This is a genomic window from Tautonia sociabilis, assembly GCF_003977685.1.
Lineage (GTDB): Bacteria > Planctomycetota > Planctomycetia > Isosphaerales > Isosphaeraceae > Tautonia > Tautonia sociabilis.
Map to the genome: position 1 here is coordinate 1 of NZ_RYZH01000013.1, position 57671 is coordinate 57671.

The window sequence follows — 57671 nt, forward strand, 5'->3', positions numbered from 1 at the left end:
CATCGGGGGGGCCCTTCGGGGTGCTGGCGATTGTCGCTGTGACCCAGTCCACCACGAAGGTGCCTCCCCTTCCATCGAAACTGTCAACCGGGCCCACCCCCATTTCGGCTCTCTTTGCGACAGAGCCTGAAGTCGAGCCCCAGCAGATCCCGCAAGTGCCGGACGATATTGTACTTGAGCAGGTCGATCCGCTCGTCGACCCGCAGGGCGCTCAGTTCGTCCGGGGTCAGGTCGGCCAGTTCCTCGCCGGCCTTGTTGATGGCGCGGACCTTCTGCTCCTGGAGCACCTCGTCGGTGATGTCCCGGGTCAGCGCGATCAGGGATTGGATGCCGCCGTCGAGGTCGAGAATCGGGGTGACGTTGAGCCGGAAGTAGTTGCCCGTCCCCAGCTTGAGGATACAGCCGGCGGGCCGCTTGGTTTCCTCCGCCTGGGCGAACGGGCAGAGGTCGGGCTCGCACCGCTCGGGGTTGTCGAGCACCTCGAAGAAGGGGCGGTCGATTGGGTCGCCCTCGACCACCGCCAGGTTGCGGAACTCGGGATTGTACCAGAGGATCCGCAGCGAGTCGGGCTCCACGACCGCCACGCCGTCGGCGATCGCTTCGAGGATCTCGTCCGACTGGATCAGCATTCCCGCCCAGCGCACCGCCGAGAGCTGGGCGGCGGAGACGAAGACGCCCTCAAAGGACTGCTCCCGGAGCAAATAGAGTGCCCGGGCCATGGTGCGGGCCTGGACGATTTCAACGGAGTCGTCCAGGGCGAAGCGGGCCGGCAACGCGGGGTCGGACTCGCGATCGATGACCAAGACACGAGGCTTCTCGGACACGCGAGGCGACCTCCCCGGCGCCGCGGACTGGGCTCTCCGGGCCCGAGATGGCCCCCGCTTCTCCGGGGCCCTCGGACCCGGCCTCATCCTACCCAAGCCGGCACCGGCCGGGCAAGCGATTGATGAAGGATCGATCGCCTCCACCGGTTCTCTTCCGAGCCCCGGACCGCTCCCCGGCGCCGTCGAGCCGGGGAGCGGCCGTCCCAGGTGGGCGCTTGACACCCCGGCCGAGGCCGCCGTAGCATCGGCGGAGATCCGATCGATCGATCGCCGGGGGCTTGCGATGTCTTCTCCCGATCGCCTGACCGCCCGAGATGGCGGTCTGCTTGTCGTCGACCTTCAGGCGAAGATCCTCGCCCCGATCCGCTACGGCGACCTCGTGGTGGCCAACGCCGTCCGCCTGATCCGAGCGGCTCAACTGCTGGCGATCCCCGTCTGGGCCACGGAGCAATACCCTCGGGGGCTCGGTCCGACCGTCCCCGAGGTCGCCGAGCTGGTCCCCGAGCGCGCCGAGAAGATGACCTTCCATTGTTGCGGCGTCCCCGGGCTCGAGGAGCAGTTCCGGGGCCGGGATCTCCGCCACCTGACCCTCGCGGGCATCGAGGCGCACGTCTGCGTCGCTCAGACCGCCCTGGAGCTCATCGATCGCGGCTTCCACGTCCAGGTGCCGGCCGACGCGATCGCCTCCCGCGGCAAGATGGACTGGGAATTCGCCCTCCGTCGGATGGAGCGGGCCGGCGTGGTCATCTCCACCACCGAGGCCGTCCTCTTCGAATGGGCCGAAACGGCCGACCGCCCCGAGTTCAAGGCGGTCAGCGCCCTGGTCCGGGACTTCTCCCCCCCTCGGAAGCGCAAGGAGAAGGACCGGGAGAAGGGCGAGTTCAAGATCCGCACCCGGCCCATCGACCGCTCCCCCGATTCCGCGACCGAATGAACGACCGGGCTCGCGATCGAGCATCCCTCTCCCCGACGCGACGGGAACCGCACCGCTCCGCACGTCGGGGTGACGATCCGGACCCTCCCGCCCTCTTCCGACTCGAAGGATCTTTCGCCGTGTCCATCCCCGCCTCGAAGCCCCTGGAGCCCTCCCCTCGCGTTCTCCTCGGCCCCGGGCCCTCGAACGTGCCCCCCCGCGTCCTCTCGGCCCTGGGGATGCCGCTGGTCGGCCACCTCGACCCGGAGTTCGTCGGCCTGATGGACGAAATGCAGGCGATGCTCCGCCTCGTCTTCCGCACCGAGAACCCGATGACCCTGGCGGTTTCGGGCACCGGCTCCGCGGGGAAGGAAGCCGTGGTGGTCAACCTCATCGAACCGGGAGACCGGATGCTCGTCTGCGTCAACGGCGTCTTCGGCGGCCGGATGGTCGACGTCGCCCAGCGAGCCGGCGCCGAGGTCTCCCGGATCGACCGCCCCTGGGGAGAGGTCTTCGATCCCCAGGAGGTCGAGGAGGCGATCCAGCGCGACCGCCCCAAGCTCGTCGGCATCGTCCACGCCGAGACGTCCACCGGGGCGCTGCAGCCGGTTCAGGAGATCGCCCGGATCGCCCACGAGCACGGCGCGATGATCGCCATCGACACCGTCACCTCCCTCGCGGGCGTCCCCGTCGAGCTCGACGCCTGGGACATCGACGCCGCCTACTCCGGCACCCAGAAGTGCCTGAGCTGCCCGCCGGGGCTGGCCCCGGTGTCGTTCGGACCCAGGGCGATGCAGGCGATCCAGGCCCGCAAGACCAAGGTCCAGTCCTGGTATCTCGACATGACGATGATCGGCCGGTACTGGGGCTCCGACCGCTTCTACCACCACACGGCGCCGATCAACATGACGTTCGCCCTCCGAGAGGCATTGGCGAGCGTGCTCGAAGAAGGGCTCGACGCCCGGTTCGCCCGCCACGCGCTCAACGCCCGGGCCCTCGCCGCCGGCCTCAAGGCCATGGGGATCGACCACGTGACCGCCGAGGGGCACCGCCTTCCGCAGTTGCACTGCGTTTCCATCCCCGAGGGGGTCGACGATCTGACCGTCCGCAAGCGCCTGCTCGCCGAGTGGAATGTCGAGATCGGCGGCGGCCTGGGCGACCTGAAGGGCAAGGCCTGGCGGATCGGCCTCATGGGCTACGGCTCCCGCCGCGAGTCGGTCACCCTGGTGCTCGCCGCGCTCGAAACCTGCCTCCGAGACCTCGGCGCCTCCGTCGACCCCGGCGCCTCCCTCGCCGCCGCGGCCGAGGTTTACGCCGGCTCCCCGGCCGCCGCCTCAGCCTGACGCCCGACCGGCCTGCCGTCCTCCCCCCGCCGCCCGACCCACCAGCAGGCCGATCCCCAACGCGACGATCAGCCGACCGAACAGGCGGCTGATCGGCGTCGCCGCCAGAACCTTCTCCACCCCGGCCATCGGGAAGGCGAGCGTCCCGAGCAACTGGAAGGCCACGGCCCCGAGGGCGGCGCCGCACGCCCCGGCGCCCGCCGACGCGATGAGCCCCCCCTTCGACTCCCCCTTCCCCACTCCGAACGCCAGACCCGCCGCCAGGCCCGAAGGGATCCAGAGGGCGAGGTGCATGGTAAGAGAAGGCAGGAGGTCCTGCGTCCCGGGCGTGCGGATCGCTTCGAGCAGGGGCAGCGCTCCCAGCGGCGAGACCGCCCCGAGCCCCCCCCCAAGGAGCATCCCCAGCGCCCCGGCTTTCACGGCGGCCCGGCGACTCCTCCTGAAAACGCCGCCGGCGGCGCCCAGCGCCAGGCCGACGAGCGCCCCGAACGCCGCCAGGCTCCGGATGGCGGTCAGGCGATCCGCCTCCTGAATCGCCTCGGCCGTGGTGGCGACCGTCTGCGTTACCTGGCCCATGACGACGAGGTTGCTCTGCTGGGGGGGGACCCGAACGATCGGGGTTTCCCCGAGACCCCAGGCGAGCAGCGCGCCGAGGGCGGCCCCCGCCGTCACCAGGAGGGCCTGACCTCGCCCGGGAGTCGAGGGAGACTCCGTGGGGTGGGGAGTCGACGTCGCGCTCGGCAGGGAATCGGCGCCGCCGGGGGAGCGATCGGTAGCCATGGGCGATCACCCGAGAGAGCGATGAGAATGGGAGAGAACCGCTCGGTACTTCTCCGAGGCAACCATCCTCGGGAAGGTAAACCAACCGGCCGACTGATGCAAACGGGCCCTCTTCTCGGATTGGGCACCAAACGCACACGCTGCGTTCTTGATTTCGCAAGATGGTCTGCCGATAGTGGCTCCCGCGAGGCAATTCCACCCCCATCGCCATCGATGCCCGAGGGCAAGGGATTTCCCAGAGGCCCCGGGTGGCGAGGCGTCACCTCCTCCACGGGGTCTATCGCCGATGAAGAGGCGCAGTGGATTTACTCTGATCGAACTCCTCGTCGTCATCGCGATCATCGGTGTTTTGATCGCGCTGCTCCTGCCGGCCGTCCAGGCCGCTCGCGAGGCGGCCCGAAGGGCCCAGTGCACCAACAACCTGAAGCAACTCGGCCTGGCGGTCCATAATTACGTGGACTCGAACCAGTCGCTCCCTCCCTTCAACACCAGCATTGACGAGCGGCTCCACTGGGGGACGCCCGTGTTCGACCCCTGGCCGCTCGACTGGGCGGCGTGCACCCTGCCTTACCTCGAGCAAGGGGCGCTGTACGCCGCGGTGAACTTCGACCTCGGGGCCGTCGGCTCCCCGCAGAACGCCACGGTGCTTCGGACCCTGGTGAATACGATGGTCTGTCCCTCGGACGGCGAGCTCCCGGCGGCCGGGCCTGGCTCGTCGTGGCGAAACTACGCGGCGAACATCGGCGGGCCCCCGCCCAGCAACGTCGGCCCGGTGAGCATCGCTCGGCTCCGCGACGGGACCTCGAGCACCGCGCTCTTCAGCGAGATGCTCGTCGGCACCGGCCCCCCCTCTCCCGTCCGGGCCGATCATCCCCTGGCCAAGCACGGCTATGCCTTCAAGCTCTCACTTGATAGCCCTGTCGACCAGGGGGCCAACGGCGCCGCCGCCGCCCAGGCCTTCGTGCAAGCCTGCCGGAGCATCCCCGGGAGCCAGACCTCCTTCGGTACCTTGACCCCGGCCAACGGCTCCCACTGGATCGGCACCAACCCCGGCTCCTGCATCATCTGGTCCGGCTACAACCACTACAACGGCCCGAATGGATACAACTGCCAGGCCAATAACGACCCGAACACCGGCGGGTACGGGAACATCATGAACGCCTTGCCCCCGAGCAGCAACCATCCGGGAGGCGTCAACGTCTGCTTCGCCGACGGTTCGGTGAAGTTCATCAAGGACACGATCTCCCTGCCAACCTGGTGGGCGATCGGCACCCGAAACGGCGGCGAAATCGTCAGCGCCGATCAGTATTGATCTCCTTGCGGCACGATCAATCACATCGGGGAACGGGCGAAGGTTCCCTGGAGCCTCGCCCTCCCCGTTCCTCCGTTCCGTTCGCTCTCCAACGCTTCGGGGCCGGGCCGCTCGAACCCTTGCCGACGATCCGGCCCAACTCTGATTGCCCCGAGGAAGCCCATGCCCCGAGTCCTCACCCTACTCTTCGCGATGGTTCTGACCGTGGCCGTCAGCCTGGCGGGTTGCGGTCCGAGCCCCCCCGAGCCGACCGGCGAGGCGTACGAGCCGCCCAAGGAACTCGATCAGATGAAGGCCCAGATGCTCGAAAATTACAAGAAGGGGACCGTCAACAAGGCCCAGTGACACCCCCTCGGGATCATCGGGACCGACCCGAGCGGCCGATCCTTCGCCCGCCCGCCAGTCCGGAGGGAACTCGGCATCATGGCCCGGCCCGTCCCCCGCGAGCAACCCGCGACACTTCAGGCCGACTCGCTCACGCCCCAGAAACCGGTCCGTCCCCGGATCGCCTCGGTGGCGAGGGTGTTCGGCCTGATCGCGGGGTTCGGGCTCCTGGTCCTGGCGACTCGGCTTTGGAGGCCCGAGGCGCCGGATTCCCTCCTCCAGCGTGCCCAGGATGCGTACCGCGCCGGACAGCACGATCTGGCCGAATCGCTGCTGGACCGCCTGGCGAGAATCCGGGAGCCGAACCCCCTGGATCGGCTCCTCCGGGCGCAGGTCGCCCTCGCGACCGATCGCCCGGAAGCGGCGCTCGACGAGCTCTCCCGGATCCCGGACGATCATCCGATCGCCCCGATCTCCCGGCTCCTCCAGGGGCAGGTGGCCATCCGGCTCGGGCGCGCTGTCCAGGCCGAGTCCTCCTTCCTTCGGGCGATCGAGTTGCAGCCGAGGCACGTCCAGGCCCGTCGGGAACTCTGCTTCATCTACAGCATTCAGCGCCGGCTTCGCGACCTTGATCTACAGCTCGCCGCGCTCGCCGAGCTGGGAGAGCTGACGCCGAGCTACGTCTTGCATTGGAGCAAGATTCGAAACGTCAACTGGAATTACGAGAAAGACCTGGAGCACCTCCGCCGGTTCGTCGCCGAGGATCCGACCGACCGCCGCTCCAGGCTCACGCTGGCCGAGGCGATCAAACGATCGGGGGATCTGGCCGAGGCCGATCGGCTGCTTGCCCCCCTGCCCCGATCGGATCCCGAGGCCGCCGCCCTCCGCGCCTCGATCGCGATCGAGCGGGGCGATCTGAATGCGGCCTCGGAGGCACTGGTCGAAGCGCCTCCCGACCACCCCGCCGTGGCCAGGTCCCTCGGCGAGATCGCCCTCATCCGCCTGGATCCCGAGACGGCTCTGCCGTCGCTCCGGATCGCGGTCCGGCATGACCCGTCCGATCGACTCTCGCTGTTCCTGCTCGGCCGGGCGCTCAGCCTGCTGGGACGCGACGAGGAAGCCGCTCCGATTTTGGAGACGGTGCGGCAGAACGACCTGCTCGGGCAGATGATCGCCCAGGCCTCCGCGAAGGCCACGATCGATGATCCGGAGCTTTGCCTGGAGATCGGTCTGGCCTGTCAGCGCCTCTCCCGGCCCCTGGAGGCCCGCGCCTGGTTCGACATCGCCCTGCTGATCGACCCGTTCCACGAGCGAGCCCAGGAGGCCCTGGCTCTTCTCGACGACGGCCAGCCCCCCCTTGAGACCACTCCATGAGGACGGTCGAGGATCGCTGGCGAGGCCGCGAGTGACGGACGGCGCGATGACGGGAGGACGCGAAGATCAGCGCCTCGCTCCTTGTCGCATGGATCGAGGGTGCCTGGGCGATCTCGGGGGCACCGGGAGGAACCGGGCGAGTCATCGGCCCCGCCCGGAGGCGGGGCCGGCGATCCGATCAGGAGGAGGGGACGAGGCCTTCCCGCTCGTCGATCGTGAGGACCTGGTCGGCGTCCAGGCCGGTGAGCTGGGTCACCTTGCCCGAGGGCCAGGTGATGGTCAGCGCATCGACCTTCGACGTTTCGCCCAGTCCGAAGGTGATCGGGGCCTCGACGGCCGAGAGGTAGCCCTTGGCCGTGAAGTGTTGGCGGTACTGGACCCCGTCGCCGGCTCTTAATTCGAGCCGAGCCCCGAACCCGTCCCGATTCGACTCGCGGCCGACGAGCCGGACGCGAAGCCAGTGGTGCTCGTTCCCCCCCTCGTTGCGGAAGAGGCGGGCTCGCTCGCCGCTCGAGGTCATCACCACGTCGAGGTCCCCGTCACCATCCAGGTCGAGGTAGGCGCTGCCTCGGCCGACGATCGGGGTGAACAGGTCGGGGCCGGCGACCTCGGGGCCGACCTGGGTGAACAGGGTCGACCCCGGCTTGCCGCTGTTCCAGAAGAGCTGGGCGGGTTGCTGGTAGCGCTCGCTCGCCTGGGTCTTCTCGATGTCCGATTCGAGATGGCCATTGACCGAGAGGAGGTCCTGACGGCCGTCGAGGTCGTAGTCGAAGAAGAAGAGGCCGAACTTCAACGGGGGCTGCGTCGGCGCTCCGAGTCCGAAGACGCTGGCCATGTCGCTGAAGATCAGCCGGGTCGGGTCGTCGGCGACGTACAGCGCCGTCATCTCGTTGGCGAAGTTGGCGATCGCCAGGGCCACCGACCGGTCGTTGCGGAAGTGGGCCCAGTCGATCCCCATCGCCCCTCGGACCTGGCCGTTGGGGTCGAACGAGACGCCGGAAACGATGCCGAGTTCCTCGAAGGTCCCGTCGCCCTGGTTGCGGAACAGGAAGTTCCGGGAGGTGTCGTTGGCCACGGCCAGGTCGACGAAGCCGTCGCCGTCGATGTCGAAGGGGGCGACGCCAAGGGCCTTGGCCATCGGGTCTTTCAGTTCGTCGGTGACGAGCCGAATGCCGGCGGCCTCGCTCACGTCGACGAAGGTACCGTCCCCCTCGTTGCGGAGCAGGACGCAGTGGTCCCCCTTGAAGGCGGTCGGGGGACCGTACGCTCGGCCGGATCCCGTGCCGGCGAGCTGGAACCCCTGCGCCCGGTCGTACTCGGCCGACCAGTCGACATAGCAGCAGAGGAATAGGTCGAGATCCCCGTCGTTCTCCAGATCGAAGAACGCCCCGGAGGTGAGCCAGCCGTCGCCGGCCCCGGCGCCGGCCTCGTCGGTCACGTCAACGAAGGTCCCCCCCTCGTTGCGGAAGAGGCGGCCTCCGGAGACGGTGGTGATGTACAGGTCGGGATCCGAGTCGTTGTCGATGTCGCCCACGACGGCCCCCATCCCGAAGAGCGACACGTCGAGCCCGGCGGCCGAGGTCACGTCGGCGAAGGAGCCGGTGCCGTCGTTGCGGTAGAGGGCGAGCGAGGGGGCGTTGGGGGCGTCCTCGGGGAGGTCCCAGGGGCGCTGGTTGACGAAGAGGAGGTCGGGGTGGCCGTCGGTGTCGTAGTCGATCACCGCCACGCCGGAGCCCATTGTCTCGGGTAGCAGCTTCTCCCCTTGGGCGGCGTTTTCGTGGACGAAGCTGATGCCGGCCTCGTCGGTGATCTCGACGAATCGAACGCTCGGCAGCGTGGCGGTCTCGACGACCGGCGCCTGCTCGGGGGCGGCGGCCTCGGGGATGTAGTCCGCCCCCGAGTCGCCTCCGCAGCCGGCCAGCGACAGGACGACGGCGGCGAGGGCGGCGAGCAGCACGGCGGCGTTCATCGCCTGGACCGGGCCGGCCTGGCCGTGGGAGGAAATGGGGGCGGTCATTCCGTCACCTCGCTGGTCGCTCGGGGTTCGGGCTTGGTGCGGCTGGCCTCGGCGGGAAGCTCGGGGGCGCCGGGCCGGTGCAGGTCGTGGATGACGATCGACTGGGCGTTCTGGTCCGCCGCCGGGTTGGCCTCTCGGGCGATCCGCTGGGCCCGGCCCTCGGCGGTCTCGTCGGGTCGGACGAAGTTGTGCAGCGCCTTGTGGGCGGCCTCCAGGGCTCGGGACACCTCTCCCCGGGCCTCGGGGTCGTCCGCCGCCTCCCAGGCCGGCCCGAGCCGATCGACGACCTCGATCAGCGTCCCCACCCGGGACGCGAACTCGGGGCGGGGCCCGGTGACGAAGGCGTCGATGTCCCTGGCGAGCGTCCGGGCCTTCTGAGCGCGGTCCGCCGCGGCGGCCTCGCGGTTGGCGACCGCTTCCGCGGCCTCGATCAGCGCCTCGGGGGTCGGTGGCGGTCCCTCGAGGGGCTCCAGGGGAGCGCGATCCGGGACGAATTCCGCGTAGGCGCGGCCCAGCCCGTAATGGGCGTCGCCGTTTTCGGAGTCGATGGCCAGCGTCCTCCGGAACGTGGCGATGGCCTTCGCCATGAACGCCAGGCGCTCGGGGCTGTCGATCGGCTCGATGCGCCCTCTCAGGTCGAGGGCTCGGCCCAGGTCGTTGATGACGATGTAATCCTGGCTGAAGTCGAACTTCCGGCTGGGGACCTTGGTGCTGAGCACGTCCTCGAAATTCTTGATCGCGGCGTCGACGTTGCCGAGCCGCAGGTTGAGCTGGCCGGTGAGCCAGTTGATGGTCCACTTGGCCGAGGAGTCGGGGTCGGCGGCGGCCTTGCGGAGGGCCTCCAGGGCGTCGGCGGTGCGCCCCTCGCGCAGGTAGACGCGGGCGAGGTTCACCCAGCCGTCGGGTTTGTCGTAGCGCTCGGCCACCGTGAGGAAGACCGGCTCGGCCTGCTTCAGCTCGCCCTTCTGGGCCCCTGTCTCCCCGCCTTCAAGGAACAGGCCGATCCCGTAATCGTTCCACCGCTGCCATTCCTCGGCGATTGGCGAGGGCGGGTTCTCCGGCGTCGGCTCGCCAGCGACGGGGAGGCGGATGGAATCCTTCGCCATGACCACGACGGGCAGCGGGTCCGGATCGCCGTCCTCGTCCGGGTCGGGTCCCTTCCCCTCGCCATAGACGTAGTCGAGGTAGGTGCGGTCGAACTTCCGGTAGTTGACCTGGGCCTCCAGCTCGATGGGCCCCGCGATCCCCTCCTCCGGCACGTCGAGCCGGAAGTGGACCACCTGACCGGCGCCGGGAGGAATCTGGCGGTTATAGAGCGGGACGAAGATGTCCTGCGCATTGCGGCGGTCGATCCGGTTGCCGAAGCGGTCGAGCATGTAAACGTTGATGAAATGCGAGTATGGGTCGACGTATCCCTTGTCGTCCATGCCGCCGGACTTGCCGATCACCCGGTCGCCCGACCTCGCCGTCAGCTCGACCCAAATCTCGTTCGAGTCGACGGTTCCCTGCGAGAAATGGTGGCCGACGCCAAGCGTCCGGACGACGACCTCCACGAGATACGACTCTCCCGGGACAAGCTCCGGGATCTCCGGCCGGAGCGGGGCGATCAGCTCTCCTTCGATCGTTCCCCCCGTCCGCAGCCCGAACAGGTCGACTCGGATCTTCTTGTCGGCCAGGTACTCGGCGTGGGCGGCCTCGGCGTTCTCATGGCCGAGCGCGGCCGCCAGTCCCGTATTGGCCCCGAGGAACAGGTGGTTGTGGATCTCTCGGCCGGGCTCGCCGTCGAAGTTGCGGGCGCCGAAGTCGTCCGAGGCCACAAAGTTCATGTGGCACTCGGTGCAGTTGGTCCGAGCGACCGGCGGGTAGTAGAAGCTGCGGGCGCCGTGGCCGGAGACTCCCGAGAGCAGGTAGGAATCGTGGTGGTTCTGACCCCGGGTAAAGTCCTTGTACTGGTTCAGCTCATACGGGAGGCTGACCTTGTGGCACGTGGAGCAGAACTCGGCGGTCTTGTGCAGCGGCTTGAGGAAGGTCTGCTTATGCAACGCGGGCTTGGCCTTCACCAGCGTCCGATTCACCCACTGGAGGATCTCATTGTCGCTGAAGGCGAACGGGTAATGCTGGGGCTCCTCGATGGTGTAATCCGCGTTCCCCCGGGTGCTATTGACGTGCGTGATCGAGTGGCAGGCGGTGCAGGTGATGCCGGCGTGGGCCGTGGGGTCGTTCTCGTCGTCATACTCCGGGTTGTCGAACTTCCCTGAGAGGAACGGCACGGGGTCGTGGCAGCCGGCGCACCATCGGGACGCTTGGGGGGTGCCGTCGCGACGGATCGAGACCTCCCGCGTCTCGCGGACGGAGGCCAGATACAGCGGGTTGTTGAACGAGCTGAGGTGGTGCGAGGAGTGGAACCAGCCCTCGTAGGCGTCCTGGTGGCACTCCATGCAGTACTCGTCCATCATCAGCGTCCGAGCCGGAATCAAGTTCCCGTCGGCGGTCTTGACCTCGGACGGGAAGAAGTACTTCGCCCCCTCCCTCGGCCCCTGCTTGTTCGCCTGCCGGGGGTCGTGGGTGTGCATCGCTCCCATGAGCACGACGACGGCCGTCACGCCAACGCCCCAGAGCCTGGCGTACTGCCACTTGATCCTCGGCCCGGCCAGCCGGTGCCGGACGTACAGGGCGATCGCCAGCACCGGGGTCAGCAGGTGCAGCCAGTAGCCCACTTCCCGGACCACCGGATCCCGGACCTCGAACCCCTCGATCCGCACCAGGACCAGCCCTGAGATCAACAGAACCAGCGACGAGATCAGCAGCATGATCCCGTACCGGATCGCCGCCCGGTTCGGCCGCTTCCAGGACGTGACCAGGTGCCCGAACCCGAAGACGATGAAGGGCACGATCAGGACGAAGCCGAGAAACAGGTGGAGCGCCACCATCAGCATGTAGAAGTACGTGTCTTGCGGCGCTCCGCTCAGCCACGTGATGAGGGTGACGCTCGCCATGTAGATGCCCGTGGCCCCGAGCACGGCGAAGCCGACGAGCACCATCCACAACAGCGGGCGGAGCCGCTTCCCCACCGCGGGCGTGTAGACGAACCCGCGGCGATCGCGCATGGGTCGCGGCGCGGATTCGGGACGTTCGGTCGCGGACATGCAGGCCCTCCTCGGCCTCGGCGGCCGACGCTCAAGGACGGGGGTTCGGATCGGGGATCAGGGGATCGGGACCGACTCGAACCGACCGGGAGGCACGACCGCCGATCCCCCCGAGTGGGCGGGGAAGGAATGTGGTCGCGGCAACGGCCCTCGAGAGGCAAGGTGATCGAGGGCCGCCGATCCGGTCGGCCAATCGGGGCTGGCCGGGGGTGGTCAGCGATCCCGAGGAGGGCGATCGATCCGAGAGGGGGAGGAGATGGGGTGCAACCGAGTCGACCGGGGGAGGATCCGGGCCTGAGGGGGAGCAGGGGCCGGCTCCCGGACGGTCGAGAAGAGGGAGCCCCCCAGGTCAAGGACTCGGGACGAGGGCCGCTCGGGGTGTTCGAGCGGGCAGAGCGGGGCGATCCGCACGGGGGCCGGCGCAACGATCTCGGGCTCCCCGGGGATCGGGCTCGAGGGGGGATCGACGCCGTCAAAGAGTCCGAAGACGGGACGATTCGGAACGTGGCAACTCGCCGCCGTCGCCTGTCGACCCGAACCGACCGCGAGCACGCCCCCGAGAAGGGCGGCAAGCAACGCGACCTGCCGGGAGAAGGCGGGGGACGCGGGCACCAGATCGGCTCCGAGACGACGTGATCGCGACGATGGGAGGTTGACATGCAAGAACACTCCTAGTCTGGAGGGAGGGCTCCGGCGTGTCAAGCGCCTACCGAGGAACCACCGTCCCCGTCCGGTTCGACGGGCCGGATCAGCGAACCTTCCGCCGCTTCCCCTCGTAATCGACAGGATCTCGGCGAGTTCCGGCGACGGACGGCCGCGACGCGCTGGGGCGGTTGGGTCGACGAGGATGGGGCCGGTTGTGGTATCCTGGAGCATCCGGCGCCTCCGGTTGCCCGGTGCCAGCCCCCGGCATCCGCCCCGTTCCCTCCCCGATCCCCGGGAGCGAGGCCCGGCGACCCGCGCCTCGATGCCGAGCCGATGGCTCCCCGGCGGGAGCCCCGAGCAGACCCTTTCGGGTCTGATGACGGAGCCAGCCGCCTCGATCGATCCGCGACGCCCCGACGCCCGTCGTCGGGATCGATGCGACCCCGACGCCCACCCCGAGGAGGACGACGCGTTGTTCGCCGGACCAATCATCGCCCGGGAACTCCTGACCGCTCCCCGGCCGCCCCGGTACTACGCCGCCCGGGCGTCCTACGCCGGCGGGCTGCTCATCGTGATGCTGACGGTCTGGCAGGTGCTGGTCGGCTGGGACGAGGGCAATGCGATCAGCATCCTCTCCCGGTTCGGGGCGATCCTGTTCTCGTTCTTCGCCTACATCCAGCTCACGCTGATGCTCTTCTTCGCCCCCATCGCCTCGGCCACCGCCGTGGCTCATGAGAAGGACCGCCGGACCTTCGTCCTGCTGCTGATGACCGACCTGAGGGATGTCGAGATCGTTGTCGGCAAGCTGCTCGCCAGCCTGCTGCAGATCCTGACCCTGCTGCTGACCTCGCTGCCGGTCTTCTTCCTGTGCCTGCTGCTGGGAGGCGTCTCCTTCGGGCAGGTGATCGACCTGTTCCTCGTCACCTTCGCGGCCGGCATCTTCGGCGGGGCGCTGGGCATGGTCGTGGCGCTTTGGCGCGACCGGACCTTCCAGTCGATCGCCCTGACCGTCCTGCTGATGGTGCTTGTCCTCTTCCTCGGAGAAGCTGTGGCCCGAGTCCTCCCCGAGTCGAACGTGCTGGCGACCTCCCTCAGCCCGTTCCAGGCGGCGGGGGAGGCGATCCGCCCCCGCCCCGACCGCCTGGTCGGGCCGCTCGGCGCCGCCAGCCTGGTCTTCACGGGGATCTACCTGGGGGCCTCGGTCCTACTGGTCCTGTTCTCCATCGTCAAGCTTCGGGTCTGGAACCCCGGCAAGAATGAGCCGAGGGAGCAGCGCGAGGGGCAGGGTGAGGCCGAGGTCGTCGAGCAGATCTATGAGGTCAGCGAGGAAGAACTTGCCCGGCCCGAGCCGGCCGTGGTCGGGGCGACCATCGCCGCTCACGTCGCCGAGGCCCGGGGAGACGATCCCTCCCGGTCGGTCAGCTTCTCGGCCGTCGGCCCCGACGAGGGGGCCGGCGACTCCGGCGACTCCGCCGGGCGACCCCACCCCGTCTCCTTCTCCCGACGAGAGACCACCGGCCTGCACGTCCCCCGGCGGACGCACCGCCGAGTGGTCCGCACGTTCCAGCCCTATCGGCAGGTCTGGAGCAACCCGATCCTCTGGCGAGAGCTTCGGACTCGGGCCTACGGCACCAAGCCGCTGATCATCAAGGGGGCCTATGTCCTCACCTTCGCCCTCGGGGTGATCGCCTACTTCGGAAGCATCACCCCGGAGTCGGGGCCCTGGGAGGGGGCCAAGGCGGCGATTCCCGCCCTGCTGGCCGTGCTCAGCCTCATTCTCATCAACGCCCAGGGGGTGACCGCCCTGACCAGCGAGCGCGACAGCGGCGCGCTGGACCTGCTGCTCGTCACCGAGCTCTCTCCGAAGCAGTTCATTTACGGCAAGCTCTACGGGGCTCTCTACAACGCCAAGGAGATGGTGGCCTTGCCCATCGCCCTGGCGGTCGCGCTCTGGGCGACGGGGGCGGTGCGGCTCGATTCGCTGGTCTTCGTGCTGATCAACTTCGGCGTGCTCGCCCACTTCTCGGCGATGCTCGGGCTGCACGCGGCGATCACCTACACGAACAGCCGGCAGGCGGTGGCCAACAGCCTGGGCACGATCTTCTTCCTGATGCTGGGCATCCTCTTCTGCGCCGCGCTGATCATCCAGAGCCGGCAGGAGTTCGCCCGACAACTGCTGAGCTTCCTGGTGTTCATCGGCGCCGGGAGCGTGGCGCTGTACGGCTCGCTCGGGGCGAAGAACCCGTCGCCAGCGATCGGCCTGGTGGCGTTACTCACCCCCTTCTGGAGCTTCTACTGCATCATCAGTATCCTGCAGGGGGATTTCGGGGCGGCCTTCCTGGTCAGCCTCGCGGTCTACTCGTTCGCCCTGCTCTCGATGCTGATCCCGGCGGTCAGCGACTTCGACATCGCCTTGGGCCGCACCAACGCGATCCAGGGCTAGCGGGGCCGCGACGCCCTCGCCCTGATCGTCCCTCCCACCCGCCTCGTCCTGCCCCGAGTGTCCGGGATCGATCGCCGATCCCGGCCCCGGGGCTTCGACTCGATCGACCGAGGGAAAACTGATGCCGCAACGGCCAGACCGGGCCCTCCTCTTGCCGGCCCCCCTGCTCCACTCCTGCCTGATCCTCGGGATGCTCGCGTCCCCCTGCGTCGCCCAGGAGGGCGAGGATCTCGCCAAGGAACTCCCCCGCCTCCCCGCCACCGAAGCGGCCGACGCCCTCGCCACCTTCCGCATCCAGGGCGGGTTCGAACTGGTCCCCGTGGCCGTCGAGCCCCTGGTCACCGACCCGGTCGATGCCTGCTACGACGCCGACGGCCGTCTCTACGTCGTCGAGATGCGCGGCTATCCCTACCCTGAGGATGTCCCTTCCGGCCGCGTCCGGCTGATCGAGGACACCGACGGCGACGGCCGCTTCGACGCCGGGACGACCTTCCTCGACGGACTGTCCTGGCCCACGGCCATCGTCCCTTACGACGGCGGCGTCTTCGTCGCGGTCGCCCCGGAGATCCTCTACGCCAAGGACACCGACGGCGACGGCGAGGCCGACATCCGCAAGGTCGCCTTCTCCGGGTTCAACACGAATAACGTCCAGGGGCTGCTCAACGGCTTGCTCTGGGGCCCGGACGGCTGGATCTACGGGACGGCCAGCAGCAACGGCGCTGACGAGGTGGTCAACCACCTCGACCCGAGCCGCCCTCCCGTGCCGCTCGGCCGCCGCGACTTCCGGTTCAAGCCGGACGGCTCGGCGTTCGAGCCGACCTCCGGCGGAGGCCAGAACGGACACAGCTTCGACGATTGGGGCCACCGCTTCACCTGCAACAACAGCAACCACATCCGCCAGATCGTCCTGCCGGCCGATGCCCTCGCCCGCAACCCCGACTTCGCGGCGAGCACCCCGATCATCGACATCGCCGCCGAGGGGGCCGCGGCTCCGGTGTACCGGATCAGCCCGCCCGAACCCTGGCGGATCGTCCGCACCCGGCAGCGGGCCGCCGACCCGGAGTACCGCCGTCGCCTGCCGCCCACCGAGCTGGTCGCCACCGGCTTCTTCACCTCCGCCACCGGCGTGACCATCTACCGGGGCTCCGCCTTCGGGCCCGAGTTCTCCGGGAACGCGTTCATCGGCGATGTCGGGGGAAACCTGATCCACCGCAAGCGACTGGTGCCCGACGGCTCGATCTTCCGGGCGATCCGAACCGAGGAAGGGGTCGAGTTCGTCGCCTCCACCGACAACTGGTTCCGCCCCGTCAACTTCCGGAACACCCCGGACGGCACCCTGCTGGTGCTCGACATGTACCGGGAGACGATCGAGCACCCCGCGTCGATTCCCGAACCGATCAAGATGCACCTGGATCTGACCAGCGGGCACGACCGAGGCCGCCTCTACAACCTGGTGCCCCCCGGATTCTCCCGGCGGGCCCCCCCCCGGCTGAGCGACGCCGACAGCGACCAGCTCGTCTCCCTGCTGGCCGATCCCGACTCCTGGTGGCGGGAGACCGCCCAGCGGCTTCTGATCGAACGCCGGGCCGTCGCGGTCGTCCCCGCGCTCCGGGAACTGGCCCGATCCCGCCCGAACGCGCTGGGCCGGATGCACGCCCTCTGGACCCTCTCGGCCCTGGGAGCGCTGGACCCCGAGGACCTGCTCCTGGGCCTCACCGATGACGAACCCCGCCTCCGGGAGGCTTCCGCGAAGCTGGCCGAGCCGATCGCCGGTGCCGACGCCGGGGTCCGCGACGCCCTGCTCCACCTGGCGAGCGATCCGGACCCGATGGTCCGCTTCCAGGCCGCCCTGTCGATCGGCGTGGTGCCGGGCCCGGAGGCGATCGCCGCGCTGACCGAGATCGTCGAGCGGGACGCGGCCGACCGCTGGACCAGAGCGGCCGTGATGAGCTCCCTGGCCGGTCGGGCCGACCGGCTCCTCGCCGGCCTGATCGACCGCCCCGCCTTCCTCGATCGTCAAGAGGCGGCGGACTGGCTGAACGAGCTGGCCGTCCTGGTCGGCGCCTCGGGGTCGACCGAGAGCATCGGGGCGCTCGTCTCCCGGATCGCAAAGCCGGATGCTCGGCCCGGTGTCGTCCGGGCGGTTCTGATCGGCCTCGGGGAAGGCTTGCGGCGGTCGGGCTCCTCGACCGACCTCCTCCGGGCCGGTGCCACCGGCGAGGCGCTGTTGCCGACCTTTGAGCGGGCCGCCGAGGCCGCCCGGGGAGAGGGGGACGACGCCGATCGGCTCGAGGCGATCCGGCTCCTGGCCCTCGCCCCTTCGGAGCTGGCATTCGACGTCCTTCCGGACCTGCTCGACGGCCGCCAGCCCGCCCCCGTCCAGCTCGCCGCCCTCCGGACCCTGGGGGACCGTCCCGACCCGGAGGTCGGACCGACGCTGACCGCCTCCTGGAAGGGGCTCGGGCCGTCCGCTCGCCGGGAGGCGACGGAGGTCCTCTTCAGCCGTCCCGACCGGCTCCTCGCCCTGCTCGACGCGATGGAGTCCGGGGCGATCCCTCCCGGTCAGCTCGACCCGAGCCGGCGCGACCAGCTCCTCCAGTCCCGAGACGAGGCGATCCGGAGCCGGGCGGCCCGCCTGCTCGCCGGCATGACCGGCTCGACCAGCCGGGCGGAGGTCATCGCGTCCTACCGGGAGGCCTTGTCCCTGGCCGGTGACTCCGATCGGGGCCAGCAGGTCTTCCGTCGCGTGTGCGCCACCTGCCACAAGGCCGAAGGGGTCGGCGCCGAGGTCGGTCCCGACCTGGCGACGGTGACGAACCGGACCCCCGAGGACCTGATCATCCACATCCTCGACCCAAACCGGGAGGTCCTGACCCAGTACCTCAACTACTCGGTCGCCACGGTCGATGGTCGGGTGCTCAGCGGTCAGGTCGCGGCCGAGTCGCCGACCTCCATCACCCTGAAGCGGGCTGAGGGAGTGACCGATGTGGTGCCTCGGGACCAGATCGACGAGCTGGCCTCGACCGGGCAGTCGTTGATGCCCGAGGGGCTGGAGCAGGAGGTTTCGGTCGAGCAGATGGCCGACCTGATCGCCTATCTCAAGAGCCTCCAGGGGGGCTGAGCCCTGGTCGGGGCGGGAGGAGGATCAGCTCCCGCCCCGATCCCCCCCCACTCCCTCGTCGCCGGCCTTCCCGACCCGATTGATCCGGTACGGCCAGCCCTCGGCGTCGATCGTGTCGGTCAAACGGGAGAGCCAGTGGGTCTTCCCTCCGGTCTCGCCCCGGACGGTGATGACGGTCGGGAGGCCGCCCCCTCCCGAGATGTCGAGGTCGACCTCACCGACCAGCCCGCTCGACGGGGCCGGGGTCGCGTCGAACTCGACCGACCAGAATCCTCCCGGCTTGCTCGTCCGGGACGTGGAGGTCCCGACGACGGCGGAGTATCGGCCCCCGTCGAGCAGTTCCGGCTGTTCGAGGAGGGAACGGATCAGCCGATACTGGTTCTCTGAGGCGACCATGGCGGCGACCCGGGGGTCGTTCTCGGCGTTGGCGACGCGATCGGGCCAGCCGAGTCGGTCGAGGTGGGCGGCCAGTGCCTCGATGACGGCCGCGTTGGCCGGACGGCCGAGGTCCTGGATCAGGATGGGCCACGATCATAAGCAGGCCCCGCAGCCGGAAGGACGGCCGGCGGCGACGGAGAGGGGAGGCCGGAGTGCGGTCTGGGCCGGTCGGCTCGACGGGAGACATGGCGGACAGGCTCCAGAGAACAGCCCGCGGGGCCAGCGGCTTCGCCCCCGACGGCCCGGGGGGTAGACGACGGCCCCGGCCGCGACCCGCAAGGGTCGCCACCGGGGCCGTCGCAGCGCGGACACATAGCGATTAGACTGATCGAAGCGTTTTGATCAGTTGTTATGGCGGTCGCCGGCGCGGACGGGAGCGGAGGCGACCACCTCGGCGCCGAGGGTCACGTAGTCGCCGACGATCTTCAAGACCTCCTCGTTGTAGAACGAGTCGGTGTTCCAGACCTTCTTCTCCTCGCCGGCTCGGCCGGAGGCGATGGCTTCGGGCTGGTCCATGAGTTCGTCGACCTCGTCGTCCTCGTCCTTCTGGAACTCGGCGAAGAACTTCTCCTTGTTGAGCGGGAGTTCCTTGCGGTTTTGCCGCTCGATGAACTTCTGGATCGCCTCGGACTGCTTCTGGAACTTCTCGCTGGTTCGGCGACGCTCGAGGGAGCGTTCGGTGAGCAGGGAGACCAGCTCGGCGGGGACTCGGTTGTAGTGGTCGTGCGGCAGGTCGTCGATCTTGTCGAAGGCCAGGGCGTTGTCCATTTCCCCCTCGCCGAGCTGCTGGATGTGGTCGGCGACCGAGGGGATGTGCACGTCGGGGGTGACGCCGCGGACCTGGGTGCTCATGCCGTTGGCCCGGTAGAACTGCTGGATCGTCAGCCGAAGGGCGCCGAGGTTCGGGAACCCGGCGGGGTTGCTGAGCCAGTTGTTCAGGTCGATGATGCTCTGGACCGTGCCCTTGCCGAAGGTGCTGGAGTCGCCGATGATCAGCCCTCGGCCGTAGTCCTTGATGACGCCGGCGAAGATCTCCGAGGCGCTGGCGCTGGTATGGCTGATGAGGACGGCCAGCGGGCCGTCGTAGGCGGTGCCGGCGTCCTCGTCGTTGTAAGGCAGGACGCCATCGGCGTCTCGGACGCGGACGACCGGGCCGGTGTCTATGAACAGGCCGGACAGGGAGATCGCCTCCAGCAGCAGGCCGCCGCCGTTGCCCCGGAGGTCGATCAGGACGCAATCGACGTCCTGGCCCTTGAACTCCTCGAGCAGCCTGCGGCAGTCGGCGGTGGCGGAGACGGCGTCCTTGTCTCCCCGGCGGACGGCGGCGGTGTCACCGTAGAAACTGGGAAGGTTGATGACGCCGATCTTCAGCGGCGTGCCGTCGGGAGCCTTCGTTTCGATCACCTCGCCCTTGGCGTGCTGGTCGGCCAGTTCGATCTTCTCCCGGGTGATGACGTAGGTCTCCCGAGCCTTGGTGCCGGCCGGCTGGACGATGAGCTTGACGTCGGTGCCCCGGGGGCCTCGGATGACTCGGACCACGTCGCTGATCTTCTTCTCGTAGAAGTCGATCAGCTCGCCGTCTTCCTTCTCGACCGCGAGGATCTTGTCCTCGGGCTTCAGGCGGCCGTCCTTTGCGGCGGCGCCACCGGGGATGATCTCCTTGATGACCGGCAGGCCGTCCTCCATCGTCAGGGAGGCGCCGATCCCCTCCAGCGAGAGCTGGAGCTGCTGACTCATCATGTCTTCCAGGTTCTTCCAGCCCATGTACTCGCTGTGCGGGTCGACCGACTGGGAGAGAGCCGAGAGGTAGTACTCCTTCAGCTCGAGCATCTCGAACTGGTGGAAGTAGCGGTACAGGTTGTCCTTGTACCGGATCTTCAGGCGACGGACGGCCTCGTCGTAGTCGGTGTCGCCGAGCATCTGGACCAGCAGCTGATACTTCAACTCCTTGCGCCAGCGCTCCCGGGCCTCTTCGGCGTCGACGGGGTAGTCGAGGGCGTCGGGGTCGTCGATGTAGGTTTCCTCGGCGTCGAAGTCGAAGCCGGCATCGAGCAGCTCGTTGATGACCTCGAACCGCTCGTCGAGGCGGGTGAGGAACCGCTCGAAGACGAACAGGGCGAAGGAGAGGTCGCCGCGCCGGATCTGGTCGTCAAGCTGGTCCTTGAAGGGCTCGAACTCCTCGATGTCGGCCTTGGTGAAGAACAGCTTGCCGCGGTCGAGGGACTCGATGTACTTCTTGTGCCACCTGGCCGAGATCTCGTCGTCGATTTTCGGCTTGGAGAGGTGGGCCCGCTCGATCAGCTCGGCGACGATCCGAGCGGTGATCCGGTCGGCCTGGCTGGGCTCGATCTCGGCGTCCTGGGCCCCGAGCAAGGCCGTCACACCAACGGCGACCCCGAGGACCGTCGCCATTCCCTTGATCCGATGCGTGGAGAATCGGGGCATGAAGCGCGCTCCCGGTCGATCGATAGACTTGGGGACGGGGCGGAGCCGGGCCCTCGCCCGGCCGGAGCGATCGGCGAGCCTTCCGGCCGACGCCGACGGCGAGGAGACGGGGCGGGTCGTCCGGCCGGACGACCTTCCCTGGGGCTTCATCATTCTACGCGGGAAACCCGTTTTTGTGCGAGCAGACTTCTCGCCTCCCGACAGGTCGGGCCCCTCCTCCCTCGGCTCGCGGCGAGACACAAAAAACGGGGAGCCTGCGGGAAAGAGGACGGCCGGCGAAACTCGGGTTATGGTTAACCGAGGAATCCCGGCGCGAGGAGGGGCCGATGGGCTGGGCTCAGGGAGGGGCGGCACCCCCCTGGTTGAGGGGCGTCGGCCGTGAGCTGATCGCGGCGATCGCCCCGGACTCGGAGCCGAGCCGATGCGCCGCCAGGCCGTGATCAGCATGCCGCTGAGCTTCGCCATCGTTCTCCTCGCCGCGGTCGTCCTCGTCGGGGACGGCCGGATTGGCCCGGCGTCGGAGTCGGCCGCCGCCGGCTCCCGACCAGGACCGGGCACGCTCCCTCCGGAGATCGGGCCGAAGGCCGCTCAGGAATCCCCCGCCCCGGCTCCGGCCCTGGTCCCGGTGCCGGCTCCCGGACTTCCCCCCGCTCCCGATCTGGGGCCAGTCGGCCCCGCGTTCGTCGATTCGGCGCCGGGGGAGTCGCTTGAGGACCTCGCACTGCGGGTCTTCGGTTCGGTCGAGATGGCCGGCCCGTTGCAAACCGCCAATCCCGGGCTGGTGATCGAGCCCTGGCGAGCGCTCCCGGCCGGGACCCGGCTGCGACTGCCCTGAGCAAGCCCGGAGCGTCGTCGGGCGGGGGGCATCGGGGTCGGATCTCGGGCGGTGCGCTGCCGGCGAGGCCTCCTACCTCGATGGATCAGGCAATGGCATAGAGAGTTGGGTCGATCGCGTTGGCTTCGTTCCGCGCGGCCGCCGCGCCGGGTGCGCGGCGAGCCGCCCTCCTCCGGCTGATGCGGGGCCGGCCGCTGGACCGGCGTGGCACGGCCGCGCCGGACGCTCGACGAGACGCGATCCTCCGGGACGGGTGCGCCTCGGTGCGCTGCGGGGGTATCGACGATCCTCCTTACCCTGACTTCACTTGCGACCATTCCGTTGGGTTCGGTCCGCGTCCCGGGGCGCGCGGTCTTCTCCCCGGATCGGATCGCGATGACGGACCAGGAGGTCCTCAGCGAACGCGGAGGGTCGGCCCTTCGAGGATGCTGGCATTGGTGGGTCGATGTGTGCGTCCGTGCGTGAGTTCTCGGTGGCTTGGTTGGCGGTTGGGTCTGCGTTCCGGGATGCCAAGGAGTCGACCGGGATCGGGAGGGTCGAGGGGGGCTGAGGGCGGAGCAGGAGGATCGGGCGTCCGGGATGATCGGCCCCCCCGAGTCATCATCGAGGAGACTCGGAGGGGGGCCCACAAAATCGGAGGGAGAGGAGGAGGGGACGGGAGGGGGAGGGACGCAAGAGCCGGAGTGATTCTGGTCTGAGGGGATCGGACCGGAGGGTCAGTCGGCGAGGAGGCCCCAGAGGCGGATGTGGCGGAACATGGCGGTGTCGTCGAAGCTGCCGACGCCGACCCGGCCGTGGGTGAAGGTGGTGTCGGTCGAGGTCATGACGGGCGTCTCCATGTCGTCGAAGTAGACGGCGACGGTGCCGGGGTCGACCCGGCGGACGATCCGGACGTGGTGCCAGTCGTCGGTCCAGGGGGTCCCGGAGGTCCGTTCCTGGGCGATGGAGACGCGAGGCTCGTCGTTGACGAGGAAGATGCTGTGCGCGTGCGGGTCGGCCTCCTTGCCGAGGTGGACGTAGTAGAAGTGGCTCGGGTCCTGGTGGCCGAAGAAGAGGCAGGCGTCCCGGTGGCCGTAGTCTCGTCCCGTTTGCTTGACCTCCAGGTCGAGGACGAAGTCGGAGACGTCGAGATCCTCGATCAGGGCGATGTTGTACGGGGAGCGGACCTTGGGTTCGTAGTCGCTGGCCTGGAATTGCTCCAGCACGAGCGGCCCCTGGTCGATCAGGAAGCGCCAGGCGTCGGGATCGGTGAAGGACCACGCTCCGGAGCGGTCGGCGTCCGACTCGGGCCGGTCGGACGAGTAGACGAGGGGAAGGTCGCCGGCGACGTCGGGGCGGTCGGCGTTGTCGGCGACGGCGGAAGCCGGGGCGAGCAGCAAGAGCAGGAGAGCGATGCGGGAGGTCATGGGGAGGCTCCGGGGAGAGGTCAGATGCTGCTGCGGAAGTACATCACGTCCCCATCCTGGACGATGTAGTTCTTGCCCTCAAGACGCTGGAGGTTCTGGGCCTTGGCCTCCTTCTCGGAGCCGGCGCGCTGGAGATCCTCGAAGGCGGTGACCTCGGCTCGGATGAAGCCCCGGGCGAGGTCGGTGTGGATCTTGCCGGCGGCGTCGACGGCGGAGCCTCCCTTCTCGAGGTTCCAGCCGCGGACCTCGGGCTCGCCGGCGGTGAAGAAGGTGAGGATGCCGACGGCGTCGTAGGCGGCTCGGATGATGCGGTCTCGGCCGAACTCGGTGATGCCCCACTCCTCCATGAACGAGGAGCGCTCGTCGGGGCTCATCTGCTGGAGTTCCAGTTCGAGCTGGGCGTCGATGGCCAGGGCGTTCGGGGCGGAGGAGGAAATGGCGTCGGGGACCCCCTCGCCCTGGGGGGCGTTGACCACGACGACGAGCGCTTTGTCGGTGAGCAGGCCGAAGGAGCGCATGGGCTTCTTCTCCTCCTCGGTCAGGTCGAGGTCGGCGAGGACCTGGCCGGCTTCCAGGGCGGCGGCGCAGCGGCGGACGACGTCGAGTTCCTTGACCAGCGCGTCCCGGTCGGGGCGAGGCTTCTTGATCTGGGCCTCGAGGGTTTCGGCACGCTTGGTGAGGACGCTCAGGTCGGCGAAGACCAGCTCGTCTCGGAAGTGGGCGAGTTCCGCGGTCGGGTCGGCGCCGGGGCCGAAGCCGTTGAGGACGACGACCAGGGCGTCTCCCTTGCGGATGAGGGCGAGGCGTTGGGGGTTGTCGCCGTGGCTGCCGGGCATCAGGCCGGGAGTGTCGAGGAACTCGACGTGGGCCCGGGTGACTTTCTTGGGCTTGTACATCCCGGCGAGGACGTCGATCCTCGGGTCGTTGAGCACGGCGATGCCGACCTGGCCCTGCTGGACCTTACCCGGGTCGGGCGAGACGCCCGTCAGCAGTTGGAACAACGTGCTCTTGCCGCTCCCGGCGAAACCGACCAGGCCCGCTTGCATCGGACTCGTTCCCTTCGGCGTTCCGCGATCGCTGTGTCCGGCCCCGGCGCACGGTCGCTCCGGGAGAGGGAGCCATCATACCAGAAGCCGGAGGGGGTGGTCTGGCCGTCGGAACCGGGGAAGACGGCGAGGGGCCGATCGGTTCCGTTGCGGAGGAGGCCGGCCGAGCTCTTGACGAGGCTCCGGAACGGGAGCGGGTCCGGGGGGTTGCCCTCCGCCTGGAGGGGATTGAGCGGGAGCCCGGACTGGGGAGCCCCTCGGCCGGGAGCGACGGAGGGAGGGCGCGACGCTGGTGGCTTCGAGGTCGCCACCGGCGAGGGTCCCGGCCTGAGGCGAGGAGGGATGGGCCGTCCTGGACGGGAGGGAGGCCGATCAGCCGGCAGCGGGGCGGAGGCCGGCCTCGAGGGCGTCGAGCTGGGCGTCAAGCTCGGCGATGGCCTCGGAGGCGAGGGGGAGGGCGCCGTATCGGACTCGGTAGAAGGCCTCGACGACTCGGGAGGGGACGTCGGTGAGGGGCCGGCCGTCGCCGTCGCGGGCCTGGGTGCCCAGCAGGACGGAGGCACGGCGGGCGAACTCGCGGGGGGTTTCGGTGGCGGGGCGCTGGAGGCCGTAGGCGTCGAGGACTTTGACGAGGCGGACGTAGGCGGCCAGGGCGCCGGAGGAGTCGTCGGCGAGGTCGTCTCCCTGGCGGAGGCGTCGGGTCATCAGCCGCCAGAGGCGCCGGGAGAGGACGGAGGCGGCGACGGTCAGGAGCATGACGAGGGAGGAGACGATGAACCCCTTGACGCTGAAGAAGGCGGTCGGGCTGGGGAAGTCGGTCATCCAGCGGAAGGCGTTGACCAGGGCGGCTCTCATGATGCGGAAGCCCTCTCGGGCCTCCTTCACCAGGGCTCGGATGGGCTGGTAGAGGAGCTGTTCCTGGCGGTCGGAGTTGAAGCCGGCGATGTAGAAGACCCAGATGTAGCGGATGAAGTCGGCAACCTGGCGGATGCTCTGGGGCATCCGGCTGACCTGGGCGACCTGCAGCCTGCGCTCGGCGGGGGGGGTGGGGTCGAGCGTCACCCAGATGGGCAGGCGGTCGCGGTCGGCGGTATGGCCGACGTACGCCTCGACCCAGCTGTGGGCGTGTCGCTGGCGGATGGTGAACATCTGGGCGAGGTCGTTCCAGTCTCCTCCCTTGAAGCCGTTGACGACTCGGGAGGGGATGCCCTGGCTGCGGAGCAGCAGGGCGAGGGAGCTGGCGAAGTACTCGCAGTGCCCCCGGCGGCGGTTGAGCAGGAAGTCGAGGTTGGGGTCGATGGTCGGGTCGTCTCGGCCCATCTGGATGGTGTAGTGGAACTCTCCGGAATCGCGGAGGTAGGACTCCAGGGCTCGGGCGCGGGCGACGAGGTCGTCGGGGGGGAGGTGGGCGACCCATCGGTCGGAGATCTCGCGGAGCGGGCCGACGAGATCGGGGGGGAGGGAGGTGTACTTGCGGACCCCGTAGGAGTAGGCCAGGAGATCGTTTTCCCCGGGCTGGACGGGGATGTCGTCGCCGGTGCGTTCGGAGAAGACGACGTAATCGAGCGGGCCGAGGTTGCGGGGGCCGCCGGTGAGGCGTCGGGCGCGGCGATCGGGTTCTCGGATCAGGGTACCGTCGCTGGCGTTCAGGGAGATGAGGCCCTCGGGGAGGACTCGGATCTCGGCGATCGGCCGCAGGGCGAAGAGAACGCGCTCGGACGTCTCTTCCATGTGGATGTGCTGCTCGATGAGGTCCTCGGGACGAACCCGGGAGGCGGGGGGGGAGCCGACCTGGACGTCGTCTCGGTCTCGGCTCCAGCGGGACTGCTCGTAGCGGGAGAGGGTGACGCCGCGCCAGAGCAATTCCTCCTGGGGCTCGTAGCGGCGGCCGTCGAGGCGGAGCTCGGCGGTGAAGACGACGGCGTCGTTTTCGAGGATTTCCCCCATCTGGCCGAGGGTGACCTGCTCGCTGAAGCCGGTCAGGTTGCGGGGGGCCAGGGAGCCTCGGGGGGGCTGGGCCCGGGAGGCGGACCGGGGCATGATCAGGAAGATGAACAGGCCCAGCAGCAGCGTCATGGCCACCGCCCGGGCGGTGGCCACGAAGAAGGAGAGGCCGAAGAGGCCGGGATAGGGCTCGTCTCCGCCGGAGACGGCTGCCGGAGTCGGGGAGGAGGGGCCGGTCTCGACTCCGGCGCGCATCGCCTCGCGCTGCAGGTAGAAGAGGCTCAGCACCCAGATGGCCAGGATGGCCCAGGCGACCAGAAGCAGGCCGACGCGGTCCCCTTGGCTGAGGAAGCAGCCGACGAGCACTTGCATCAGGCCGAGGACGATCAGGTACCAGTCGTCTTCGGGGGCCTTGGGCCGGAACATCTTGACGAGGGTGAGGTAGTAGAGCCAGTGGCCGCAGGCGATGACGAGCTGGTTGGGGTCGAGCCGGTACTCGAGGTAGACGAGGATCAGGGAGGCGACGCCGAGCAGGTTGGCGGTGCCGGGACCCAGGCCGAAGCCGCGGCGGCGATCGACGGTGAGATAGGCGACGACGCCGGCCAGGGCCATGACGATCGGGTACAGGCGGGCGTAACGAACGAAGGAGCCGCCGACCCGGATGGCGGCGTCGGAGTCGATATTCAGGATCAGGGCGGCGAGGAACATCAGCAGATACATGCTGATGCGGTAGAGCGGCGCGAAGCTCATCGCGTCATCTCCCGGGAGGGGACCGAGGCATCCGGGGAGTCGGTGTCGGCGTTGGCGTTGGCTTCGGAGTCGGAGTCGGAGTCGGAGTCGGAGAGCGGGCGGTCGTCGTCGGGAGCGCGGTCGGTCAGGGGGCCGGTGGGGGTGACGGCGGCCCCGCCGTCGAAGCGGATGTAGTCGTCCAGGTCCCCCCGGGAGGCGTCGAGCTGGAGGACTCGGCCGGTGAGCCGGAGGCCGGTGGACTCGTTGAGCCGGGCGGAGCGTTCGTATTCCTCGGCGAGGTTGATCGGGCGGGTGGAGACGACCAGGAGCATGGCGTCTCGGAGCATGGAGGCGGGGAGGGCGTCGAGCAGGCCGCCGAGGTGCCCCTCGGGGGAGGGGCGGAGCAGGGCGAGCTCCTCGAGCAGCTCGTGCAGCAGGCGGATTGAGGCCGGGCCGTGGCGGACCTCGGGAGCGGGGCCGGTCCAGCCCAGGAGCAGGCGTCGGCCGGAGGAGCGGCAGGTCTCCAGACAGACGGTGGCGCAGAAGCGGATCGCGCGCTCGACGGCCTCGCGCTGCTCGGCGGTGGCCTTGGTGCGGGGGAGCCAGGGGTCGAGCAGAACGGCCAGGTCCTGGTCGCTTTGCTGCTCGAACTCCTTGACCATCGGCTGGCCGACCCGGGCGCTGGTGCGCCAGTGGATCCAGCGGGGGCTGTCGCCGGGGCGGTAGTCGCGCAGGCCGTGGTATTCCTGCTGCTGGGCGGAGCGGTCGTGCCGTCGTCCTCGGCGGGTTTCGGTGGCCTCTCGGAAGACGCGCCGCCAGCGTCGGGTGAGGGTGCCGACGCTGGGGTAGACGACGAGGCTGCCGGGGGCCTCGATCGTGACCCGGCGCTCGCGCAGGCCGAAGGGGGAGCGGGTGACCAGCTCGATGCTGGAGTATCGGTAGCGTCCCCGGGCCGGGGCCTGGCCTCGCCAGGGGCGGCGGAGGCGGTCCCGGGCGGCGACCCGGGGGAAGAAGACGCGGGGGTAGAGTTCCCGGGCGGAGGGGGTGCCGGGCTCGTCGGGGGAGAGCAGGTCGACGGTGGTCATGGCCAGCGCGTCGCGCCAGCGGTGCCGGTTCTCGAGCACGTAGTCGATCACCAGCGGAGCGCCGGCGAACACGTAGGGGGGCGCCCGGCGGACGACCTTCAGGCCGCGGAGCACCGCGTAGCTGACGAAGATCGAGCCGACGATCGGTCCGGCGGCCAGGCCGGCGATCAGCAGGACGAGGTTGATCTGCTGGTACAGCCCGGTGCCGAGCAGGATGAACCAAACGGCGATGTAGCCCGCCCCCTCGACGGTCCAGCGCAGGGTCTGGCTCGGCCGCAGCGCGGCCCCGGCGGCGCGGGCGATTTTGCCGAACGGACTTCGGGCCATGCGGAGCGTCCCGGGGGCGAGGGGAGGGGCGTCGGTGCGCGTCGGGAGAAGGGAGCCGGATGGGCCGCCGGTCGAATCGGATCGAATCGAATCGGATCGAATCGGAACGGATCAGGCTGGGACTCGGATGCGGTCGACAAGGTCCCGGATGATTGCCTCGGAGGCGTTGAACTCGCCGGCCTGGAGGAAGGACTTGCCGACGACTCGGTGCGCCAGCACGGGGAGGCTCATCGTCTTGATGTCGTCGGGGACGACATACGAGCGGCCCGAGACCAGGGCGAACCCCTGGGCGGCTCGATAGAGGGTCAGGGCGCCCCGGGTGCTGACGCCGACGTTGAGGTCCTCGCTCTCCCGGGTGGCGTGGACGATTTCCATGAGGTAGTCGGCGATGGTGTCGTCGACGCGGACCGATCGGGTGGCGCGCTGGAGGGTGAGCACCTCGTCTCGGGAGAGGACGGGGCGGAGGTCCTCGACGGGCTCTCCGGAGCGGTGGCTGGTGAGGATGTGCCGCTCCTCGCTGGCGACGGGGTAGCCCATGCGGACGCGCATCATGAAGCGGTCGAGCTGGCTCTCGGGGAGGACGTAGGTGCCCTCGAATTCGTAGGGGTTCTGGGTGGCGAGGACGAGGAACGGGGGATCGAGGGGGTACGACTTGCCCTCGACGGAAACCTGGCGGTCTCCCATGGCTTCGAGCAGGGCGCTCTGGGTCCGGGGGGTGGTGCGGTTGATCTCGTCGGCGAGGATCACGTTGGCGAACAGCGGGCCGGGTTTGAAGACGAACTCGCCGGTACCGGAGTTATAGACGCTCGACCCGAGGATGTCGGAGGGGAGCAGGTCGGGGGTGAACTGGACGCGGCGGAAGGAGCAATCGATGCTCGCCGCCAGGGCTCGGGCCAGCAGCGTTTTTCCCACGCCGGGGACGTCCTCGATCAGGACATGCCCCTCAGCCAGGAGGGCGACGGTCACCAGCCGGATCACGTCCGGTTTCCCCAGGACGACCGTGCCGACGTTCTCGATCAGCCGATCGAGCAGGGGAAGCAGCGCGTCGAGGTCCGGCGCGGTCAACTCGTCGGTCGTCTGGGCACTCATGGGGCAATCCGCGGCGGTCTCCCCGCGGTCCGCAGGTACGACGGTCGGGGCGTCTGGGGGCCGGATGATCCGGCGGGGAGCATTATACTTGCGACCAGGGCCGGTTTCCACGCCCCGGACTCGGAGGAGGGGACAGGCCGGGGCGAGCGACCGGGAGGAGGGGCCGTCGGATCGAGGCGCCGGGCGCTGGGATGTGATATGGTTCGACCCGGAGCGGGGGTCGGATCGACGGTCGGTCGCCCCGGGGCCCGGCGGAGGGCAGGCGATGGGAGCGCCTCCGATCCCGGTCGCGCTGGTGGTCGGAGATCTCGTCCGGCGGGGGGAGGTGCATCGGATCGCCCGGCTCGTCGGCCGCCTGACGGGGAGGGGGATCGCGGCCCTGGTGATCGGCTCCGGGGGAGTCTCGGGGCTGATCGAGCGGGGGATCGCGGCGATCGAGGACCCCTGGCTGGACCGCCCGTGGCTTGGCCGGGTGGCCTCGGGACGAGTGCGGCGGGCCGATCCGGGGGCTCCCGCGGAGGTGGTGCACGCGATGCACGCGGAGGTCGTCCGGGCCGCGGCCGAGCTCGCCTCCGGCTGGGGGGCGCCGCTGGTCCGGACGATCGAGGACTACCCCGGCCTCGACGACCCCTCCCGGGCCGAGCCCCGGGGGAGCCTGGTGACGGTGGTGGGGGACGACGGGCTGGCCCGCCGGTTCGCCGAGGAGGGCCGGCAACCTCCGGAATCGATCCGGGTGATCGCTCCGGGGATCGATCCGATCCGGGGGGGCGAGGCGGACACCGAGGGGGCCGCGATCCCTGGCGACCGGGTCCGGGTGATCGGGGCGATGGGCAGGCTCGGCTCCGGCTCGGGGTTCGAGGCGTTCCTGGACGCGATCCACCGCGTGCTGAAGGCCGGCAGGGACGTCGAGTTCCTGGTGGCAGGCCTGGGGCCGGGGGAGTCGAGGCTGCGGCGGAGGGCCGCCCGGCTGGGGATCGCCGAGCGGCTGACCTTCGCCTCCCCGGCGGCGCTGGAGTCGGTCTTCTGGGAGGTGATCGACCTGTATTGCCAGCCGGCGGCGGTCGCGACCCTCGGGCGCCCGCTGATGGAGGCGATGGTCGCCGGCCGACCGTCCGTGGCCGCCGACGTCGAGGGGCTGCGCGGGCTGCTCGGCGGAGGGGGCCGAGGCCTGCTCGTCCCCCCCGGAGACGCGGCGGCGCTGGCCCGGGCGATGCTGGACCTGCTCGACCAGCCCCTCCTGGCTCGGTCGCTGGGGGAGCGCTCCAGGCAGTGGGCCCTCCCCCGCTTCGACCCGGATCGCGAGGCCGACCAGCTGGCGGCCCTCTACGCCGAGTGCGCCCGGACCGGCTCCCCCTCGTCGGAGAGACGGCGCTCGTAGACCTTCACCCAGCAGAGCAGGTCGTAGAAGGCCAGCAGCGAGCAGAAGGCCAGCCCGGGCAGGCCGTCGAGGAATCCGAGCCGGAAAAGGTACGCATAAACAAAGCGAATGAGGGGCCGCATCGGCAACCGGAGGTACGCCTTCTTGAGCCGCCGCTTCAGCCGCTTCCCCCGGCCGATCGTGGCGGGGACGGGAGCGTGCAGGAAGCGATCGAACTGCTCGGCCTCCCACGAGGCGTAGCGGTTGTGCTTCTCGACCCAGGCGTCGATGGTGGGGTAGGCGTAATGGTCGAGCTCGTGCGTCAGGCGGGCGACGCGGCCGTTCAGCTCGACGTGCTCGTGCGCCTCGTTGTCCCCCGCGGTTGAGCCGGGGGAGGCGGGCATGCGCTCGTAGCGCCCGAGGCGGTGCTTGAACAGGCGGAGGTTCCAGCACTCGGCGTAGCCGCAGTGTCGGATGCGGCGGCCGAGGAAGAAGTACTTCATGTTCAGGTAGTAGCCGTCGGCAGCGCCGGAGGCGATGCGGTCGGCGATCTCGGCGGCAAGCTCGGGGGGGACCACCTCATCGGCGTCGACGATGAGGACCCACTCGTTGCGGAAGTCGAGGTGCTCCAGGGCCCAGTTCTTCTTCTTCGGGTAAACGCCGTTGAAGCGGAACTGAACGACGGTGGCGCCGTGCTCCTCGGCGACGAAGGCGGTGGCGTCGTCGCTCTGGCTGTCGACGACGAAGACCTCGTCGGCCCAGGAGAGCGCGGGCAAGCAGCGCTTGAGGTTCTCGGCCTCGTTCTTGACCGGCACGATCACGCTCACTGGCACCTTCTCGGTGTTGGGAGCGGCCGGGAGGTCGGCGGAGGGCTCGGCGATGGTCGCCACGGGGCGAGTCTCCTCGGGTCGGGGGGGGAGCGGCGGGCGAGGTCGGGTCAGGCCGCGCCGGGGTCGTCGGCCGAGGCGATGGCCTCGGGCCTCGGCCCGCCGCCGGAGAGGTAGCGATAGACCTCGGCGAGGCGATCGGCCTGGCGGTCCCAGGTGTAATGCTGTTCGACCAGCTCCCGGCCTCGGCGGCCGAGGTCGGCCCGCTCGTCGGGGGAGCGTTCGAGCAGTTCTCGGAGGCCGGCGGTCACTGCCGGCACGTCGGGCTCGACGACGAGGCCCCCGCCGGCCCGGGCCAGTTCGGGGAAGTGGCAGGCGGTGGTGATGAGCGAGGGGAGCCGAGCGGCGAGGGCCTCGAGGACCGCCATGCTGAACCCCTCGCTGTAGCTGGGCAGGATGAAGGCGTCGGCCGCCCCCCAGGCGCGCCGGGCGGAGGGGCCGGCGACGTGGCCGAGCCTCGTCACCCGATCCGAGAGCTCGAGGGCCGCCATCCGGCCGAGGAACGGGGAGAGCGCCCCGTCGTCGTTCCCGGCGAGGAGCAGATGAAGCTCGGGGTGGTCGGGGCCGAGCGCCCCCATCGCCTCGGCCAGCAGGTCGAGCCCCTTCTTGGGGTGCAGCCGGCCGAGGAACAGCAGCAGGAACTTGCCGGCAAGCTCGGGGTGCTCGGCCTCGAGTTCCGCCCTCGGGGGGAGGTCGTCGAACGGGGAGAGGTCGACCCCGTTGGGCACGAAGCAGACGGTGGCCTCTGGGGCGAGGGCGCGGAGGTGGCCGATCTCGGGCCGGGAGAGGGCGTGCAGGCAGGAGGCGCCTCGGAGGTTCGGCCCCTCGATCAGCGCCGTGTAGATCCGCTTCTTCAGGGCCTTCTGGCGGAGGGCCCAGGGCTCGGCCATGCCGTGGGCGGCGATCAGGTAGGGCACATCGTACCGGCGGGCGGCGGCGGCCCCGCGTCGAGAGTGCCCTTGCCAGAGGCCGTGGATGTGGACGACCTCCGCGCCTCGGACGGCCGAGGCAAGGTCGGCCTCGGGCCCCCGGAGGGTCAGCCCGGCGGGAAGCTCGAAGGCGTCTCGACGAGACGGGGTCGGCGTGACGATCTCGACGCGATCGCCCCGGCCGGCCAGCGCCCCGGTCATGCCGAGGATGCTGGGGACCATCCCGCCGTCCCGGACCGGGTCGAGGCCGTTGCACAGGTGGACCCACCCCGAGGCGGTCCCGGATGGGGTGTGAGATCGGCGGGAGGGGCCGGGGAGGGTGGTCGGGGATGCGGTCATCGGAGGCCTCGATGGTGGTGAACGTCCGACTTCTGTGATTCCGACGGCCGGGACCGGCGACGGGGGAGGATCGGCCGAGTGGGCCCCGGGCGGGGGGGAGCCCGGCCGGGCCCGACGCTCGAGGACGGGCTCGATCCCGCCTGCCCGGGGGGCGTCACGACACCCGGGCGCATCCGAGCCGGGCTCGGCTCGATGCGAGCGAGACGGCCTCCAGCAAGCCGGAGGCGAAGCGTTCGGGGCCCCAGTCCGAGACGACCTCGGCGGCGCGGCGGCCCATCTCGAGTCGGAGGTCCTCGGGCCGGGAGGCCATCCATCGGAGGGCCTCGGCGATGGCGTCCACCCGGGAGGGGTCGAAGCGAAGGCCGGTGGTGCCGGGGGGATCGGGGACGAGCGTTCCGGCGGCGCCGGCCCGATCGCTGACCAGCAGGGGGAGCACGCAGGCGGCCGCCTCGTTGACCACCAGGCCCCAGGGCTCGGAGGTGCTCGCCAGCACGAAGGCGGAGGCGAAGCCGTACCACGGGGCGAGCTGGTCGGCCTGGAGGAACCCGGGACGGTGGATCGAGGAGGAGACGCCGCTGGCGGCGACGAGGCGATCAATCTCGGCCTCGTCGGGGCCGCCGCCGCAGAGGACGAGGTCCCAGGCGGTCTCCTCGTCGGCGTCCCGGCGGTAGCTCGCATAGGCGGCGATCAGCCGGGGCAGGTTCTTCTCCCGGGAGAAGCGGCTGACGCTGAGAAAATAGGGCCGATCCGGGAGGCCGAGCCTCCCGTCGGGGGAGCGCCGGGCGGCCTGGGCTCGGGCGGCGAAGGCGGTGTTGTCCACGGCGTTGTAGCCGAGGGCGATGCGGGAGGGGGGCATCCCCAGCACCTCGAGGTAGGCCGCATGGCTCGGGCCGCCGACCAGGGCGGCGTCAAAGACGCGGAGCCGACGGCGCTTGATGGCTTCCTTCCACCACTGGCGGGGGCGGTCGATCTCCTGGCTCTCGGAGAGCAGCACCGAGGGCCGGCCGGTGCGCCGGGCCCAGCGAGCGGCGGCAAGGGCCTCGGGGCGGACGTAGCCGGTCACGGCGACGGCGTCGGGGCGGTCGCGCTCAAGAGCCTCCTCCATCGCCAGGGCGCAGTCGCCCGCGGCGAGGTCCTCCAGGGCGCGGTCCGGGAACAGGAGGACGCGGTGGAAGGGCTCGTCGCGGCGCAGGGCCTGCCAGGGATAGCGGCGCTCGACGGAGGCCGTCTCGTAGGCGATCAGGCGCCCTCCCCGCTTCGCGAGGAGGACCGCCGCCGCTCGGAGGCGGGCCAGGTGATAGGGGCCGAGGTTCGTGATGCTGATCGCCAGGTCCATGGCGAAGCGCTCCTGGTCCGGGATCCTCAGGGGAAGTCGGGTCATCTGGTCCGATCGGGAGGCGTCGGCCGGCGAACGAGGGGGACGATCGGGGTTCCGGCCCCGAGGGTTCCTTCCAGGCTCCGGAAGGGGGTGAAGGCGATCGGCGAACCATCGGCAGGTCGGTGGCGCGGGAGAAGCTCGGAGGCCGGGGGACGCTCCAGCGGGTTGCGGCGGGGCGCCGGGTCGCCTCTCCCGGCGCCGGGCTTCCGGACGGCTCAGGGGTCGGCCGGGGAGCCGGCTGCCGTCACCGAGGCGACGGCATCTCGGACGGCGAGGTGGTAGCGGGGCCAGTCGAACAGCTCGGCGAGGGAACGGGCGGAGGAGGAGCAGGAGGCCCGGAAGTCGGGGTCGGAGCCGAGGCGTTCCATCGCGGCGGCAAGGGCGTCGGCGTCGCCGGGGGGGACGAGCAGGCCGTCGATCCCGTGGCGGGCGACGGAGCCGCTGGAGGGGGTCACGATGCTCGGGAGGCCGCAGGCGAGGGCCTCGTAGGTGACAACGGCGGAGCCCTCAAAGAGCGAGGGGAAGACGAAGACATCGGCCGAGGCCATCCGGGAGGGCACCTCGGCGTGGGGGACCCGGCCCAGCAGCTCGACACCGTCGAGCAGCCCGGAGAGGGGCCGGAGATCCCGAGGAGGTGCGCCGAGCAGTTGCAGTCGCCAGCCGGGCCGTCGGATCTCCCGCCAGGCCCGGAGAAGGTAGGAGATCCCCTTCCGCTGGCAGATCCCGCCGGCGAAGAGGAAGGTGCAGGACCGGCCGTGGACCTTCTCGGGATCGGGACGGAAGCGGCGAACGTCGGCGGCGTAAGGGACGACTCGGATGCGATCGGCCGGGAAGCCGTGCCTGCGCAACTCCGAGGCGATGTGTTCGGAGGGGACCAGCACGAGGTCGGCCAGCTCCAGGTCCCGGAGGCGGCGCTGGTGGAGCCAGTCCAGCTCGGCGAGGTCGAGCGTCGCGTCGCCGAGGTAGAGGCCGAACGTCTCGGGGCTTCGCGACCGCTCCTCGTCCAGGATCCGCCGCTCCTCCCGGACGTCGCCGTGGACCATGCTCAGGACGACCGGCACTCCCCAGGAGCGGCAGGCCGGCAAGGCGTGCTCGGAGCCGACGTCGCTGAAGACGAAGGCGACGTCGGGGGGCCGGCGCCGGATGGCGTCGGCCAGGACGCGGTCGAAGCGATCGGTCCGCCAGCGGGCGACGGCGCGCCGAGGGGCGCCGGAGAGGCGGCGTTCGGCGGCCAGCGCGAGGTCGAAGGCGAGGGTGGGCCGGACCTGATCCGGAGGGAGGTCCGGGTGGCGTCGGCGGCCGAGGGCGCGCTCCAACCGGGCGTACCGGTCGCGGTCGAGCACCCGACGGGCGACCTCCCGAAGCGGGCCGGGGCCTCGGTCGTAAAATCCGGTGAGGAAGAGGCCGAGCTGGCCGACCTCAGCGAGCCCGATGGCCGCCTGATAGGCCGGCGGGCGGGCGTCGGGGCAGGCGACAAGAGCCTGCGTCGCGATCTCGGTCCCGGGCCGAAGGCCCATCCACGGCGAGGGGGGCGCGAGGTGCGTCACGAGATCGTCCCTGATCCGCGAGTCGTCCGTCCCTGGAAGCGTGGGGGCGATGATAGGGCCGAGGTCCGGCCGAGTCAATCCGAGTCGCGGCGCTCCTCGGGGGCGAGGCGATCACTCGTCCCCCGAAACCGCGGCCGGTTCGGGGAGCCTCCGGTCGATCTCGCCGAGGCGGTAGCCGAAGCCGGGGCCGGCGAGGCTCGACCAGTCGACTCGGCCTCGCCGGCGCGTATAGAGCCCGGGGTGGACGGCGGCCTCGGGGAGGGAGGCCTCGGGGTAGAACTGCATCGCGTTGGTCTCGACCCCCATGATCGTGCCGGCGTGAGCGGCCAGCAGGACGTGCGGGATCTGGGCAAGCATCGGGTTGGTCAAGTCCTGGACCATCAGGGTCATCCCGTGCGCCCTGGCCCAGCAGAGGGACAGCAGGGCGCCGGTCTGCGTCTTGCAGGTCTTCAGCGCGACGCCGGTCCAGCCGAGCGATCGGCCGAGGCGGACGAGCCGCCAGTCGTGGGCGCTCTCGTCCATGAACAGGGGTTTGCGCGCGGAGACGGAGTGAACGTCGATCCGGTGGGCTTCGAGGTCGTAGGGGAAGGGCTGCTCGACGTAGAGGATGCGGCCGAAGGTGCGGGGGGCGTCGCGCATCAGGCGGTCGAGGATATCGTTGACGTAGGAGGGGTCCTGGACGGTGCAGTTGAAGTCGGTGGAGAGCCAGTCGACCCCTTCCTCCTCGGCGATCCGGCCGACGCGGAGGACGCGGTCGAGGTCCCAGGAGGGGTCGTCTCCCCGGAGCTTGATCTTCAGGCAGGAGAGGCCGTCGCGGCGGATCCAGTCTCGGAGCAGGACGGGGTAGCCGTCGTCGGGCTCGTCTCCGGTGAGGTCGCCGGGGTCGAGGGGGTCCTTGCCGCCGACGAGGTGCCAGGCGGGCAGGGAGCGTGGCGGGGAGGGTTCGAGGAAGTCCGTCGGGAACCGGCCGGCGAAGCAGGGGCCGCCGGGGTCGGCCTGGAGGAAGCGGGAGAGGTCGTGGGGGAGGCAGTCGGGACCGTAGGTCTGATAGGTCGGAACGCTGTTGAGGACGCCGAAGGCGTCGTGCAGCGCCAGGTCGAACGCGGAGCAGCAGATCAGGGCGGCGAGCCGGGGCATCGGAGCGAGGCCGGCGCGGTGGCGATCGTTGAAGCGATCGGTGAGCGCCGGCAGGCGTTCTTCCAGGAAGCGGTGGCCGAGTTCGACGGGGTGTCCGAAGCCGAGGTCGTCGGCGCACCAGGAGTTGGCCAGCTCCCGGCAGAACGCGAGCATCGCGGCCAGGCGTTCCTCGACCCGAGCGTCGCTCGGCCAGGCCCACTGGACGCTCAGCGGCGTCTCTCCCCAGCCCTCGGCGCGTCGGCCGGAGGGGTCGACGACCGTGAGTCGGACCCGGGCGCAGGTGACGTGCGTGAGGGTTTCCGGCCCGAACTTGAGGGGGACCCGAGTCCGGATCGGCAGAACGTAGAGCGCAGCGGAGACGACTCGGGCGGCCTTGGTCGCGGTCATCGACGGGGTCCTTCGGGGGCGTCCGACGGTCGAGACCGGAAACGATCGCCGATCGGGGCGTCCAAGTCGAGGCGAAGGGAGGTCCGAAGGGGGGCGTCCCCGATCGGTTGAGTGCTCCGTCCCCGGGCCGACCGAGGCGGCGGGGAGGGCCCTCCCTCCCGCGATCGGCCCGGGGCCGGAGCGATCGCGACGGATCGCCCCGGCCCCGTGGCGAGGATCGGGAGATCGGGAGGATTCCGGGCCCTTCCGGCTCAGATGGACAGGTGAGGGGCGTTGGTCGAGGCCCCCTTGTAGCCGAGGGCGAACTTTTCTCGGCGGGCCAGTTCCAGGTCGTGCTCGACCATCATCTTGACCAGGCCGTCGAGGTTGACCTCGGGCTCCCAGCCGAGTTTCCGCTTGGCCTTGCTCGGGTCGCCGAGCAGGACATCGACCTCGGAGGGGCGCATGTACTTCTCGTCGAACTCGACGAAGTCGTTGTAGTCAAGGTCGAGCATCGAGAAGGTTTTCTCGAGGAACTCGCGGACGGAGTGGGTTTCTCCCATGGCGACGATGTAGTCGTCGGGGGCGTCCTGCTGGAGCATCAGCCACATGGCCTTGACGTAGTCGCCGGCGAAGCCCCAGTCGCGCTTGGCGTCGAGGTTGCCCATGATGAGCTTCTTCTGGAGCCCCTCCTTGATGCGGGCGGCGCCGAGGGTGATCTTGCGGGTGACGAAGCTCTCGCCGCGGCGGGGGCTCTCGTGGTTGAAGAGGATGCCGGAGCAGGCGAAGAGGTTGTAGGCTTCCCGGTAGTTGATCGTCTGCCAGTGGGCGTAGAGCTTGGCGCAGGCGTAGGGGCTGCGGGGGTGGAAGGGGGTTTCCATCGTCTGAGGAGGCGGGGCGGAGCCGAACATCTCGGAGCTGGAGGCCTGGTAGAAGCGGACCGGCTGGCTGCGGGCGAGCTGTCGGACGGCCTCCAGCAGGCGCATGGTGCCGACGCCGACGACGTCGGCGGTGTAGATCGGCTGGTCGAAGGAGACGCGGACGTGGCTCTGGGCGCCGAGGTTGTAGACCTCGTCGGGGCGGATCGTCTCCATGAGCATGGAGAGGCTCGATGCGTCGCCGAGGTCGGCGTAGTGCAGATGGAAGCGGTCGGCGAAGTCGGGGTTGCGGGTGATGTGGTCGATCCGGGAGCGGTTGAGCGTGCTCGTGCGGCGGACCAGGCCGTGCACGACGTACTCGGGCCTCGAGAGCAGGAAGTCGGCCAGGTAGGATCCGTCCTGGCCGGTGATCCCGGTGATCAAGGCATGCTTCATCGATCCGAGCCTCCGCGATGGCAGTCGGTTGACCCGGGTGCCTCCTGCCCCCGGGGGGTCGGCCTCGTCCGGCGTTCGAGCCTCCGGCGAGGCACCGGGGCGGGCCATCTTGACGTTGGGTTCAGGGAGTGTGATAGACGGCCCGATCCTCGGGGAGGACCGGCTCGATCGCGTTGAGTAATTGGGCGATGAAGTCGCGCAGCTCGGCGTCGCCGAGCCCGGCGTCGGTCGGGTGGAAGACCTCCACCGTTAGGCCCGAGCCGCGTGTGGTGCGGCCGTGGCTGCTTCGGCTGGAGATCGGCAGCCCGCGGACGAACCGCTCGACGCGACCTTCTCCAAAAATGTAGTACCAGAATCCGATCCGCTGGACCAGTTCACCTTTCTGGTAGCCTAACAGGGAGACCAATTGCTGGGAGCCGCCGGGCAGATCGACCGCGACGACTCGGCTGAGGGCTTCGACCGGGGTCCAGCCGCCGGAGGGGAGGCAGATGGCCGGCGAGTGGCGGAGGTTCAGGCCCCGGTCGGAGTAATTCATCCAGAGCCAGACCCGGATCTCGGGCCGGTCCCGGAGGCGGTAGACCCGGTTCAGGTACTCGGTGGCCTGGGACTCCCGGGCGACGTCCTCATCGACCGGCTCGTCCTGGCCGAGCCAGTCGCCCAGGACCATGGGGAGGGTCGCCAGGTCCCTTCTCAGGGGGGGACGCTCGGTTCGGGTCGCGCGCTCGACAGCCGCCTCGGCCGCCAGGCCGGTGCCGAGGATCGCCAGGCCGAGCACGACGCGACGGGTGGTGGTCATTGGGGGGCGGGCTCCGGTGGGGTGCGGAACTGGCTGATGCCCGTCGGCCGATGACTCGCCCCGGGTGACGGCGGAAGGTGCGGGGCGGTGGCGCCGGCCTGGGGGCCTGGTGCCTCGGGGCCGGGGGCGTCTTCGATCAGGGCGTTGAGCACGGCGCATTCGAGCCGAAGCAGGGCGAGCCCGAAGCCCATCAGCAGAAGCCCCTCCAGCGTGTGGAAGGTCCCCTGGGCGAGCCGGGGATCGTGGGCCATGATCCAGCCGGTGAGGACCACCCGGGCGACGTTGGCGGTCAGGGCCACGGGAATCGCCGAGCCGATCAGAACGGCCCGATACCATCGGGGGCGAGGGGAGAGGAAGGCGACGGCCGTCGTCAACGCGAGAAACCCGGTCAGTTGCCGCATGCCGCTGCACGCCTCGGCCACGAACATGCGAACGCCCCCCGGGAGCGTCAGGTGGTTCCCCTCGCAGAGCACGGGCAGGCCGGTGCCGTTGAGGATCGTGGCGGCGACCTTGCTGACGAGCAGTTGCAACGGGCTGGCGATCGCCGTGTAGAGGTGGATCGGCAGCGGGACCATGAACACGAGGAACGTCAGCGCGAACCCGAAGCGGTGCAGCGCCCCCCTGCCGGCGAAGAGGGCGACGATCCCGGCCAGACCGGCCAGGAAGGAGAGGTCGCCGACGAACCCGACCGGCACCACGATCGTCGCCAGCCTCCCCAGCAGGGCCACCACCAGCAGGGTCGATCCCAGCAGCACCGCCGGTCGATAGGGGACCGGGCCGAGCCGGGCGGCCGAGTTGGCGAAGTAGAGGCTGATCAGCGGGACCAGGAACCCGTGGCTGTAGTTCTGGTCGGTCGCCCAGACGAAGGCGAAGTGCCAGAGGGTCGACCGGAAGGTCAGGGCCAGCAGCGTCAGGCACGCGGAGGCGCCAAGCAGGGCGAGCCGGCCGTCGGAGTCGGTCCACGAGTCTCGGAGCCGGGCCAGCAGCGGGGGCAGCTCGCGGGGGGGCGGGGCCTCGTCTCGGGCCGGGAGGGTGGAAGTGGCCAAGGGATCGTCTCCTCACTCTCCGAATGTGTTCCGGTCGTCCCGGGCCGGGGTGCCGTTCGAGCCGCCGCCGACCAGGTCGATGCCCCGCCGGAGCTGGGCGAGGATGGCCTGGGCGGTGACGGGGTCGTCCGGGTCGGTGACCATGGCCGCCAGCAGGGCCTTGCGCTCCCCTTCTCGGTCGTCGAGCCGGCCCCGGAGGTCGGCCAGGTTGAACATCCAGGGGCGTCGGGCGGTGTGCTCGGCGGCCGAGAGCCGGTCGACGGCCTCGTCGTACCGCCGGGCCGCCTCCTCGATGCGACCGCCGAGGGCCATCGCCTCGGCCGAGGAGGCCAGGTGGATCGCGGGAGAGCAGCCGTCGGGCGGAGGCTCGTCCCCGAGGGAGGCCGCCCGGGCCAGCAGGCGGTCGGCGGCCGGGTCTCCCCGCTCCCGGAGCAGCCTCCCGGCCGAGAGCCAGGCGGCGGCGAAGTCGGGCAAGAGCCCCTCCCAATCGGCGGCCGTCCACTCGGGGCGGTCGGCCATGTCGGCCAGGACGGCGCCGATCCGGTCCTCCAGCGGCATCCCGAACCGCCCCCCGGGAGGATCGGCGAAGAACCGGGGCCGGGCCGAGCTGTCCGGCCGGGCCCGGCAGGCCAGCTCCAGAGCGGCGCGATAGGCCCGCTTCGCGTCGTCGACCTTCCCGGCGGCCAGCAGCGCCCGGCCGGTCCAGGCCAGCGGGCCGACGTCCCGGCTCAGGCCGGCGGCCATCGCGGGAGAATCGGTGCCGGGCTCCTGGACGGCCCGCCAGGCTCGGGCGAACCGGAGGCTTGGGTGGTTCGGCGAGGTGCCGCCGGCGGCGTGGATCAAGGCCCCGGCACGCTCCTGGACGCTCGGATTGGAGGCCGGGCCGGGCCCGGAGAGCAAGGCGGCCCGGATGATCATCTGATCGGCTGTGCTATTGCGCCAGGAGGCCATCGGCAACTCGGCCTCGCGTTCGATCAGCAGCTCGATCGCTCCGGCGTCGGGCCGGCGTCCCGAGGCCAGGCGGTCGGCCAGCCGGCCGGTGTCCCGGTCGATCTCGGCCCAGGTCCAGGCCACCCGAACTCCCAGCACGCCGACGGCCATCGCGACGAACAGCAGCGGGATGCAGAGCCAGGCCCCCCCGGGGATCGTGAGCTCGTCGGGAGCGACCCGGGCCGTCGGCGCGGGCAGGTCGGCCCTCGGCCTCACCTTCGGCCGGGGGGCGGAGGCCCGCCGATCGGCCTGCGGTTGGGCGCCGAGGATCGCCCGGACCGAGGGCCATTCCCCGGCCGTCGCGGGATGAGGGCGGCGTGCTTCCTCCTTGGCCGAGGGCGTCGGGGGGGGAAGCTGGCGCGGATCGGGGCGACCGGCCGGGGGGGCCTCGGGGGCGTTGGCCTCGACCTCGACGGGAACGGATGCCGCCGGGCTCTCGACCGGATCGGAAGGCTCGACCCGGCCATCAGGTTCCGGTTCCGGCTCCGGCGTTGACTCCGGGTCCGGCTCCGGCTGCGAACCGATCGGCTCGGAGGAGGGAGTCTCGGCCTTCCTCCCCGATCGGCTGAGGACGGAGACCAGGTCGTTGAGGCTGAGCGTCGGTGCCGAGAACCAGGAAGGACGCCGTTCCGGAGCCGACTCCTCGAGGGAAGGCTTCTCCCGATCCGGGACGATCGGAAGCGTCGGGTCCACCCGAGGGAGGCTCGGAGCCGAGGTCGAATGCGAGCCGATGCCATTCTCAACGAGCCCCAGGGGCTCCGGGTCCTCGACGTCCAGGGTGACGACGGGAGCCGCCGGGGCTGCCGCCTCCGTCTTCGGATCGTCCTCGAGGGGAAGGTCGGCCGGGCTGTCCGGAACCGATCGGGGGGCCTCGAGCCCGGCCTCGAGGGGCGAGGGCTCGGGGGAGTCGCTTCGCTGAAGGACGTCGCTCGGCTCCGATGGAGGCGAGCAAACCGGTTCCTTCTGCTCGGCCGGGGGATCGAGGCCGGGCTGGCGATCATCGGTCGGGATCGTCGGGGAGACCTCGACGGTCGTCGCCGATGGTTCGGGCCCGGGAATGAGGATCGGCTCCGCCTCGTCGGGGTCGAGGTGGATGACGCGGAGGGATCGGCCGATCGGAGGGAACGCCTCGGGGTCGCCGGGGGGAGCGATCGAGGGAGCGGCGGGGATCACCTCGGCGACGAGCCGGATGGCCTGGCCCGGGGAGGAGGGCGCGGGGGGGCTGGCCGGCTCGGTGCGGGGGAGACGCCCGGGGCGATCGTCGAGCCGGGGGAGCGGAGCGGGGGTAGCCGGGCGATCGATCCGGAGCCGAGGGGGATCGACGCTCGGGATGGCCGCCGACCGCCCGACGATCGGAGCGGGCTCGGGGGGGGCGGTGGGCGGAACGGGGCGCGAGGAGGGGGTCCGGAGCCTGGGAGTCGGGGGGGCGGGCGTCGGCCTTGGGGAGGACGGCTGGGGGCGGGGGGCATCGGCCCCGGGGCGAGGCCGGTTTCGCAGGGAGGAGCCGGCGGCTCTCCAGCGGGCTTCCCACTGACGCTCGTGCAGGCGATCGGTCAGCCAGCGCTCGCGCTGCTTGAGCCGGGCCTCCCAGCGGGCCAGCTCCTCCCGACGCCCCTCGAGTGTCTCGGCCCGAGAGCAGGCCGGATCCGAGGATTCGGACGAGGGGGACGGAGGGACGTCGCGGTCGGAGTCGGAGTCGGTGCCGGTGCCGGTGCCGACGTCGGCGTTGTCGTCAGCGTCGGCCTCCGGAGCCGAGGGAGTGAGCGGGAGCGGCTCGGGGTCGTCCTCGGTCGGCAGCAGGGTGAGCCAGCGGTCGGCCAGGCGGAGCGTGGCCCCCATGGGCAGGGGGCGGGGGCGGTCGGCGGGTCGGCCGTCGACGGTGAGGAGGCCGGAGGGCTGGACGGGTTGCAGGTGCCAGGAGTCTCCCCGGCGTCGGAGGAGGCACTCGACCTCGGCGAGGCTCGGCTCGTCGAGCTGGATCTCGCACGATCGTCCCCGGCCGACTCGAACGCTCGACGCCGAGAGCGGGACGATCCGGGTGGCACGGCCGTCCCGGGCTCGAATGTGCAGAAAGGCCGCGGCTTGCATCCCGGTCGCTCCTCCTTGAAGCGGGCCCATCCCTTGGGGTCTCGTCGGTCCGTCGCGATCGCCCCGCCCCTCAGGCGGCCTCGACGAACAGGTCGGTGCCCCCCGACAGCCATCGGTCCATCGTCCCGAAGACGGCGCAGGCGGCCAGGGCGACGGCCGGCAGCTCGACCGTCCAGTGCACGGCCGCGAAGCCGAGGAAGCAGAGCGCCGTCGCCAGCGCTCCCCAGGCCAGCGCCCGGTCGGCGGAGCCGACACGTCGCCAGGCCCGGACGATCCGGGCCAGCCCCCAGATGCCCGCCAGGGCGAGAAGCGTCGCTCCGGCCAGCCCGGCTTCGACGATCCATTGGAGGACGCTGCTGCCGGCGGTGTTCGGACTCTCGTCGGTCAGCTTGTACGAGGGGTGGATCCGGCCGAAGGTTCCCAGTCCGGTGCCGAGCAGGGGGAAGTCCCGGGCGATGCGGGCCGACTCGCGCCAGAGCTGCTCGGCCCGGTCGAGGTCGGCGGTGATCGGCGAGAGCTTCGGATCCGATCCCCAGCCCGCCAGCCGGTTGCCGGCGACCCCCGCCCCCAGGCCCGAGAGCGCCAGCAGGGTCAGCCCGACGGCCAGCCAGCGCAGCCCGGTCGGCCAGGCGCCAGGGAGCCCCGCGATCGCCAGGCCGATCGCGAACGGCACGGCCAGAATCGGCCCAGCGATCGCCCCGACCAGCCCGGCCCCCAGCACGACCACGATCGCCAGCAGGGCGACGAGCGGTCCGGTGCCCGACCGGCCGACTCGGTCCGCCAGCGGCTCTCGGCTCCCCCTGGGGGCGAGGAGCTGGAGCAGGACCGCCAGCGTCAGCGGCAGGCCGAGGGCCGCGACCGCGAGATAGGCCCCCGGACCGCCGAGCAGGCCGCCGATGAACGACGGCCGGTCCGGTCGGGGGAGCATCCAGGGGCCGATCGCGCCGGACTCCTCGGCCAGCGGTCGGAGCAGGGAGACTCCCGGCGCCTTCAGCAGGTCGAGCGTCGACGGCGCCCAGAACGGCCCCTCCCCCGGCGTGATGACGCCCCAGAGCCCCGTCCGGCCGCCGATGAGCTGCACCAGGCCGGCTCCGGTCAGCAGGCCGAAGACCGCGACCACGCTTCCCCAGATGACCATCGTCCGGCCGATCCTCCGAGCGAACCGGGCCGAGGTGATCAACACGACCAGGCCGATGCTCGCGTCGAAGAGCCACCGGAGCGTCGCCGATCGGTCCACCGTCGTCGGGGTCCGGGAGGCGGCCGGCTCGGGGGGCTCCGCTCGGGGGTCGTCCTGGAGCAATCGGCCGGTGAGCACCCCCCTCGCGTGCAGCGACCGAGACTCGGGAGAGATGCGCCCGGCCAGGCTCCCCGGCATCGGCACGAGCTGAGCCACGGCGAGGCCGAGGGCCAGGGCGCCGAGTATCGGCAGAAGGCTCAGGCGAATCCTCGCCTTCCCCTCGACCGCCACCCGGGCCAGCCCCGAGACGACCAGCAGCCCGGCCAGCGCCGCCAGCACCGGACGCCACCACCAGACGACCCCGCCGAAGGCCAGGGCCGAGCCGACCAGCATCGCGACGAGGATGCCCGCCTGGAGCCGATCGATCCACTCGAGGATGCGGGTTCGCAGGGTGCCCACCGAGGGTCTCCGGTTCGGTTCGGTTCGGTTCGATTCGATTCGGGTCGGGTACGGTTCGCCGAGACGTTCGATGGCGGACGGTTGAGGCCGGATCGCCGAGGCCAGGAGGGGAGGAGTTATCCGTCTTCTCCCCGCCGACTTCCTTCCTCGAGACGCTCCTCTCAGTTGGCCGAGGCGAGCGCGCCGGCGGCGCGCCGGGGGCGGTCGGAGAGGGCGGAGGAAACGCGGTCGGCGTCGGGGTCGAGGTAGGAGGCGACGCAGGACCAGTTGTTCACGTCTTCGCAGAGTCCGTTGAAGACGACGCCGATGATCGGGGCTCGGGATTGTTCGAGCATGGCTCGGGCGCGGAGGACGGGGCGGAGATCGTTGGCGCCGGCTCGGACGACGAGCAGGGCGGAATCGACCACGCGGCCGAGCATCCGGCAGTCGGCGAGGCCGAGGATGGCGGGGCCGTCGAGGATGACGCGGTCGTAGTGGCCGGAGACGGCGGCGACGAGCTGCTTCATCTCCAGGGCCCCGAGGATCTCGATCGGCACGCCGGAGGGGTCGCCGGCCGGGAGGAAGTCGAGGTTGGGCAGGTCGGTGCGGAGCACGGTGCGCTGCCAGGGCATCTCGCCTCGGAGGACGTCGACCAGGCCGAGGTCGTGCTCCTCCTCGTCGAAGACGGGGCGGAGGCTCGGGCGTCGGAGGTCGACTTCGAGCAGCAGGGTTCGCTCGCCGGACCGGGCGCAGGTGGCGGCCAGGTTGAGGGCGGTGGTGCTCTTGCCTTCGCCGGCCTTGGCGCTGGTGACCAGCAGCGTCACCGCCGGGCGTCCCTCGGGCCCGGCCAGGCCGACGAGGCTGGCTCGGAGGTTCCGGTAGGCATCGGCCTCGGCCGAGAGCGGCGCGCCGGCCGTCCAGAGGTGTCCGCCGCGCTGGAGCCGGGCCGTCCGCTTCATGCGAGGGACGACGCCGAGCAGCGGCAGGGTCAGGCCGGTGGTGAGTTGCTCCGGGCCTCGGACGGAATGGTCCAGGTGCTCCAGCAACACCACCAGGCCCGCTCCCGAGCCGAGCGAGGCGAACGTGACCAGGGCCAGGAGGATCGTGTAGTTCGGGCTCACCGGCTTGGTCGGGGCGATCGGCCGCTGGACGACCTTGACGGGGGAGTTCTGCGTGCGGGCGAGCACGTCGAACTGGTCGATCTTGTCCCGGAGGTCGGCCTTGGCCGCCGCGGTGCGTTCGCGCTCCTTGAGCAACGTGTTGAAGCGGCTGTGGGCGGGGGCCATCTGTCGGATCTTGCCGTAGGCCAGCGCCTCCTGCTCCTCGATCTCGGAGAGCTGGCCGCTGAGCAGCTCCACGTATTGCGGGAAGTACGACAGGGCCGGGTCGGCGGTTGGGGTCTGGGCGGCGAGCGACTCCTCCTGGAGCGACTGGATCTGCCAGTCCAGTTCGCGGAGCATCTGGCGGTAGCGGTTGAGGGCGGGGTCGCCGGGGTTCCGGGAGATGCGAGCGATCTCGCCGATGCGGAGGTTCAGTTCGCGACGGCGCTCCATCAGCTCGGCGATCTCGCGCTCCTGGGCGGCGAAGGAGGGGGTCCGCTCCTTGGGGAACATGCGGGAGATCCAGATCTGGTGGTGGAGCTGGTCGATGCTGTCCTGCTTCCGGAGCTTCATCTGCCCGAGCGACTCGAGGTAGCGGATCTGGTAGTTCTCGCCGTCGGGGGAGAGGTTGGGCTCGGCGGCCATGGCGTCGATGATCTGGCGGTCGAACTCGTCGAGCTCCCGCTCCAGGGTCTTGAGGTTCGCCTCGGCGGCGTCCTTCGAGTCCAGGACGTGGTCCTCGACCTCCTTGCGGGCCAACGCCTCGTACTCCTCGAGCCAGAGGTCGAGGATCCGGGCGACCTGGTGGGGGTCGTTCCCTTCGAGGTGCACGTCATAGTGGGTGGAGAGGCCGACTCGGTTGGTCTTCAGGCGGGCGATCAGCTCCTCGGCCGGGTCCCCGTCCGACCGCATCGGCGGGCCGAGCCGGGGGCTGCGGAGGACCGACTCGACGATCTGGCGATTGCGGAGGTCCGCCAGGCGGTTCGACTCGTACTGCTCGGCGGTGACGGGGGTGAGGTTGATCTCCTCGTCGCCGATCAGGCCGGCGAGGATCGTGTCGACCTGGGGGGGCACGATCTCGATCTGGGCCGAGGCGCGGTAGACCGGAGGCAGGCGGAGTACGAGGATCGTGCCGGAGGCTCCCAGCACGCCGGCGACCAGCAGCATCAGCCAGAACCGCCGGCGGAGGGCGCGGAGGTAGTCGGACGGCCCCTTGCCCCCGCCGTGCCCCGGGCCGAAAGAGGAGGGAATTCCCGGGACTCCCGACGGCCCGATCGCCGGAGGCGCCGGGGAGGGCTCGGCAGGCCCCCGGTCGGGGGGGCCGGCGGGGAGGCCGCCGTAGGGGAGGATGTATCGATCCATGAGTCGCACCCTTCCTTGAGCGTCGCGGCGGGGTCGGTCCGTCGGGCAGGGGTTGTGGGGTTCGGGGTCGAGGGGCCGATCGCCGGGGGCCGGTGATCTCGGTTCGGGGGGCCTCCGTCATCCCGCCGGGGCCGGTGCCGACGAGGCGCCGGGGCGGGTCAGTCGTCCTCGGGGGTTCCCCCTCCCGGGTGGGGGGCCCAGCGTCCCCCGATCCCAACGGGGGTCGGGGAGAGCCGGATCGGCCCGGACTCGGGGGACTCCGGGGCGTCGACGAGGGGCTCGGGGCCGAGTCGGATCGGAGGCGCCCCGTCGGCCAGGAGCCGGCCGAGGCGCTCGCTGCTGGCGAGCGATAGCCGCTGGAGGAAGCGGAAGGCGATGTCGGAAGCGAACTCCGACCGATCGCAGAGAAGCAGATCGACCGTCAGCAGCATGTCGCCGGCGCCGAAGAGTCGGAAGCTGGCCGTCGGCCCCGACAACGAAACTGCCCCCGGACCCGTTTCGGTCGCCTCGGGCCATCGGCCTCGGTCGAGCCGATCGACCGGCAGGCCGGGCCCTCGGAAGGCCAGCCGGGAGGCGGTGCAGCCGAGGGCCTCGGCCGTCTCGGCGACGATCTGGAGGACCCGGGCCGGCTCCTCGGCCAGCTCGACCCGCTGGATGGCCTCCCAGGTCGCCTTGGCGGCCCGCCGTTCCTGGCGGCCTCGGACCATCCGGGCGGCGAGGTCCTCGCGAAGCTCGGCCAGTTCGTTGCGACGGCTGTAGAGGATGATCACAAAGGCCGAGCAGCCGGAGCAGCCGAGAATCAGTGCGAGCACGTCGTTGCGCATCGCCACGCCGAGCAGGACCACGCCGCAGAGAAAGGCGGTGAAGCAATACAGCAGCGCCGCCGCCTGCCTCGGGTCCAGGCCCAGGCCGATCAGGACGTGGTGGACGTGGCGGCGGTCGGCGGCGGTGAGCGGGAGGTTGCGGACCCAGCGCCGGAAGATGGCCAGGGCCGTGTCGGAGATGGGCAGACCCATCGCCAGGATCGGCAGCAGGATCGAGACGGCCATCGTCCCCTTGAGCGAGCCCTGGATGCCAATGACACCGATGAGCATGCCGATGAGCAAACTGCCGCTGTCTCCCAGAAAGATGCAGGCCGGGTGCCAGTTGTAGAGCAGGAAGCCGGCCAGCCCGCCGGCCAGCGCCGCGGCCATCAGGGCCGAGCCGTAGTTGGCCAGGGCGATGGCCACGAGCATCATCGTGCCGGCCACCAGCAGGCCGACCCCCGAGGCCAGGCCGTCCATCCCGTCGATCAGGTTCCAGACGTTCATGCACCCGAGGAACCAGAGCAGCGTGATCGCCATGCCGGGCACATCGAGAACCAGCGGGCTATCCGCCCCGGGGAGGCCGACCGTCAGCGGGAGGCTCAGCGCCAGTTCGACGCCGAGCACCTCGACCGACTCGATCCGGATCCCTCCTGCGTAGAGCAGCAAGACCGCCGCCCCCTGCCCCAGCAGCTTGGCTCGGGGGCTGACGCCGAGGGTGTCGTCGACGGCTCCCAGCAACAGCACGACCCCGGCGGCCAGGCCGACCCAGGGGAGCGACTCCGACCAGTCGGTCAGCCCCGGCCAGCCGGGCATCAGCCCGAAGGCGACCAGCGGGACCAGCCCGGTTGCCAGGCCGACGGCCAGCCCCAGGCCGCCGAGCCGGGGGGTCGCCCCCTTGTGGATGCGTCGGAACTGGTCCGGGCGGTCGATCGCCCCGGCCAGGAAGGCCAGCCGAGTGACGATCGGCGTGGCCAGCACGCAGCCGAGGAACGACAGCGCGAAGACGAGCAGGTAGGAGTCGGGCGTCATGGACCGGCACCAGTTCCGTCTGGCCCGGAGGCGCGCGGCGCCCGGGGCGCCCGACGCGGGGCGATCCGGCTCGCGAGCGTCCGTGCTCGATTGCGAATCCAACGATCCGGTTCGACGGCGGGTGGCCGGCGGCGTCGGGGCCGTCCGGCGGAATTGGGCGCGGCGGAATCGCCGGGGCCCTCGGTCAGTCGGCCGGGGGGATCGGGGCGGTTGGATTCATGGTCGGCGTGCTCCTCCCTGGTGGTGCGCCGGTCTCGGTTGATACGTCGACGGGTGGGCGGGGTGTTGAGGCCGACCGGGGCGATCCGGAGCGGCGCTCGACCCCCCTTCCGATCGATCCGGGCCGAAGATCCCTGGCCCATCGATACGGACAAGGCGGCCGTAGTATGCCGGCGATGGGGGGGACGGTCAAGGGGGGATCCGGAGCGGCCGGGGCCCGGCGGCGCGGGTTCGTTCCCCTTCCCGGCCCGAGGACGCCTTCGGTATCGTGTGAGGAGTCGACTACCTCCGGGCCCGGACGATCCCGTGCGCGACCTCATCCTCGGCACCGCTGGGCACATCGACCACGGCAAGACGGCCCTGGTCCGCGCCCTGACCGGCGTGGACACCGATCGCCTGCCGGCCGAAAAGCAGCGGGGCATCACCATCGACCTGGGCTTCGCCTCGATGGAGCTGGGGGGCGTCCGGCTCGGCCTGGTGGACGTGCCCGGCCACGAGCGGTTCATCCGCAACATGCTGGCGGGCGCCTCGGGGTTCGACCTGGTGATGCTCGTCGTCGCCGCCGACGACTCGGTGATGCCCCAGACGAGGGAGCACCTGGAACTCCTCCGATTGCTCGGCCTGGCCTCGGGAGTCGTCGCGCTGACCAAGTGCGACCTGGTCTCGGAGGACTGGCTGGATCTGGTCACCGAGGACGTGATCGGGCTGGTTGCCGGCTCCTTCCTGGAAGGGGCGCCGATCATCCGGACCTCGTCGGCCACCGGGGAGGGGATCGCCGAACTCCGGGCCGCGCTGGAGGCCGCCGCGAACGCCCTGCCCGACCGGGTCCAGGACCGGCCCTTTCGCATGGCGATCGACCGCTGCTTCACCGTGGCCGGGCACGGGACGGTGGTCACGGGGACGGTCGTTTCCGGGGCCGTCTCGGTGGGAGACGAGGTGGATTGGCTTCCCGAGGGGCGTCGGGTCCGGGTCCGGGGGCTGCACCGGCACGACCGGCCGGTGGATCGGGTCGATCGGGGGTCTCGGGCGGCGATCAACCTGGCGGGGGTCCATCATGCGGAGGTCCGCCGCGGGCAGGAGCTGGCGTCTCCGGGGTTTTTGAGGCCGTCGACGGTGCTCTCGGCGATGGTCCGCGCTTCGGAGGGGGCTCCTCGGGCGATTCGCCACCGGGCCCGCTACCGGATCCACCTGGGAACGGCGGAGGTGACCGGCTCGGTCGCGGTGCTCGACGGCCCGGAACTGGCGCCGGGGACGGAGGGTCTGGTGCAACTGTTCCTGGGGGAGCCGGTCGTTTGCGAGCACGGCCAGCCGATCGTGATCCGGGAGGAGAGTCCGCCGTGGACGCTGGGCGGCGGCCGGGTGATCCAGCCGGTCGCCTCCCGGGTGCGCCGTCGCGACGCTTCGGGCCGCGATCGGCTGCTCCGGCTGGCTGGGCCGGACGCGGTGGCTCGGGCCTCCTCGGCGATGGCGTCGTATCGCCTGCGACCGTGGACCGATCTCGACCTGGCGCGGGACGCCGGCCTCTCGCCGGCGGAGGCCGGAACGATCGTCGCGTCGCTCCGGGATCGGGGGGAGCTGGTCGAGCTGCCGATCGGGCCGAGGCGGTCGATCCGGCTCCCGAAGGCGTCTGTCGACGAGCTGGAGGACCGCCTAATCCGGGCGGTCGGCCGGTTGCACGGGAGGAACCCGAGGCTCTCGAGCGTCCGGAGGTCGAGCGTGCTGGGGGAACTGGAGGACCTGAAGAGCGACGCGCTGATCTCGGCGCTGGTCGATCGGCTGGCTCGCGACGGTCGGCTCGTGGCCGGGGAGCGAACGGTCGCCCTGGCCGGGTATCAGCCGCAGTTGACCCAGGCGGAACGCCGCGTGAAAGCGGAGCTGCTCGAGGCCCACAAGGGGACCGGGTTCGCTCCTCCGCTGGCGTCGGAGCTGGTCGAGAAGGCGGGGGCTCGGGGAGGGGTCGTGCCGGAGCTGCTGGAGCTGCTGGCCGAGGAGGGCCTCCTGGTCGCGATCGAGCCGAACGCCCTGTACCTGGAGGCCGACGCCGACTCGGAGCTGAGGCGTCGGGTCATCGCCCGCCTGGCCGACGGTTCGACCCTGGCGATGGCCGATCTCCGCGACCTGCTGGGGACGACCCGGAAATACGCCGTGCCGATCGGGGAGTACCTGGACCGAATCGGCCTGACGGTGCGCGAGGGGGACCTCCGCCGCCTCTCGCCCTCGATGGGGGAGGCCGATGAGCCATCCTGAAGACCGCCCAGCGTCGCCGTTCCGACGACTGCCCCCCGTCCACGCGCTGCTCGACGCTCCGGAACTCGCGATTGCGATCGAGACGCACGGCCGGGAAACGGTGCTCTCGGCGGTGCGCTCGGTGCTGGAGGAGGCGAGGCAGGCCATCTCCCGGGGGGAGGCGTTCCCGGTCGACCCGGACTCGCTGGCCGGGAAGGCGGCCGGCCGCCTCGACGCCGACCGGCCGACCCTCCGGCCGGTGATCAACGCAACCGGAGTGCTGCTGCATACCGGCCTCGGCCGGGCCCCGCTGGCGAGGGAGGCGGCCGAGGCGGTCTCGCGGGTGGCGGCGGGGTACTGCAACCTCGAGTTCGACCTGGAGCATGGGGAGCGGGGCCGGCGGTCGTCCGGGGTGGCCGAACTCCTGCGGAGGATCACCGGGGCCGAGGCGGCGGCGGTCGTGAACAACAACGCGGGGGCGACGATGCTGGCGCTCCGGGCGCTGGCGATCGGCCGGGAGGTGGTCGTCTCCCGGGGGCAGCTCGTCGAGATCGGGGGCAGCTACCGCCTGCCGGAGGTCTTCGAGGCGTCGGGGGCCCGGCTCCGGGAGGTCGGCACGACGAACAAGACGCGGTTGGCCGACTACGAACGGGCCATCGGCCCGGAGACGGCCGCCCTGCTCCGGGTCCATTCGAGCAACTACACGATCGTGGGGTTCGCCGAGTCGGTCGGGATCGGGCCGATGGCGGCGCTGGCGAGGTCCCGGGGGGTGCTGGCGATCGACGAGATCGGCTCGGGGGCCCTCGGGCCGGGGAGGCCGCCAGGCGTCTCGGGAGAGCCGACGGTCGCGGAGGGAATCGCGGCCGGGGCGGATCTCGTGCTCTGCTCGGGAGACAAGCTGCTCGGCGGGCCGCAGTGCGGGCTGCTCCTCGGGCGGTCGGAGGTCATCTGCCGGATCGAGGCCGACCCGATGATGCGAGCGCTCCGGGTCGACAAGATGACGCTGGCCGCCCTGGAGGCGACCCTCCGGATCGCCCTCGATCCGTCCCGGGCCGCCCGGGGAATCCCCCTCTGGGCGTTCCTCTCGACGCCGGTCGATCGGTTGAGGGAGCGGGCCGACCGGCTGGCGGGGAGGCTCCGGGAGGAGCTGCGGCTGGATGCGACGGCGGCCGACTCGGTGGCCTTTGTCGGCGGGGGGAGCGCCCCGGACGAGGCGATCCCGTCGGCCAGCGTCCGGGTGATCCCCCCCCTGCCCGGCCCGTCGCCCGGGGCCTCGGAGGCGAGCCGGGCGCTCCGGCTGGGATCGCCGGGAGTTGTCTGTCGGGTGCAGGGCGGGGCGCTCTGGTTCGACCTTCGGGCCGTGCCCGAGGATCAGGACGGGGAGATCGCCGGCGCGATCGGGGAGGTCGTGCGCGGCTGATCGCCTTGCCCGGCGGGGAGCGCTCCGCCTAGGATACCCCGACGGTTCCTCCTGGCATGCTCCCCTCTCTCTTCGTCCCTGAGGTCGCGATGGCTCGGCGGGTGGTCCTGGCGATGAGCGGCGGCGTCGATAGCTCGGTCGCCGCTCACTTGCTGAAGCGGGAGGGGTTCGAGGTGATCGGCCTCTTCATGAGGACCGGAGCGCACGTCGACCAGCCCGAGCGTCGGGCCAAGACCTGCTGTAGCGCCTCCGACGCGATCGATGCCCAGGCGGTCGCCGACCGCCTGGACATTCCCTTCTTCGCGCTGGACTTCGAGAGCGACTTCGGCCGCATCATGGACGACTTCGCCGACGAGTACCTCGCCGGCCGGACGCCGAACCCCTGCGTGCTCTGCAACGTCTGGCTGAAGTTCGGCAAGCTCTGGGCTTACGGCAAGCAGGTCGGGGCCGACTTCGTCGCCACCGGGCACCACGCCCGGATCCTGCCCGATGACGAGGGGAACCCCCGGATCGGTCGGGCGGTCGACGCGGGGAAGGATCAGTCGTATGTCCTGTTCGGGCTGCGTCGGGAGCTCCTGCCTCACGTCCTGCTGCCCGTCGGGGGGTATTCAAAGGCCGAGATCCGGGCCCTGGCTCGGGAGCTGGCCCTGCCGGTGCACGATAAGCAGGACAGCCAGGAGATCTGCTTCATCCCGGACGATGACTACCTCCGCTTCGTCCGTCAGCGTCGCCCCGGGGCGAGCGAGCCGGGCCGGATCGTGGACGAGGAGGGCAGGGAGGTCGGCCGGCACGAGGGGATCGAGGCGTTCACGATCGGCCAGCGTCGAGGGCTGGGGATCGCGTTCGGCGAGCCTCGCTACGTGGTCGGCATCGAGCCGAGCACCCAGACCGTGACCGTTGGCCGCCGGGAGGCGCTGGAGAAGGCGGGGCTGGAGGCGTCTCGGTTCAACTGGCAGGTCGAAACGCCGGGCGGACCGATCCGCTGCCTGGCCCAGATCCGGGCCAGACACCGAGCGGTGCCGGCGGTGGTCGAGCCGAGGGAGGGGGGCCGGGCGATCGTCCGGTTCGAGGAGCCCCAGCCAGCGGTCACTCCAGGGCAGATCGTCACGGTCTACCAGGGGGACCTGGTCCTGGGCGGGGGATGGATCGAGCGGCCGATCGAGCCTGATGTTGCCTGAGGGCAACGCGGACCTCACCGATCGGCCTCGACGCGGTCACGGCCGAGTCGTTTGGCTCGTACAAGTGCTCGGTCGGCGCGGTGGAACAGCGACGCCGCCGACTCGCCGGGGCGGAGGCAAGCAACGCCGAAGCTGGCGCTCAAGGGGCCGCCGAGGGGTCGGATCTGACGGGACCCCAGCGCCGCTCGGATCCGGTCGGCGACAACGACCGCCTCGTCGAGCCCCGTCTCCGGGAGCAGCACCACGAATTCCTCGCCGCCATACCGGAAGAGCCGGTCGAGCGGCCGCAGCTGTTCGCTTACGATCCGGGCGGCGACCCGGAGGACCCGGTCCCCGACCGGGTGGCCGAAGGTGTCGTTGATCGCCTTGAAGTAATCGATGTCGAGGACGACGCATCCCAGCGGCGCCCCCTCGGGGCGGTGCTGCGCGATTGCCTCCCGGAACCAGCGGACGCCCTGGCGACGGTTCGCTAGGCCGGTCAGGGGATCGGTCCGGGCCTCGCGTCGGGCCTTCCGGATGAGCCTGGCCATGCGATCGGAGCGGGCCATGTGGCGTTTCAGGCCGGCGAGCTCTCGGGCCAATTCTCGGGCGGCGCCGAGCGAGTCGGCATCAAGCGCCGGGACCGCCAGCAACCAGACCGAACCGTCCGCCTCCCGGTGCACCAGGCCGGCCATCACGATCGGAGGGCCTTCCCCGCGGAGTCGGAGCAAGAGGCGGCGAGCCGGCCCCCCCGGTTTCAGCCGATCGAGGAGTTTCCGCCAGCCTCGCGCACTGCGCGGGACTAGCATACGCGACAGCTCGACGCCACCACCCTCCTCCGGCATCCGGACCGACAGCCGTTCGCTGGCCCGGAGGATGACCCCGTTGGGGTCGAGCTGCGCGATCGCGCCTCCCCCCATCTCGACCAGGAACCGGGAGACGATCGGCCCGGCGAGCGGGTGGTGGAGGCGGTTGTCGTCCATGGCAGAGGTGGTTTCCCCGCCGCCCCGCCGATCGGGGGCGGATTCTCCGAGGAGCGGTCGCCCACATCGACCCGGGGGCGTAAGGTCCCCCATGAGCATATCGCCGGGTCCCCCGGACGTCGACGGCGCGAGGAGCCCGACTGGTCCTCCCGTCAATCCGGAGCGACCACGCCCGGCCTCCCGGGGCCTCGACGCATCTCGTGCCCCGGACTCCCACGCCTAGGTCCGCACCGGAGAGGAATGAGCCATGTACCAGGAGATGTCTCGCGAGATCCTCACCGTCTCGCCCGATCACCAGCACGACGGGTCTCGCGTCCGGGCTTCGGAGAAGGCCCGACGGGCCTCTCGTGCCAGCCACGCCAGTGGCCGGCGCCGGAACGTCGACCCGACCACCACCGACCGGGAGTACTCCTCGGACGAGATGGAATTCATCCGAGCCATGCAGGAGTACAAGCGCAGGAGCGGGCGAATGTTCCCGACCTGGAGCGAGGTGCTCGAGGTGCTCCGCAGCCTCGGATACGAGAAGCCTGAGCCGGTCGACGAGGCCGTGGCCGCGAGAGCCGTCGACACCCGGTCTCGGCTCGGCTGAGGAGCCTCCGGGCCCAGGGACTCCGCCCCCGGCGTCAGGGGGCGCCGCGTCTGGCCTCCGCGATGATGCGGGGCCCTCCCGCCCTGGCGGCGGTTGATCGGGGTTCGGACAGCGTCTTGACAGCTGCCTTCGGCTCGCGTCACTGTCGAGTGTCCCCCGCTCCAGTCGGCCGGGATCGGGGGGGCGTGCTCCCCCCGGCACCGGGCCCGAGTCATCTTCGGGCAGGGACCGGGGGGGACGGGCGACCGCCGCACCACGTCCGGAGGAATGAACCGGTTCCTCCCCGCCCTTCTCGAACATGAAGACGACCGCGCACGTCATCGCCCCCGCCCGGCCGTGCAGCTACCTGCCCGGCGAGCGGGCCCGGATGGAATACCAGGTCGTCCTCAGGATGGAGCCGGCCGAGTACCTCGACCGGCTTCGCGCCGGGTGGCGGCGCTTCGGGAGGACGCTGTTCCGCCCCAGGTGCCGGAGCTGCGCGGCCTGTCGGTCGATCCGGATCGACCCCGGCCGGTTCCTCCCCGATCGGAGCATGAGGCGGGTGCGCGATCGGAACCTCGGCGCGGTCGAGCTCTCGGTCGGCCTCGCGGCGGGCCTGCCGGATCGGGAGGTGCTCGATCTGTACGATCGCTACCACCGCGACCAGAGCCTCCGGCTCGGCTGGCCGGCGCACGAGCCGGGCGCTCCCGAGGAGTTCCGCGAGGCCTTCCTCGACAACCCGATCCCGACGCAGGAATGGCGCTACCGCGTTGACGGCCGGCTGGTGGGGGTCGGCTACGTCGATGACCTTCCCGGGGCCACCTCGGCGATTTATTTCTTCTACGACCCCGGCGAGCGGTCGCGGTCCCCCGGCACCTGGAACATCCTCAGCCTGCTCTCCCGGGCGGCGGAGGAAGGCCGGGAGCACGTCTACCTGGGCTATTATGTCGCCGGATGCCGCTCCCTGAGCTACAAGGGGCGGTTCGGGCCGAGCGAACTCCTCGGCGAGGACGGGAGGTGGCTGCCGTTCCGGGGATGACGCCTTGGCGTCGGACAACTGTCGGGATCGAACTGTCCCGGCGGCCCGGCCCGTATATAATGGGGTCGAGCCGGATCGGATCGGATCGGATCGGACGCCGACGAGTTGCCCGAAGCACGAGGGGAGAGCGCCATGGCCCTGGGCACCGAACCGAGGCCGTCGCAGGGCGGCAGGATGCTCGACTACGAGCAATTCGTCGATCATCAGCTGCACCAGACCCGGTCCCGGATTCGGGCCACGGAGGTTTTCACAGCGGTTGTCGTGATGGCGACCGTGGTGCTGGGCATCCTGCTGCTGGAGATCGTGCTCGACCACTGGGTCGGGCTGCCCCGGGCGATCCGGGCGGCGGTGTTGCTGGTGGCGGGCGCCACCGGCGCGTACGCGATGT

Annotated in this window: 40 protein-coding genes (1 of these 40 running past the window's edge); 16 read left to right on the forward strand and 24 right to left on the reverse strand. The window is 70.8% G+C overall.

Annotation, left to right across the window (positions count from 1 at the left end; genetic code table 11):
- Positions 1-83 precede the first annotated feature (83 nt).
- Entirely contained in the window at positions 84-824 is a 741-nt protein-coding gene (locus TsocGM_RS08295) for a PAS domain-containing protein (RefSeq protein ID WP_158633434.1), read from the reverse strand.
- A 283-nt stretch (positions 825-1107) separates the two neighbouring features.
- Between TsocGM_RS08295 and TsocGM_RS08300 the strand changes: the two genes are divergently transcribed.
- Positions 1108-1758 carry an isochorismatase family protein gene (locus TsocGM_RS08300; RefSeq protein ID WP_126724845.1) on the forward strand — a complete coding sequence of 217 codons (651 nt, stop codon included), beginning with the start codon at positions 1108-1110 and terminating at the stop codon, positions 1756-1758.
- Between the two features lie 119 nt (positions 1759-1877).
- The gene (locus tag TsocGM_RS26920) at positions 1878-3080 is read left to right on the forward strand and encodes a pyridoxal-phosphate-dependent aminotransferase family protein (RefSeq protein ID WP_261341624.1); all 1203 of its coding nucleotides are present in this window, start codon (positions 1878-1880) and stop codon (positions 3078-3080) included.
- Here TsocGM_RS26920 and TsocGM_RS08310 read toward each other — a convergent pair.
- On the reverse strand, positions 3072-3860 hold the full coding sequence (locus TsocGM_RS08310) for a hypothetical protein (protein WP_126724847.1): 789 nt from the start codon (positions 3858-3860) through the stop codon (positions 3072-3074). The genes TsocGM_RS26920 and TsocGM_RS08310 overlap by 9 nt on opposite strands.
- A 286-nt stretch (positions 3861-4146) precedes the next feature.
- Between TsocGM_RS08310 and TsocGM_RS08315 the strand changes: the two genes are divergently transcribed.
- The 3 genes from TsocGM_RS08315 (at position 4147) to TsocGM_RS08325 (ending at position 6870) form a co-directional block, all read left to right on the forward strand.
- On the forward strand, positions 4147-5172 hold the full coding sequence (locus TsocGM_RS08315) for a DUF1559 family PulG-like putative transporter (RefSeq protein WP_126724848.1): 1026 nt from the start codon (positions 4147-4149) through the stop codon (positions 5170-5172).
- 162 nt (positions 5173-5334) lie between these two features.
- Complete coding sequence (locus TsocGM_RS08320) at positions 5335-5517, forward strand: hypothetical protein (protein ID WP_126724849.1); 183 nt, start codon at positions 5335-5337, stop codon at positions 5515-5517.
- A 78-nt stretch (positions 5518-5595) separates the two neighbouring features.
- On the forward strand, positions 5596-6870 hold the full coding sequence (locus tag TsocGM_RS08325; RefSeq protein WP_126724850.1) for a tetratricopeptide repeat protein: 1275 nt from the start codon (positions 5596-5598) through the stop codon (positions 6868-6870).
- A 178-nt stretch (positions 6871-7048) separates the two neighbouring features.
- Here TsocGM_RS08325 and TsocGM_RS08330 read toward each other — a convergent pair whose 3' ends face one another.
- Together TsocGM_RS08330 and TsocGM_RS08335 are read right to left on the reverse strand one after the other, a co-directional pair.
- Positions 7049-8887: a CRTAC1 family protein gene (locus TsocGM_RS08330; protein WP_126724851.1), complete on the reverse strand. Its 1839-nt coding sequence runs from the start codon at positions 8885-8887 to the stop codon at positions 7049-7051.
- Positions 8884-12033 carry a multiheme c-type cytochrome gene (locus tag TsocGM_RS08335; protein ID WP_233578593.1) on the reverse strand — a complete coding sequence of 1050 codons (3150 nt, stop codon included), beginning with the start codon at positions 12031-12033 and terminating at the stop codon, positions 8884-8886. The genes TsocGM_RS08330 and TsocGM_RS08335 overlap by 4 nt, the downstream gene beginning before the upstream one ends.
- 504 nt (positions 12034-12537) lie before the next feature.
- Between TsocGM_RS08335 and TsocGM_RS27565 the strand changes: the two genes are divergently transcribed.
- The 3 genes from TsocGM_RS27565 to TsocGM_RS08345 all read left to right on the forward strand — a co-directional run bounded on the left by TsocGM_RS27565 (position 12538) and on the right by TsocGM_RS08345 (position 18242).
- Positions 12538-12669 carry a hypothetical protein gene (locus TsocGM_RS27565; protein ID WP_261341625.1) on the forward strand — a complete coding sequence of 44 codons (132 nt, stop codon included), beginning with the start codon at positions 12538-12540 and terminating at the stop codon, positions 12667-12669.
- Positions 12670-13150: 481 nt separating this feature from the next.
- On the forward strand, positions 13151-15121 hold the full coding sequence (locus TsocGM_RS08340) for an ABC transporter permease subunit (protein ID WP_126724852.1): 1971 nt from the start codon (positions 13151-13153) through the stop codon (positions 15119-15121).
- A gap of 121 nt (positions 15122-15242) precedes the next feature.
- Positions 15243-18242, forward strand: coding sequence for a PVC-type heme-binding CxxCH protein (locus TsocGM_RS08345; protein WP_233578596.1), 3000 nt, complete (start codon positions 15243-15245; stop codon positions 18240-18242).
- Positions 18243-18266: 24 nt separating this feature from the next.
- Here TsocGM_RS08345 and TsocGM_RS08350 read toward each other — a convergent pair whose 3' ends face one another.
- The gene (locus tag TsocGM_RS08350) at positions 18267-18638 is read right to left on the reverse strand and encodes a hypothetical protein (protein WP_126724853.1); all 372 of its coding nucleotides are present in this window, start codon (positions 18636-18638) and stop codon (positions 18267-18269) included.
- A gap of 384 nt (positions 18639-19022) precedes the next feature.
- On the reverse strand, positions 19023-21125 hold the full coding sequence (locus tag TsocGM_RS08355; RefSeq protein ID WP_126724854.1) for a carboxy terminal-processing peptidase: 2103 nt from the start codon (positions 21123-21125) through the stop codon (positions 19023-19025).
- 421 nt (positions 21126-21546) lie between these two features.
- Between TsocGM_RS08355 and TsocGM_RS08360 the strand changes: the two genes are divergently transcribed.
- Positions 21547-21960 (forward strand): hypothetical protein, encoded by a 414-nt coding sequence (locus TsocGM_RS08360; protein ID WP_126724855.1) that lies wholly within the window; start codon positions 21547-21549, stop codon positions 21958-21960.
- Positions 21961-22676: 716 nt separating this feature from the next.
- On the opposite strand, the gene TsocGM_RS08365 is transcribed toward TsocGM_RS08360, so the two are convergent.
- The 5 genes from TsocGM_RS08365 to TsocGM_RS08385 form a co-directional block, all read right to left on the reverse strand.
- Positions 22677-23366, reverse strand: a complete 690-nt coding sequence (locus TsocGM_RS08365; RefSeq protein ID WP_126724856.1) for a LamG domain-containing protein — start codon at positions 23364-23366, stop codon at positions 22677-22679.
- A 20-nt stretch (positions 23367-23386) separates the two neighbouring features.
- Positions 23387-24412: a DUF933 domain-containing protein gene (locus TsocGM_RS08370; protein WP_126724857.1), complete on the reverse strand. Its 1026-nt coding sequence runs from the start codon at positions 24410-24412 to the stop codon at positions 23387-23389.
- A 372-nt stretch (positions 24413-24784) separates the two neighbouring features.
- Positions 24785-27106, reverse strand: a complete 2322-nt coding sequence (locus TsocGM_RS08375; protein WP_126724858.1) for a transglutaminase TgpA family protein — start codon at positions 27104-27106, stop codon at positions 24785-24787.
- Positions 27103-28497, reverse strand: coding sequence for a DUF58 domain-containing protein (locus TsocGM_RS08380; RefSeq protein WP_126724859.1), 1395 nt, complete (start codon positions 28495-28497; stop codon positions 27103-27105). Before TsocGM_RS08380 ends, TsocGM_RS08375 begins: the two co-directional genes overlap by 4 nt.
- A gap of 111 nt (positions 28498-28608) precedes the next feature.
- Positions 28609-29586: an AAA family ATPase gene (locus TsocGM_RS08385; RefSeq protein WP_126724860.1), complete on the reverse strand. Its 978-nt coding sequence runs from the start codon at positions 29584-29586 to the stop codon at positions 28609-28611.
- 265 nt (positions 29587-29851) lie between these two features.
- Here TsocGM_RS08385 and TsocGM_RS08390 point away from each other — a divergent pair, with 265 nt between their 5' ends.
- Positions 29852-30964 carry a glycosyltransferase family 4 protein gene (locus TsocGM_RS08390; protein WP_158633435.1) on the forward strand — a complete coding sequence of 371 codons (1113 nt, stop codon included), beginning with the start codon at positions 29852-29854 and terminating at the stop codon, positions 30962-30964.
- On the opposite strand, the gene TsocGM_RS08395 is transcribed toward TsocGM_RS08390, so the two are convergent.
- The 12 genes from TsocGM_RS08395 to TsocGM_RS08450 all read right to left on the reverse strand — a co-directional run bounded on the left by TsocGM_RS08395 (position 30910) and on the right by TsocGM_RS08450 (position 49671).
- The gene (locus TsocGM_RS08395; RefSeq protein WP_126724862.1) at positions 30910-31833 is read right to left on the reverse strand and encodes a glycosyltransferase family 2 protein; all 924 of its coding nucleotides are present in this window, start codon (positions 31831-31833) and stop codon (positions 30910-30912) included. The genes TsocGM_RS08390 and TsocGM_RS08395 overlap by 55 nt on opposite strands.
- Positions 31834-31880: 47 nt before the next feature.
- Complete coding sequence (locus TsocGM_RS08400; protein WP_126724863.1) at positions 31881-33098, reverse strand: glycosyltransferase; 1218 nt, start codon at positions 33096-33098, stop codon at positions 31881-31883.
- 154 nt (positions 33099-33252) lie between these two features.
- Positions 33253-34479, reverse strand: a complete 1227-nt coding sequence (locus TsocGM_RS08405) for a glycosyltransferase family 4 protein (RefSeq protein ID WP_233578599.1) — start codon at positions 34477-34479, stop codon at positions 33253-33255.
- Between the two features lie 212 nt (positions 34480-34691).
- The gene (locus TsocGM_RS08410; RefSeq protein ID WP_233578606.1) at positions 34692-36023 is read right to left on the reverse strand and encodes a glycosyltransferase family 4 protein; all 1332 of its coding nucleotides are present in this window, start codon (positions 36021-36023) and stop codon (positions 34692-34694) included.
- A gap of 111 nt (positions 36024-36134) precedes the next feature.
- Entirely contained in the window at positions 36135-37547 is a 1413-nt protein-coding gene (locus tag TsocGM_RS08415) for an enolase C-terminal domain-like protein (RefSeq protein ID WP_126724864.1), read from the reverse strand.
- Positions 37548-37798: 251 nt separating this feature from the next.
- Positions 37799-38839: a GDP-mannose 4,6-dehydratase gene (gene gmd, locus TsocGM_RS08420; protein WP_126724865.1), complete on the reverse strand. Its 1041-nt coding sequence runs from the start codon at positions 38837-38839 to the stop codon at positions 37799-37801.
- A 121-nt stretch (positions 38840-38960) separates the two neighbouring features.
- Positions 38961-39635, reverse strand: coding sequence for an EpsI family protein (locus TsocGM_RS08425; RefSeq protein ID WP_126724866.1), 675 nt, complete (start codon positions 39633-39635; stop codon positions 38961-38963).
- Positions 39632-40681, reverse strand: coding sequence for an exosortase/archaeosortase family protein (gene xrt, locus TsocGM_RS08430; RefSeq protein WP_126724867.1), 1050 nt, complete (start codon positions 40679-40681; stop codon positions 39632-39634). The genes TsocGM_RS08425 and xrt overlap by 4 nt, the downstream gene beginning before the upstream one ends.
- Before the next feature lie 12 nt (positions 40682-40693).
- On the reverse strand, positions 40694-43759 hold the full coding sequence (locus TsocGM_RS27570; RefSeq protein ID WP_126724868.1) for an FHA domain-containing protein: 3066 nt from the start codon (positions 43757-43759) through the stop codon (positions 40694-40696).
- A 70-nt stretch (positions 43760-43829) separates the two neighbouring features.
- Positions 43830-45395: an O-antigen ligase family protein gene (locus tag TsocGM_RS08440; RefSeq protein WP_126724869.1), complete on the reverse strand. Its 1566-nt coding sequence runs from the start codon at positions 45393-45395 to the stop codon at positions 43830-43832.
- 161 nt (positions 45396-45556) lie between these two features.
- Positions 45557-47836: a polysaccharide biosynthesis tyrosine autokinase gene (locus tag TsocGM_RS08445; RefSeq protein ID WP_126724870.1), complete on the reverse strand. Its 2280-nt coding sequence runs from the start codon at positions 47834-47836 to the stop codon at positions 45557-45559.
- 158 nt (positions 47837-47994) lie between these two features.
- A complete protein-coding gene (locus TsocGM_RS08450) occupies positions 47995-49671 on the reverse strand; it encodes a glycosyltransferase family 4 protein (protein WP_126724871.1) in 1677 nt (558 codons plus the stop codon).
- Positions 49672-50196: 525 nt separating this feature from the next.
- Here TsocGM_RS08450 and selB point away from each other — a divergent pair.
- From selB to mnmA, 3 genes are read left to right on the forward strand one after another with little or no spacing between them, the layout of a single operon-like run.
- Entirely contained in the window at positions 50197-52137 is a 1941-nt protein-coding gene (selB, locus tag TsocGM_RS08455) for a selenocysteine-specific translation elongation factor (RefSeq protein ID WP_158633436.1), read from the forward strand.
- A complete protein-coding gene (gene selA / locus TsocGM_RS08460) occupies positions 52124-53536 on the forward strand; it encodes an L-seryl-tRNA(Sec) selenium transferase (protein ID WP_126724873.1) in 1413 nt (470 codons plus the stop codon). The genes selB and selA overlap by 14 nt, the downstream gene beginning before the upstream one ends.
- 56 nt (positions 53537-53592) lie before the next feature.
- Positions 53593-54714 carry a tRNA 2-thiouridine(34) synthase MnmA gene (gene mnmA / locus TsocGM_RS08465; RefSeq protein ID WP_233578621.1) on the forward strand — a complete coding sequence of 374 codons (1122 nt, stop codon included), beginning with the start codon at positions 53593-53595 and terminating at the stop codon, positions 54712-54714.
- 14 nt (positions 54715-54728) lie between these two features.
- Here the strand turns inward: mnmA and TsocGM_RS08470 are convergent, their stop codons facing one another.
- A complete protein-coding gene (locus TsocGM_RS08470; RefSeq protein ID WP_158633437.1) occupies positions 54729-55676 on the reverse strand; it encodes a GGDEF domain-containing protein in 948 nt (315 codons plus the stop codon).
- A gap of 247 nt (positions 55677-55923) precedes the next feature.
- Between TsocGM_RS08470 and TsocGM_RS26455 the strand changes: the two genes are divergently transcribed.
- From TsocGM_RS26455 to TsocGM_RS08485, 3 genes are all read left to right on the forward strand, one after another.
- Positions 55924-56265, forward strand: a complete 342-nt coding sequence (locus TsocGM_RS26455) for a hypothetical protein (RefSeq protein ID WP_199756728.1) — start codon at positions 55924-55926, stop codon at positions 56263-56265.
- 298 nt (positions 56266-56563) lie between these two features.
- The gene (locus TsocGM_RS08480; protein WP_126724875.1) at positions 56564-57283 is read left to right on the forward strand and encodes an arginyltransferase; all 720 of its coding nucleotides are present in this window, start codon (positions 56564-56566) and stop codon (positions 57281-57283) included.
- 132 nt (positions 57284-57415) lie between these two features.
- Positions 57416-57671, forward strand: part of the annotated coding region (locus TsocGM_RS08485; RefSeq protein WP_158633438.1) for a DUF4175 family protein (this coding region is incomplete at its 3' end). Its footprint extends 2136 nt past the window's final position; 256 of its 2392 annotated nt are in view.

Excerpts from the sequence above, each read along its gene's own strand:
- TsocGM_RS08300 (WP_126724845.1), top strand. The coding sequence starts at position 1,108 with ATGTCTTCTCCCGATCGCCTGACCGCCCGAGATGGCGGTCTGCTTGTC.
- TsocGM_RS08310 (WP_126724847.1), bottom strand. The coding sequence starts at position 3,860 with ATGGCTACCGATCGCTCCCCCGGCGGCGCCGATTCCCTGCCGAGCGCG.
- TsocGM_RS08315 (WP_126724848.1), top strand. The coding sequence starts at position 4,147 with ATGAAGAGGCGCAGTGGATTTACTCTGATCGAACTCCTCGTCGTCATC.
- TsocGM_RS08320 (WP_126724849.1), top strand. The coding sequence starts at position 5,335 with ATGCCCCGAGTCCTCACCCTACTCTTCGCGATGGTTCTGACCGTGGCC.
- TsocGM_RS08325 (WP_126724850.1), top strand. The coding sequence starts at position 5,596 with ATGGCCCGGCCCGTCCCCCGCGAGCAACCCGCGACACTTCAGGCCGAC.
- TsocGM_RS08330 (WP_126724851.1), bottom strand. The coding sequence starts at position 8,887 with ATGACCGCCCCCATTTCCTCCCACGGCCAGGCCGGCCCGGTCCAGGCG.
- TsocGM_RS08335 (WP_233578593.1), bottom strand. The coding sequence starts at position 12,033 with ATGTCCGCGACCGAACGTCCCGAATCCGCGCCGCGACCCATGCGCGAT.
- TsocGM_RS08345 (WP_233578596.1), top strand. The coding sequence starts at position 15,243 with ATGCCGCAACGGCCAGACCGGGCCCTCCTCTTGCCGGCCCCCCTGCTC.
- TsocGM_RS08350 (WP_126724853.1), bottom strand. The coding sequence starts at position 18,638 with ATGGTCGCCTCAGAGAACCAGTATCGGCTGATCCGTTCCCTCCTCGAA.
- TsocGM_RS08355 (WP_126724854.1), bottom strand. The coding sequence starts at position 21,125 with ATGCCCCGATTCTCCACGCATCGGATCAAGGGAATGGCGACGGTCCTC.
- TsocGM_RS08360 (WP_126724855.1), top strand. The coding sequence starts at position 21,547 with ATGCGCCGCCAGGCCGTGATCAGCATGCCGCTGAGCTTCGCCATCGTT.
- TsocGM_RS08365 (WP_126724856.1), bottom strand. The coding sequence starts at position 23,366 with ATGACCTCCCGCATCGCTCTCCTGCTCTTGCTGCTCGCCCCGGCTTCC.
- TsocGM_RS08370 (WP_126724857.1), bottom strand. The coding sequence starts at position 24,412 with ATGCAAGCGGGCCTGGTCGGTTTCGCCGGGAGCGGCAAGAGCACGTTG.
- TsocGM_RS08375 (WP_126724858.1), bottom strand. The coding sequence starts at position 27,106 with ATGAGCTTCGCGCCGCTCTACCGCATCAGCATGTATCTGCTGATGTTC.
- TsocGM_RS08380 (WP_126724859.1), bottom strand. The coding sequence starts at position 28,497 with ATGGCCCGAAGTCCGTTCGGCAAAATCGCCCGCGCCGCCGGGGCCGCG.
- TsocGM_RS08385 (WP_126724860.1), bottom strand. The coding sequence starts at position 29,586 with ATGAGTGCCCAGACGACCGACGAGTTGACCGCGCCGGACCTCGACGCG.
- TsocGM_RS08390 (WP_158633435.1), top strand. The coding sequence starts at position 29,852 with ATGGGAGCGCCTCCGATCCCGGTCGCGCTGGTGGTCGGAGATCTCGTC.
- TsocGM_RS08400 (WP_126724863.1), bottom strand. The coding sequence starts at position 33,098 with ATGACCGCATCCCCGACCACCCTCCCCGGCCCCTCCCGCCGATCTCAC.
- TsocGM_RS08405 (WP_233578599.1), bottom strand. The coding sequence starts at position 34,479 with ATGACCCGACTTCCCCTGAGGATCCCGGACCAGGAGCGCTTCGCCATG.
- TsocGM_RS08415 (WP_126724864.1), bottom strand. The coding sequence starts at position 37,547 with ATGACCGCGACCAAGGCCGCCCGAGTCGTCTCCGCTGCGCTCTACGTT.
- gmd (WP_126724865.1), bottom strand. The coding sequence starts at position 38,839 with ATGAAGCATGCCTTGATCACCGGGATCACCGGCCAGGACGGATCCTAC.
- TsocGM_RS08425 (WP_126724866.1), bottom strand. The coding sequence starts at position 39,635 with ATGACCACCACCCGTCGCGTCGTGCTCGGCCTGGCGATCCTCGGCACC.
- TsocGM_RS27570 (WP_126724868.1), bottom strand. The coding sequence starts at position 43,759 with ATGCAAGCCGCGGCCTTTCTGCACATTCGAGCCCGGGACGGCCGTGCC.
- TsocGM_RS08445 (WP_126724870.1), bottom strand. The coding sequence starts at position 47,836 with ATGGATCGATACATCCTCCCCTACGGCGGCCTCCCCGCCGGCCCCCCC.
- TsocGM_RS08450 (WP_126724871.1), bottom strand. The coding sequence starts at position 49,671 with ATGACGCCCGACTCCTACCTGCTCGTCTTCGCGCTGTCGTTCCTCGGC.
- selA (WP_126724873.1), top strand. The coding sequence starts at position 52,124 with ATGAGCCATCCTGAAGACCGCCCAGCGTCGCCGTTCCGACGACTGCCC.
- mnmA (WP_233578621.1), top strand. The coding sequence starts at position 53,593 with ATGCTCCCCTCTCTCTTCGTCCCTGAGGTCGCGATGGCTCGGCGGGTG.
- TsocGM_RS08470 (WP_158633437.1), bottom strand. The coding sequence starts at position 55,676 with ATGGACGACAACCGCCTCCACCACCCGCTCGCCGGGCCGATCGTCTCC.
- TsocGM_RS26455 (WP_199756728.1), top strand. The coding sequence starts at position 55,924 with ATGTACCAGGAGATGTCTCGCGAGATCCTCACCGTCTCGCCCGATCAC.
- TsocGM_RS08480 (WP_126724875.1), top strand. The coding sequence starts at position 56,564 with ATGAAGACGACCGCGCACGTCATCGCCCCCGCCCGGCCGTGCAGCTAC.